General features: G+C 38.4%; 63 protein-coding genes, 1 pseudogene and 2 riboswitches (2 of these 66 cut by a window edge). Of the genes and pseudogenes, 45 read left to right on the top strand and 19 right to left on the bottom strand.

Features of this window, described 5'->3' with window-relative positions:
* The 4 genes from COE25_RS21355 to COE25_RS21340 all read left to right on the top strand — a co-directional run.
* Positions 1-691, top strand: partial view of an SGNH/GDSL hydrolase family protein gene (locus COE25_RS21355; protein ID WP_098934032.1) — the 3' portion only. Its footprint begins 83 nt before the window's first position; 691 of the gene's 774 nt are visible here — the last part of the coding sequence; its start codon lies off the left edge, out of view; the stop codon is at positions 689-691.
* A 13-nt stretch (positions 692-704) separates the two neighbouring features.
* Positions 705-1,619 (top strand): ABC transporter ATP-binding protein, encoded by a 915-nt coding sequence (locus COE25_RS21350; protein ID WP_088086819.1) that lies wholly within the window; start codon positions 705-707, stop codon positions 1,617-1,619.
* Positions 1,612-2,592, top strand: a complete 981-nt coding sequence (locus tag COE25_RS21345; protein ID WP_088086820.1) for an ABC transporter permease — start codon at positions 1,612-1,614, stop codon at positions 2,590-2,592. Before COE25_RS21350 ends, COE25_RS21345 begins: the two co-directional genes overlap by 8 nt.
* Positions 2,593-2,883: 291 nt before the next feature.
* A complete protein-coding gene (locus COE25_RS21340) occupies positions 2,884-3,252 on the top strand; it encodes a VOC family protein (RefSeq protein ID WP_098934031.1) in 369 nt (122 codons plus the stop codon).
* Between the two features lie 167 nt (positions 3,253-3,419).
* Here COE25_RS21340 and COE25_RS30945 read toward each other — a convergent pair whose 3' ends face one another.
* Positions 3,420-3,677: a hypothetical protein gene (locus COE25_RS30945; protein WP_180247562.1), complete on the bottom strand. Its 258-nt coding sequence runs from the start codon at positions 3,675-3,677 to the stop codon at positions 3,420-3,422.
* Between the two features lie 401 nt (positions 3,678-4,078).
* Between COE25_RS30945 and COE25_RS21330 the strand changes: the two genes are divergently transcribed.
* Positions 4,079-4,642, top strand: a complete 564-nt coding sequence (locus COE25_RS21330) for a hypothetical protein (protein ID WP_098934030.1) — start codon at positions 4,079-4,081, stop codon at positions 4,640-4,642.
* Positions 4,643-5,032: 390 nt separating this feature from the next.
* Here the strand turns inward: COE25_RS21330 and COE25_RS21325 are convergent, their stop codons facing one another.
* Complete coding sequence (locus COE25_RS21325; RefSeq protein ID WP_098934029.1) at positions 5,033-5,248, bottom strand: twin-arginine translocase TatA/TatE family subunit; 216 nt, start codon at positions 5,246-5,248, stop codon at positions 5,033-5,035.
* A gap of 124 nt (positions 5,249-5,372) precedes the next feature.
* Positions 5,373-6,464 carry a M42 family metallopeptidase gene (locus COE25_RS21320; protein WP_098934052.1) on the bottom strand — a complete coding sequence of 364 codons (1,092 nt, stop codon included), beginning with the start codon at positions 6,462-6,464 and terminating at the stop codon, positions 5,373-5,375.
* A gap of 178 nt (positions 6,465-6,642) precedes the next feature.
* On the opposite strand from COE25_RS21320, the gene COE25_RS21315 reads away from it, so the two are divergent.
* Positions 6,643-6,954 (top strand): hypothetical protein, encoded by a 312-nt coding sequence (locus tag COE25_RS21315; RefSeq protein WP_098934028.1) that lies wholly within the window; start codon positions 6,643-6,645, stop codon positions 6,952-6,954.
* Between the two features lie 37 nt (positions 6,955-6,991).
* Here the strand turns inward: COE25_RS21315 and corA are convergent, their stop codons facing one another.
* Both corA and COE25_RS21305 read right to left on the bottom strand, forming a co-directional pair.
* Entirely contained in the window at positions 6,992-7,942 is a 951-nt protein-coding gene (gene corA, locus COE25_RS21310; RefSeq protein WP_088086825.1) for a magnesium/cobalt transporter CorA, read from the bottom strand.
* 197 nt (positions 7,943-8,139) lie between these two features.
* Positions 8,140-9,270 carry a TIGR04053 family radical SAM/SPASM domain-containing protein gene (locus COE25_RS21305; protein ID WP_257208912.1) on the bottom strand — a complete coding sequence of 377 codons (1,131 nt, stop codon included), beginning with the start codon at positions 9,268-9,270 and terminating at the stop codon, positions 8,140-8,142.
* Between the two features lie 412 nt (positions 9,271-9,682).
* Here COE25_RS21305 and COE25_RS21300 point away from each other — a divergent pair, with 412 nt between their 5' ends.
* Together COE25_RS21300 and COE25_RS21295 are read left to right on the top strand one after the other, a co-directional pair.
* The gene (locus COE25_RS21300; protein WP_098934027.1) at positions 9,683-10,456 is read left to right on the top strand and encodes a C40 family peptidase; all 774 of its coding nucleotides are present in this window, start codon (positions 9,683-9,685) and stop codon (positions 10,454-10,456) included.
* A 112-nt stretch (positions 10,457-10,568) separates the two neighbouring features.
* Entirely contained in the window at positions 10,569-11,198 is a 630-nt protein-coding gene (locus COE25_RS21295) for a TVP38/TMEM64 family protein (RefSeq protein ID WP_098934026.1), read from the top strand.
* Here the strand turns inward: COE25_RS21295 and COE25_RS21290 are convergent.
* Complete coding sequence (locus COE25_RS21290; protein WP_098934025.1) at positions 11,195-11,545, bottom strand: hypothetical protein; 351 nt, start codon at positions 11,543-11,545, stop codon at positions 11,195-11,197. The two genes, COE25_RS21295 and COE25_RS21290, sit on opposite strands and share 4 nt — an antisense overlap.
* Positions 11,546-12,120: 575 nt before the next feature.
* On the opposite strand from COE25_RS21290, the gene trhA reads away from it, so the two are divergent.
* A complete protein-coding gene (gene trhA, locus COE25_RS21280; protein ID WP_088086830.1) occupies positions 12,121-12,771 on the top strand; it encodes a PAQR family membrane homeostasis protein TrhA in 651 nt (216 codons plus the stop codon).
* Between the two features lie 88 nt (positions 12,772-12,859).
* Here the strand turns inward: trhA and COE25_RS21275 are convergent, their stop codons facing one another.
* Positions 12,860-14,230 (bottom strand): MFS transporter, encoded by a 1,371-nt coding sequence (locus COE25_RS21275; RefSeq protein ID WP_098934050.1) that lies wholly within the window; start codon positions 14,228-14,230, stop codon positions 12,860-12,862.
* Between the two features lie 151 nt (positions 14,231-14,381).
* Between COE25_RS21275 and COE25_RS21270 the strand changes: the two genes are divergently transcribed.
* The 3 genes from COE25_RS21270 (at position 14,382) to COE25_RS21260 (ending at position 16,917) form a co-directional block, all read left to right on the top strand.
* Positions 14,382-15,395, top strand: a complete 1,014-nt coding sequence (locus COE25_RS21270) for an XdhC family protein (protein WP_098934023.1) — start codon at positions 14,382-14,384, stop codon at positions 15,393-15,395.
* A gap of 193 nt (positions 15,396-15,588) precedes the next feature.
* On the top strand, positions 15,589-16,422 hold the full coding sequence (locus tag COE25_RS21265) for an FAD binding domain-containing protein (RefSeq protein WP_098934022.1): 834 nt from the start codon (positions 15,589-15,591) through the stop codon (positions 16,420-16,422).
* Positions 16,423-16,482: 60 nt separating this feature from the next.
* Positions 16,483-16,917, top strand: a complete 435-nt coding sequence (locus tag COE25_RS21260; protein WP_098934049.1) for a (2Fe-2S)-binding protein — start codon at positions 16,483-16,485, stop codon at positions 16,915-16,917.
* Positions 16,918-16,975: 58 nt separating this feature from the next.
* Here COE25_RS21260 and COE25_RS21255 read toward each other — a convergent pair whose 3' ends face one another.
* On the bottom strand, positions 16,976-19,042 hold the full coding sequence (locus tag COE25_RS21255; protein WP_098934021.1) for a peptidoglycan D,D-transpeptidase FtsI family protein: 2,067 nt from the start codon (positions 19,040-19,042) through the stop codon (positions 16,976-16,978).
* A gap of 271 nt (positions 19,043-19,313) precedes the next feature.
* Here COE25_RS21255 and COE25_RS21250 point away from each other — a divergent pair, with 271 nt between their 5' ends.
* From COE25_RS21250 to pssA, 4 genes are all read left to right on the top strand, one after another.
* On the top strand, positions 19,314-20,846 hold the full coding sequence (locus tag COE25_RS21250) for a carboxypeptidase M32 (RefSeq protein WP_098934020.1): 1,533 nt from the start codon (positions 19,314-19,316) through the stop codon (positions 20,844-20,846).
* 296 nt (positions 20,847-21,142) lie between these two features.
* On the top strand, positions 21,143-21,931 hold the full coding sequence (locus tag COE25_RS21245) for a TerC family protein (RefSeq protein WP_098934019.1): 789 nt from the start codon (positions 21,143-21,145) through the stop codon (positions 21,929-21,931).
* A gap of 193 nt (positions 21,932-22,124) precedes the next feature.
* Positions 22,125-22,796, top strand: a complete 672-nt coding sequence (locus tag COE25_RS21240) for a phosphatase PAP2 family protein (protein WP_098934018.1) — start codon at positions 22,125-22,127, stop codon at positions 22,794-22,796.
* Between the two features lie 94 nt (positions 22,797-22,890).
* On the top strand, positions 22,891-23,517 hold the full coding sequence (gene pssA, locus COE25_RS21235) for a CDP-diacylglycerol--serine O-phosphatidyltransferase (RefSeq protein WP_251026664.1): 627 nt from the start codon (positions 22,891-22,893) through the stop codon (positions 23,515-23,517).
* A 72-nt stretch (positions 23,518-23,589) separates the two neighbouring features.
* Here the strand turns inward: pssA and qoxD are convergent, their stop codons facing one another.
* Genes qoxD through qoxA form a run of 4 tightly spaced genes read right to left on the bottom strand, consistent with a single transcriptional unit; the run spans position 23,590 to position 27,406 of the window.
* Positions 23,590-23,883, bottom strand: a complete 294-nt coding sequence (gene qoxD / locus COE25_RS21230) for a cytochrome aa3 quinol oxidase subunit IV (protein ID WP_088086837.1) — start codon at positions 23,881-23,883, stop codon at positions 23,590-23,592.
* Positions 23,883-24,488, bottom strand: a complete 606-nt coding sequence (gene qoxC, locus COE25_RS21225; protein WP_088086838.1) for a cytochrome aa3 quinol oxidase subunit III — start codon at positions 24,486-24,488, stop codon at positions 23,883-23,885. The genes qoxD and qoxC overlap by 1 nt, the downstream gene beginning before the upstream one ends.
* Positions 24,478-26,454: a cytochrome aa3 quinol oxidase subunit I gene (gene qoxB / locus COE25_RS21220; protein WP_088086839.1), complete on the bottom strand. Its 1,977-nt coding sequence runs from the start codon at positions 26,452-26,454 to the stop codon at positions 24,478-24,480. The genes qoxC and qoxB overlap by 11 nt, the downstream gene beginning before the upstream one ends.
* Positions 26,444-27,406, bottom strand: coding sequence for a cytochrome aa3 quinol oxidase subunit II (gene qoxA, locus COE25_RS21215; protein ID WP_088086840.1), 963 nt, complete (start codon positions 27,404-27,406; stop codon positions 26,444-26,446). Before qoxA ends, qoxB begins: the two co-directional genes overlap by 11 nt.
* A 374-nt stretch (positions 27,407-27,780) precedes the next feature.
* Between qoxA and COE25_RS21210 the strand changes: the two genes are divergently transcribed.
* Positions 27,781-28,083, top strand: a complete 303-nt coding sequence (locus COE25_RS21210) for a heme biosynthesis protein HemY (protein ID WP_088086841.1) — start codon at positions 27,781-27,783, stop codon at positions 28,081-28,083.
* 64 nt (positions 28,084-28,147) lie between these two features.
* Here COE25_RS21210 and COE25_RS21205 read toward each other — a convergent pair whose 3' ends face one another.
* The 3 genes from COE25_RS21205 to COE25_RS21195 are packed head-to-tail and all read right to left on the bottom strand — an operon-like array spanning position 28,148 to position 29,112.
* The gene (locus COE25_RS21205; RefSeq protein ID WP_098934017.1) at positions 28,148-28,570 is read right to left on the bottom strand and encodes an Hsp20/alpha crystallin family protein; all 423 of its coding nucleotides are present in this window, start codon (positions 28,568-28,570) and stop codon (positions 28,148-28,150) included.
* A 12-nt stretch (positions 28,571-28,582) separates the two neighbouring features.
* The gene (locus COE25_RS21200; protein ID WP_088086843.1) at positions 28,583-28,825 is read right to left on the bottom strand and encodes a spore germination protein; all 243 of its coding nucleotides are present in this window, start codon (positions 28,823-28,825) and stop codon (positions 28,583-28,585) included.
* A 20-nt stretch (positions 28,826-28,845) separates the two neighbouring features.
* Positions 28,846-29,112 carry a spore germination protein gene (locus COE25_RS21195; RefSeq protein WP_088086844.1) on the bottom strand — a complete coding sequence of 89 codons (267 nt, stop codon included), beginning with the start codon at positions 29,110-29,112 and terminating at the stop codon, positions 28,846-28,848.
* A gap of 216 nt (positions 29,113-29,328) precedes the next feature.
* On the opposite strand from COE25_RS21195, the gene COE25_RS21190 reads away from it, so the two are divergent.
* Together COE25_RS21190 and COE25_RS21185 are read left to right on the top strand one after the other, a co-directional pair.
* Positions 29,329-30,084 (top strand): Cof-type HAD-IIB family hydrolase, encoded by a 756-nt coding sequence (locus tag COE25_RS21190; RefSeq protein ID WP_098934016.1) that lies wholly within the window; start codon positions 29,329-29,331, stop codon positions 30,082-30,084.
* Between the two features lie 122 nt (positions 30,085-30,206).
* Positions 30,207-30,407, top strand: a complete 201-nt coding sequence (locus COE25_RS21185) for a cold-shock protein (protein ID WP_088086846.1) — start codon at positions 30,207-30,209, stop codon at positions 30,405-30,407.
* A gap of 233 nt (positions 30,408-30,640) precedes the next feature.
* Here the strand turns inward: COE25_RS21185 and COE25_RS21180 are convergent, their stop codons facing one another.
* A complete protein-coding gene (locus COE25_RS21180; RefSeq protein WP_098934015.1) occupies positions 30,641-30,838 on the bottom strand; it encodes a YwbE family protein in 198 nt (65 codons plus the stop codon).
* Positions 30,831-31,034 carry a hypothetical protein gene (locus tag COE25_RS21175; protein WP_088086848.1) on the bottom strand — a complete coding sequence of 68 codons (204 nt, stop codon included), beginning with the start codon at positions 31,032-31,034 and terminating at the stop codon, positions 30,831-30,833. The genes COE25_RS21180 and COE25_RS21175 overlap by 8 nt, the downstream gene beginning before the upstream one ends.
* A 402-nt stretch (positions 31,035-31,436) precedes the next feature.
* On the opposite strand from COE25_RS21175, the gene katA reads away from it, so the two are divergent.
* From katA to COE25_RS21080, 19 genes and pseudogenes are all read left to right on the top strand, one after another.
* A complete protein-coding gene (gene katA / locus COE25_RS21170) occupies positions 31,437-32,897 on the top strand; it encodes a catalase KatA (protein WP_098934014.1) in 1,461 nt (486 codons plus the stop codon).
* A gap of 144 nt (positions 32,898-33,041) precedes the next feature.
* Positions 33,042-33,566: a CBO0543 family protein gene (locus COE25_RS21165; protein ID WP_098934013.1), complete on the top strand. Its 525-nt coding sequence runs from the start codon at positions 33,042-33,044 to the stop codon at positions 33,564-33,566.
* A gap of 141 nt (positions 33,567-33,707) precedes the next feature.
* On the top strand, positions 33,708-34,178 hold the full coding sequence (locus COE25_RS21160) for a GyrI-like domain-containing protein (RefSeq protein ID WP_088086851.1): 471 nt from the start codon (positions 33,708-33,710) through the stop codon (positions 34,176-34,178).
* Positions 34,179-34,340: 162 nt separating this feature from the next.
* Positions 34,341-34,489: riboswitch (FMN riboswitch) on the top strand.
* Between the two features lie 148 nt (positions 34,490-34,637).
* Positions 34,638-35,297 (top strand): riboflavin synthase, encoded by a 660-nt coding sequence (ribE, locus tag COE25_RS21155; protein WP_098934012.1) that lies wholly within the window; start codon positions 34,638-34,640, stop codon positions 35,295-35,297.
* A 59-nt stretch (positions 35,298-35,356) separates the two neighbouring features.
* Positions 35,357-35,980 (top strand): annotated as a pseudogene (gene ribB / locus COE25_RS21150) (3,4-dihydroxy-2-butanone-4-phosphate synthase); the annotation flags it as partial.
* 26 nt (positions 35,981-36,006) lie between these two features.
* Positions 36,007-36,477, top strand: a complete 471-nt coding sequence (gene ribH / locus COE25_RS21145; RefSeq protein ID WP_088086919.1) for a 6,7-dimethyl-8-ribityllumazine synthase — start codon at positions 36,007-36,009, stop codon at positions 36,475-36,477.
* Positions 36,478-36,535: 58 nt separating this feature from the next.
* Positions 36,536-36,728, top strand: a riboswitch (cobalamin riboswitch).
* Between the two features lie 194 nt (positions 36,729-36,922).
* Complete coding sequence (locus COE25_RS21140; protein WP_088086920.1) at positions 36,923-37,888, top strand: ABC transporter substrate-binding protein; 966 nt, start codon at positions 36,923-36,925, stop codon at positions 37,886-37,888.
* Positions 37,854-38,915 carry a FecCD family ABC transporter permease gene (locus tag COE25_RS21135; RefSeq protein ID WP_088086921.1) on the top strand — a complete coding sequence of 354 codons (1,062 nt, stop codon included), beginning with the start codon at positions 37,854-37,856 and terminating at the stop codon, positions 38,913-38,915. The genes COE25_RS21140 and COE25_RS21135 overlap by 35 nt, the downstream gene beginning before the upstream one ends.
* A 3-nt stretch (positions 38,916-38,918) precedes the next feature.
* Positions 38,919-40,385 carry a heme ABC transporter ATP-binding protein gene (locus COE25_RS21130; RefSeq protein ID WP_098934011.1) on the top strand — a complete coding sequence of 489 codons (1,467 nt, stop codon included), beginning with the start codon at positions 38,919-38,921 and terminating at the stop codon, positions 40,383-40,385.
* Positions 40,382-41,365: an adenosylcobinamide-phosphate synthase CbiB gene (gene cbiB / locus COE25_RS21125; RefSeq protein ID WP_098934010.1), complete on the top strand. Its 984-nt coding sequence runs from the start codon at positions 40,382-40,384 to the stop codon at positions 41,363-41,365. The genes COE25_RS21130 and cbiB overlap by 4 nt, the downstream gene beginning before the upstream one ends.
* Positions 41,322-42,398: a threonine-phosphate decarboxylase CobD gene (cobD, locus tag COE25_RS21120; RefSeq protein ID WP_098934009.1), complete on the top strand. Its 1,077-nt coding sequence runs from the start codon at positions 41,322-41,324 to the stop codon at positions 42,396-42,398. The genes cbiB and cobD overlap by 44 nt, the downstream gene beginning before the upstream one ends.
* Positions 42,380-42,952, top strand: coding sequence for a bifunctional adenosylcobinamide kinase/adenosylcobinamide-phosphate guanylyltransferase (locus tag COE25_RS21115; RefSeq protein WP_098934008.1), 573 nt, complete (start codon positions 42,380-42,382; stop codon positions 42,950-42,952). The genes cobD and COE25_RS21115 overlap by 19 nt, the downstream gene beginning before the upstream one ends.
* The gene (locus COE25_RS21110; protein WP_098934007.1) at positions 42,949-44,457 is read left to right on the top strand and encodes a cobyric acid synthase; all 1,509 of its coding nucleotides are present in this window, start codon (positions 42,949-42,951) and stop codon (positions 44,455-44,457) included. Before COE25_RS21115 ends, COE25_RS21110 begins: the two co-directional genes overlap by 4 nt.
* Complete coding sequence (gene cobS / locus COE25_RS21105; protein WP_098934006.1) at positions 44,454-45,242, top strand: adenosylcobinamide-GDP ribazoletransferase; 789 nt, start codon at positions 44,454-44,456, stop codon at positions 45,240-45,242. Before COE25_RS21110 ends, cobS begins: the two co-directional genes overlap by 4 nt.
* On the top strand, positions 45,212-45,811 hold the full coding sequence (locus tag COE25_RS21100) for a histidine phosphatase family protein (RefSeq protein WP_256942331.1): 600 nt from the start codon (positions 45,212-45,214) through the stop codon (positions 45,809-45,811). The genes cobS and COE25_RS21100 overlap by 31 nt, the downstream gene beginning before the upstream one ends.
* Complete coding sequence (locus tag COE25_RS21095) at positions 45,763-46,197, top strand: bifunctional adenosylcobinamide kinase/adenosylcobinamide-phosphate guanylyltransferase (RefSeq protein ID WP_088086929.1); 435 nt, start codon at positions 45,763-45,765, stop codon at positions 46,195-46,197. The genes COE25_RS21100 and COE25_RS21095 overlap by 49 nt, the downstream gene beginning before the upstream one ends.
* 15 nt (positions 46,198-46,212) lie before the next feature.
* The gene (locus COE25_RS21090; protein ID WP_088086930.1) at positions 46,213-46,797 is read left to right on the top strand and encodes a cob(I)yrinic acid a,c-diamide adenosyltransferase; all 585 of its coding nucleotides are present in this window, start codon (positions 46,213-46,215) and stop codon (positions 46,795-46,797) included.
* A gap of 1 nt (position 46,798) precedes the next feature.
* On the top strand, positions 46,799-47,290 hold the full coding sequence (locus tag COE25_RS21085) for an ECF transporter S component (protein WP_088086931.1): 492 nt from the start codon (positions 46,799-46,801) through the stop codon (positions 47,288-47,290).
* Positions 47,287-48,003: an ATP-binding protein gene (locus COE25_RS21080; RefSeq protein WP_098934005.1), complete on the top strand. Its 717-nt coding sequence runs from the start codon at positions 47,287-47,289 to the stop codon at positions 48,001-48,003. Before COE25_RS21085 ends, COE25_RS21080 begins: the two co-directional genes overlap by 4 nt.
* Positions 48,004-48,020: 17 nt before the next feature.
* Here COE25_RS21080 and COE25_RS21075 read toward each other — a convergent pair whose 3' ends face one another.
* Complete coding sequence (locus COE25_RS21075; RefSeq protein ID WP_088086933.1) at positions 48,021-50,123, bottom strand: transglycosylase domain-containing protein; 2,103 nt, start codon at positions 50,121-50,123, stop codon at positions 48,021-48,023.
* Positions 50,124-50,344: 221 nt separating this feature from the next.
* On the opposite strand from COE25_RS21075, the gene COE25_RS21070 reads away from it, so the two are divergent.
* The 5 genes from COE25_RS21070 (at position 50,345) to COE25_RS21050 (ending at position 54,571) form a co-directional block, all read left to right on the top strand.
* On the top strand, positions 50,345-51,034 hold the full coding sequence (locus COE25_RS21070) for an ABC transporter ATP-binding protein (protein ID WP_088086934.1): 690 nt from the start codon (positions 50,345-50,347) through the stop codon (positions 51,032-51,034).
* A complete protein-coding gene (locus tag COE25_RS21065) occupies positions 51,031-52,380 on the top strand; it encodes an ABC transporter permease (RefSeq protein ID WP_098934004.1) in 1,350 nt (449 codons plus the stop codon). Before COE25_RS21070 ends, COE25_RS21065 begins: the two co-directional genes overlap by 4 nt.
* A 108-nt stretch (positions 52,381-52,488) precedes the next feature.
* The gene (locus tag COE25_RS21060) at positions 52,489-52,755 is read left to right on the top strand and encodes a phage holin (protein WP_088086936.1); all 267 of its coding nucleotides are present in this window, start codon (positions 52,489-52,491) and stop codon (positions 52,753-52,755) included.
* Positions 52,756-52,894: 139 nt separating this feature from the next.
* On the top strand, positions 52,895-54,112 hold the full coding sequence (locus COE25_RS21055) for an MDR family MFS transporter (RefSeq protein WP_098934003.1): 1,218 nt from the start codon (positions 52,895-52,897) through the stop codon (positions 54,110-54,112).
* 234 nt (positions 54,113-54,346) lie between these two features.
* Positions 54,347-54,571 (top strand): hypothetical protein, encoded by a 225-nt coding sequence (locus tag COE25_RS21050; protein WP_098934002.1) that lies wholly within the window; start codon positions 54,347-54,349, stop codon positions 54,569-54,571.
* A gap of 32 nt (positions 54,572-54,603) precedes the next feature.
* On the opposite strand, the gene COE25_RS21045 is transcribed toward COE25_RS21050, so the two are convergent.
* Positions 54,604-54,834: a YczF family membrane protein gene (locus COE25_RS21045; protein WP_098934001.1), complete on the bottom strand. Its 231-nt coding sequence runs from the start codon at positions 54,832-54,834 to the stop codon at positions 54,604-54,606.
* Positions 54,835-55,039: 205 nt separating this feature from the next.
* Here COE25_RS21045 and COE25_RS21040 point away from each other — a divergent pair, with 205 nt between their 5' ends.
* On the top strand, positions 55,040-56,626 hold the full coding sequence (locus COE25_RS21040) for a spore germination protein (RefSeq protein ID WP_098934048.1): 1,587 nt from the start codon (positions 55,040-55,042) through the stop codon (positions 56,624-56,626).
* Positions 56,623-56,965, top strand: partial view of a Ger(x)C family spore germination protein gene (locus tag COE25_RS21035; RefSeq protein WP_098934000.1) — the 5' end (the start) only. It continues 875 nt past the right edge of the window; 343 of the gene's 1,218 nt are visible here — the first part of the coding sequence; the start codon lies at positions 56,623-56,625; its stop codon lies off the right edge, out of view. Before COE25_RS21040 ends, COE25_RS21035 begins: the two co-directional genes overlap by 4 nt.

Genomic DNA, 56,965 nt, shown 5'->3' with positions numbered 1-56,965 from the left:
AGGGGAATTTTATGCTGGAAAACCAGAAAAGGTTCCAGAAGCAAAAACCGTTTCCAAGGTGGAAAATAAAAAAGGGTTAACCATCGTGGCGTTAGGTGATTCGTTAACTCGAGGAACAGGCGATGAAACCGGAAAAGGATATGTGGGTGTCTTGATTGATGAAATCAAGGGAAAAACAAAGCGTCCGGTACAGTTGACCAACCTTGGTATCAATGGTCAAAGATCTGGATCTCTAAGGAAGCAAGTACAGGAAACAGAAGTAGGGCGCCAAATTCAAAAAGCTGATATTGTCCTAGTGACGATTGGCGGAAACGACTTGTTCCGCGGGGGGCAAGGCTTAAGCGATTTTAAAGCTGAAGATATTGCTGCGATTGAGAAGAAATACCTGGATAATTTGAAGTTTGTTTTTGAGCAAATACGTAAAAACAATACAAATGCCAATGTGTTTTTCATTGGTTTGTATAATCCATTTATTGAATTAGAGCAGGGAAAAGTGATGTCAAAAGTGGTCCGCCACTGGAATTACGATAGTGCAGAAGTCAGTGCTTCTTTTCCAAAAATCGTGTTTGTACCAACCTTCGACTTGTTTGAGTTAAAAGTGAATGACTACTTATATTCCGACAAGTTTCATCCAAATTCAAAAGGGTATCGTTTAATTGCCGAACGGGTAGCTTCATTGCTTACCTGGTAAGGAGAGGAATTCGATGGAGAAAAAAATTACACTATCTGTAAAAAATCTTAAAAAAGTAATTGGAAAAAAGGAAATTATCAAGGGATTGACTTTCGATTTACGGGAAGGAGAGGTATTTGGCTTCTTAGGCCCAAATGGAGCAGGGAAAACAACGACGATCCGCATGCTTGTTGGATTAATCAAACCCACATCCGGCAGCATTCACATTTGTGGCGCGAATATAGAAGAGAATTTTCAAGAAGCAATGACCAATCTTGGTTGTATTGTCGAGAATCCAGAATTATATCCCTATCTTTCCGGGTATAATAACCTCCTTCATTTTGCCAGAATGCTCGAAGGAATCGGAGAACAACGAATTAAAGAGGTTACTAAACTTGTTGGTTTAACAGAAAGAATTCATGATAAGGTAAAAACCTATTCTTTAGGGATGAGACAACGTCTTGGGATTGCTCAAGCCTTATTAGGGAGACCAAAAGTGCTGATTCTTGATGAGCCAACTAATGGGTTGGATCCGGCAGGAATCCGTGAAATGAGACAATTTATAAGGTTTCTTGCAGAGGATGAAGGCTTAAGCGTCTTAGTTTCCAGTCATTTGCTAAGCGAAATTCAACTTTTGTGTGACCGTGTCGCGATTATTTCAAAAGGGACGATTATACGAACGGATACTGTCCATCAACTGCTAGCAAATCGCGAAAGAGTCGTTTGGCAGGTTCATCCGCTTGAGAAGGGTAAGGAAGTATTAAGTTCGTTAACCAAAATTGATGTAACAGAAGATGGTACCATACTGACAGAATTTAATGAACAAAAGATACCTCTATGGAATAAGCAGTTGGTTGAAGCAGGAATTGCTGTGACTGAAATGAATCGAAAAATGCCAGTCCTGGAAGATTTATTCCTCGAACTTACGGGGGGTGATACGATTGAATAAATTGATTCAAAATGAAATGATGAAACTGATTGCCAAGAAGCGGCTTATTGTTATTGCTATCATTATTGGCGTTCTTGTCATGTTATTTACATATGCACAATATAAACAAGTTCAAACACAACGAGAAAAATTGGGAACTAGTGATTGGCGAACAATTTTACAACAGCAAATTGTTGACACGACCAATCGTTTGAGCAGCAGTCGGATAACCGATGAATGGAAGAAACAACTGCAAATATCCCTGCAACAGCAACAATATTATCTGGATCATGATATTAATCCTTCTGAGCCTGGTGCACCAACGTTTATGAGGATTTTCTTAGAAAACTCGATTGATCTCTTTATTCCATTAATGGTCATGGTCATTGCCAGTGATTTGGTTTCATCCGAGCACAGTTTAGGATCAATTAAACTGCTACTGACGAGGCCGGTCAAACGATGGAAGGTACTCTTAAGTAAATATTTGACTCTTTGCTTAGCCATTTCATTAATTATTGCGATCGCAGGAATCCTTTCTTATTTGATTTCTGGTTTGGTGTTTGGGTACAAAGGCTGGGGAGCACCCATTTTAACAGGCTTTAATGTGACCGAAACAGGCTTAAATACTTCAGAAGTCAAACTTATGGGGCAATGGAAATTTTTATTAATGGACTTTGGACTGGTCTGGTTTGTCTCTATTGTCGTCGGTACCTTATCCTTTATGCTGTCGGTTTTGATTCGCAGTACGGCTGCCGGCATGGGAGTCATGCTTGCCTCTTTAATCTCAGGAGCTATATTAACGAACATGGTATCCTCCTGGGAATCTGCCAAGTACTTTTTTATGGTTAATTTACGGTTAACCGATTATATGAAAGGAACAGCACCTCCGATTGAAGGCATGGATCTTTCATTTTCCATCCAAATCCTCTTTGTGTGGTGGGCAGTTGCTTTATTCGTTTCATTTTTTGTCTTTACTAGGAGAGATGTCTATTAGAGAAAGCTATTTCCGTGTTTGCGGGAATAGCTTTTTTATTGGGTGCGTTAAAGGTCATAGTTGATTTTAAAGCCTACGTTGATTGGAGCGTAAGGCGCGAAGACTCCTGCGGGAGGGGACGGGGCAGGGGAGACCCCGGAGGCTCCACGGACAGCCCGCGAACCGCACGCGCCTGGAGTGGAAATCAACAGCCCAGTTTAACCGATTAAAATTAAAAAAGTTCCAACTTGAAAGAATATTATAAAATTAATAAAATATTAGAGAGGATAATTGACAAATGGAGGAGTGTCTATGTCATTTGCAATAAAAAAGATCGATCATATTCAACTTGCTGGCCCAAAGGGCTGTGAAGAAACCGCGAGGGAATTTTTCAATGGAATTCTGGGATTAATTGAAGTTGAAAAGCCAGCAGAATTAAAGAAACGCGGCGGGGTTTGGTTTGAATTTGGGACCTTTCAACTTCACATTGGGGTAGAGGAACCATTTTCACCAGCTAAAAAAGCACATCCTGCATTAGTGGTAGAAAATATCGAGGCTTTAAAAGGTCATCTACGTGAAAAGGGAGTTTTGTATACAGAGGACGATCTACTTCCAGGGGCGAGCAGAATTCATGTACATGATCCGTTTGGCAATCGACTTGAATTATTAGAATGGCTCTAGAAATTCCTTTGAGATATAAAAACAGCTCCACTCCAGAAATTTGGAATGGGGCTGAATGCCTTAAATTGGGGGATTGAAGGCACATTTCTTAGGGATGATTCTATTCAATTTCCAGCAGGGAGAGGGGACACCAGCCGGAAGGAAATATGCATAAATAATTTTAGGTTTTACTGTTTCACAGTAACTTTCACTGGTTCTCTACTTACACCAAAGTGTTGCTTGAGTATTAATGAAGGACCGCCAAGATTAAACAGGTAGCGGGCTTCAATGACTAGTTTCATAAAGGCCCCAATTAAGCCAGAAAAACGAACATGCCCCACTTTGCCAACGCCAGCAGAAAGTCCAATCGAAGCAACAGAGCCTTTGTGGTGATATTCAAAGGTGGTTAATGATTCACCGCGAAGTGTACAACAATATTTTTGCACAAACAGGCGATTGTTGCAAGCCTACTTGTGCAGTCGGGGCCAGGGCAGAATTATCATCCTTCATGAATAAAGAGCAGTCCCCGATACTAAAAACATTTTTCGTGTTCTTAACGCGAAGATAAGAGTCGACAGCGAGTTTGCCTTTTTCAATTGGTAACCCCCATTTTTGAACATTTTACATGAGGATTATAAAAAAATAGAGCGAATGCTCTTGTTATCTTGTGAATTATTTCACATATATTCTCTGTTTTTAGAATACAATAATACAAATAGAATCTCAAGTGTTTTATAACTAAATATTTGTCAAAATGGTAAATTTTTTTTGACGAACTGGGAATGATAATTCCGTACCATTAAAAAAGGTTTATTTTACTAATTAAAAGAATAGGAAGGAGATAATTATGAAGTTTAAAATGTTACTTTTATCATTAGGATTAATATTGTCTGTGCAGGGAGTGGCTGCAGCAAACCAGACGGTGCCTGACACCAATAATGGAGAGCAAAGGGAAAAAGCACCTTGTAATTGTAAAGAGGGCAGAGAGCATCATATGATGCATAAAGATTGGCAAGCAAAGATGGCGGAAAGAGAGAAAATGCTTCTATCATGGGTAGACCAGTATACTCCAGATAAAAAAGGCGAGTGGACAACAGTCCTTGCGGAAAAGAAAACACTAAGTAACCAATGGATGAGTCCTGAAAATGCTGAAAAACGTGAGAAATGGAAAAAAGAAAAAATGGCGAAAATAGAAGAACTAAAAAAACAATTTGATGCAGGTAAGTTAACAAAAGAGGAATTTATAAAACAGGCACATGGCGGAAAAGAAATGTCACATTGGAGGACATTCCATGAATTAAGGAAAGCCGTTGAAAAGAAAGACAACAAACAGGCCGTGTTACTTCTAAATCAACTGTTAGATCAAACAAAACAGCATAATCAAAAAATCAAAGAATTACTGAAAAAGTAATGAGCTTCTATCGAAAAACTAATTCAGAGGGATTAGTTTTTTCTTTGTTTAAACAGTTCAATCTTCAATTATTCAACCTATTCATAATGACAAGATGTCAATAATTACTGCTGTTAAAATAACTTAATAAAGGGAATAGTTAAGAATGATTAATTCCGAGGAGGTTTGAAATGAGAAGGAAAAATTTAATGATGACCACCGTTGCACTAGGTGCTGCATATTTACTTCGTAATCCAAAATCCAGGCAAAAATTAATGAATCAATTTCAAGCATTTACTAAAAAATAATCCAAAAAATAAACATCCCCTCAATCCGTTGATGGGGATGTTTTTTGGATGTTTATAATGATGAAAGAAATTACCTATGATTGACAACAATAATTCATAAAACTTATTTTTTTAAACTAATTGTTTCTTGTTTAGTCTCTTTGATTTCCTCTTTTATCTCTTCCTTTATATCGTCAGCAATTCCGTCAGTCGCTCTTTTAAATTCGCGAATCGATCTGCCAAAAGCACGGCCAACTTCAGGAAGTTTGTTTGGACCGAAGACGACCAAGGCTACGATTAAAATCAAAATTAATCCTGGTACTCCAATATTAGAAAACATATTTACATCTCCTAGTGATGAATGCTATATAACTAGTGTCTATTATACCTTTTTTATCTTTAATTGTACAAAATTCGAATGGAATAGAAAAAAACGGTGAAACACTGCACCAGTTTGAATATTCCTATTGAATTAATTCTGATTGAACGTAATGATATAGCAGCTTTGACGTGTTATCAATGGATGATTCGTGTGTCCGCTCGAATGCATGTGATGAATCGATGCCAGGTCCAATTAGACCATGGACAATATCATGACCCGAGCGGATCGCTGCTGACGCATCTGAGCCATAAAAAGGATAGATATCTAATTTGTATAGGATATTGTTCTCTTTTGCTAGTCGAACTAAGTTTTTTCTCAACTCAAAATGATAGGGTCCACTTGCATCCTTCACACAGATCGAAACAGTATACTCATCTGTCGATTGTCCGTCGCCGATTGCTCCCATATCAACTGCTAAATACTCAACCGTTTCTGGAGTAATATTCGAATTTCCCCCGTATCCGATTTCCTCATTATTAGAAATTAAGAAATGGGTTGTATAGGGTAAGGTAATATTGTCTGTTTTAATTTGCTTTATTAATTGCAGAAGTATGGCCACACTTGCTTTATCGTCCAAATGGCGGGATTTAATGTAGCCGCTTGGTGTTACTTCTACACGTGGGTCAAATGAAACAAAATCACCGACCTCAATTCCCAATGCACGAACATCCTCCGCAGTATGTACATTCTCATCAATTCTAATTTCGATATTTTCCTGATTTCGCTCAGCTTTGCCAGCATCTTTATAAACATGGACTGAGGTTTGGTGCATCAAAATGGTTCCAGAATATTTTTTGCTGCTGCTGGTTTCGATTTGGCAATATTCTCCTTCAATCGAGTTATATTTAAATCCGCCAATTAAGTCAATTTTCAAGCGACCATTTGACTTTACTTCCTTTACCATCGCACCGAGAGTATCCACATGTGCCGTAAGCATGCGGTGCTTACTTGAATCACTACCCTCAATTGTGGCTATTAAACCGCCTTTACGGTTTCTATAGGTTTTAATTTGTAACTCAGCAAGGTAATTTTCAACAAAGGTAATCACTTCATTTGTGTTTCCTGATGGGCTTGGAATGGATACCAAGTCAGTGATTAATTTTAACGTTTCTTGTGGATTTATAGTAGGCAAAGCAAATACCCCTTTCTGTTTTCTTTCTCTAATATTATACATAATTACGAAAATGATGTGTCTAGATACGATTATTATCAACTTTTCCTTAGGTAATGCATAGGTTAACAAGTATTAAAATTTTTTTAATAGGAATAAAAAATAACGGTATGGGCATGAATGGAACTATTCTAACTATTTAAAAAACTAATTGAACAAACACCAATGGGAGGAGAAAAAGTTGACCAGAGCCGAATTATACCACTCCAAGCCTAAGCAATCATCCTTTAAGGGTCTATTTTTTTTCATATTAGCTTGTATTGTATTAACCGCCGGTTTTTTTGTTTTTCGTTATTTCTATCAAAACACAATTCGAATTGAAGCACCAATTGAAAATCCGGGACCAAAGGTGGTTATTCATCTTCCAAACGGACAAAAGGTCTATACGTATGAGAATCTAATTTTTGAAAAGGATGGGAAAACCTATTATAAGGGTGAGCGCAACACGATTGATTTAACAGGGGGAACTGTTGACTTTGAAGAGTGGAAATAAAGTAGAAGTCAAGAAAGACTAGCAGCAGCTAGTCTTTTTACTTAAACCAACCTTTTTTCTTAAACCAGAGCGACATGCCGATCGCTACAAGAATCATCAGCCCAATAGTTGCGAAATATCCATATTTCCATGTCAACTCAGGCATATAATGAAAGTTCATCCCATATAGACCTGCAATAAAGGTGAGCGGCATGAAAATCGTGGTAATAACGGTAAGGACCTTCATTACATGATTTGTTTGGTGTGAATTTATCGAAATATAACTATCCCTGATGTCCGTGGTAAGTTCACGGTTTGCCTCAATCATCTCTGTTAATTTAAGCAAATGGTCATGAATATCAGAATAGTATTCCCTTTTACCCTGAATCGAAGTCATTCGCTGTGAATTTAAGACCCTGTATATAAGATCGCGCATCGGTGTAATAGTATGCCTCAATGATAGAAGATGGTGCCTTGTATCAAATAAATCTTCGAGCAATGCCTCCATAGATCTTCCTTTTGAATTCTCATCAATTTCATTTAACCGATCCTCAATTAGATAGACAAGAGGGAAATAATTATCGACCATTTTATCAAGAACAAGGTACAAAATATGGGATGGCTCCCACTCTTCAACGTTGGTTGATAAAGTAATTCGCTTCCAAACCTCATCAATTTCAGGTGAAAAGTTATGATGAAAAGTAATTATGTAGTCTTTGCTAAGAAAGAAATCAATTTCTTCCCTTGTAAGCATCTGTTGATTTAGTGCTTGCGTAACCAAAAAAGTGTAGTCTTCATAATAATCCAGCTTTGGTCGCTGTAAAGTATGGACACAATCCTCAATAGCAAGTGGATGAAAGGAGAGAGGGGTCCTTAGGAATTCAATTTCTTCGGTGGTTGGCTGCCCAAAATCAATCCAGTACCATAGAAAATCTCCTCTTATCAGTTCCTCAATTGAAAGGTCTGGTTTCAATTGGTTAGTTTGGGATATCGCAATTGTTCTAATCATGTTAACTCCTTAGTTCGTTCAATTATCATTCCATAAAATGATTATTATGTATAACTTTATCATAACTTTTAATGGTCAATTTTCAAAATTATATAAGGAGTTTCCCTGACTTTATAGTCCATTTCGAAAATGAGAGATTTAATGGACTATAAAGAGGCATTCTAATAGCAGAATGCCTCTTTACTAATTAATAATGGTTATACGATTGGTGAAGTTTCTTTATTCCGCATCGATTGTGGTATATAAACACAGAACGGTTCACTTTCCAGATAATCGCCTGTTACGGCATAAGTTCGTGAGCGGGAACCGCCGCACATTTTGTTGTATTCACAAATGCCGCATTTGCCTTTGTAGTTATCAGGTTGACGTAGTTCTTTAAATACTTTTGACTCACGATAAATTTCTGCAAGCGGGGTATCACGGATGTTACCACCGACAATAGGAAGTAATCCACTTGGCATAACATCTCCAATATGGGAGACAAAGGCGAAGCCGTTGCCATCATTTACGCCTTTTGGCGCACGCTTCAAGCCATCATGCATGGAAGCAAAATCAGTTGTAATCGAGTCTTCGTAATGAATTTCACCTTTTTCAATTAACTGGTCGCGCGTTTTTTGCTGTAAAACAACCCTGCGGTAATGTTGTGCTGCGGTAGTTTTAATATCATATGGTGCAGTTTTGCTTAATTCATACAACCAACGAAACACCTTTTCATGCTCAGCAGGAGAAATACATGCGTCCATTTGACCTCTGCCAGTTGGGACAAGTAGGAAGATGTACCACATAACAGCGCCTAGCTCGCCAACAAGTTTTGCCATTTGTTCAAGCGAGTCATAATTATAACGAGAGATTACTGTATTGATTTGGAGCGGCATGTCTAATTCATTTAAGTATTTAATTTTTTCAACGGTTAAATCAAATGATCCAGGGGTCCCGCGGAAATGATCATGAATCTCGGGTGTTGGGCCGTCTAAACTAAAGCCCCAGCGTGAGAGTCCTACATCTTTGAACAGTTTCATTTTTTCTTTTGTTACATTCGCTGTGGCACTAGGTGTCATCGACACGCGCATCCCTTTTTTAATTGCATAGTCAGCAAGTTCATAAAGATCTTCTCTCATCATACAATCCCCGCCTGTAAAAACGAGCATTGGATTATCCATCTCATAAATTTGATCAATTAAATTGATTCCTTCTTTATGTGAAAGTTCCCGTGGGTCTGGAGTAAGCTGCGCATCAGCACGACAGTGAATGCACTTAAGCTGACAGGCTCTCGTTACTTCCCAAATGACGATAAATGGATTTTTATCATAATCTATTACATTTCTCATTCCATGAGGGTGCCCCATAGCATGTGGATGTCCTTTTCCTATTCCTTGCATCATCATCACCCAAATTCATTAATATTTATAAAACTATAGGTTTATTATAGGTTTATCAACCCACAGTGCATGGGAGTATTGTTACAATATTTCTACATCCTAGTGAGAATTATGTGATATCTATAAAAATCATAATCTTCTTTTGTGTTACATTTATGTTACAAAAACATTAATAAATAATGTAAGATTCCATGATAAACATGATATATAGTGGATAGTTACATAGTTGTGTTTGTTATATTTACGGTTTTCTTTGCTAGAATTGGATTTTTTTACCTTGTAAGCCATATCCTTGGGGTTTATTCCATCCTTAATGTTCGTTTATGATTTAGGTACACAAACGAATTGAAGGGATGCTACGATGAAAAAACAACTATTATCATTCGCAGCAACGGCGGGAATCCTGTTTTCTACATTTGTTGGTTCTGCTAGTGCACATGAAAACATTTATAATGTCCAATCGGGGGATACACTTTGGAAGATTTCACAAGCAAACAAAGTCTCAGTCTCTGACTTGAAAACTTGGAATCACCTAACAAGTGATAATCTCTATGTAAATCAGAAGCTATCATTATTAGCACCACACAGCCACGAACTAGTTGCACCTACCTATACGGTCCAAAAAGGGGACACACTTTACCTTATTTCAGTACGATTCAAACTTTCCATTGCTCAGCTTAAATCACTGAATCACCTCACATCAGATACGATCTATGTAGGACAAGTCTTAAAGATAAATGCGGGTGGTACATCAAATCCAGTACCTGCACCAACTGTATCAAAGGCGCAACTGGTGATAGATGAAGCCAAAAAATACATTGGAACATCTTATTTATGGGGTGGCAATACGCCGTCAGGTTTTGATTGCAGCGGTTTGACAAGTTATGTATTTAATAAAGTTGGAGTAACCATTCCACGAACGTCAGCAACACAATGGTCTGGACTGAAAGCTGTCAGCAGCCCAAATCCCGGTGATCTAGTATTCTTTGAAACATATGCTCCAGGTCCTACACATGTAGGGATTTATTTAGGAAATAACCAATTCATTCAAGCGGGATCAAAAGGTGTATCGATTGCAGATATGACCAATTCCTACTGGAAACCAAGGTACCTTGGTGCAAGGACTGCATTTTAATAGATAAAGTAGAAAGGTCTTTCAACATTGAAAGACTCTTTTTATTTTTTCAAAATTAAAAATATAGTATGATAAGGCTAATCAAAAAAATTGAAGTGAATGGAGTTGTCGGATGTTAAAAAAAATTATTAGTATAGTGATATTGCTAGTAATCATTGCGATTGGTTTTTTTCAAAAAGATGAATTACTGCATCTTGTTAAACAAGGCGGAGCCTTATCGATTTTTATTAGTATGTTATTAGTGTCGATTTGTGTCTTTTTTCCTGTCATCCCGTTTCCAGTTTTAGCAGGAATGATCGGAGCCGTATTTGGAACGGCCCAAGGGATGCTTGTATCCTTAACAGGGGCCATGGCTGGGACGATGGCTTTCTTCTTCTTATCCAGGTATGGTTTTCGCGATTTTGCCCAGGATAAACTGATGATATATCCAAAAGTTCAGGAATACGATGAGTTTTTAAACAGAAATTCCTTTGTAGCAATATTAACCTGTCGATTAATTCCTATCATTCCAGCACCGGTTGTCAATATCATTTGTGGGTTAAGTCATGTGAGATGGCTAACATTTTTTACTGCATCCATAATCGGAAAAGTTCCAAACATTCTGCTTTTGTCGTATGCAGGTGCTTCATTTAGTAACAACAAGCTTTATTCTTTCGGACTTTACGGCGCCTATATGGTCATCATTATCCTGATTAACTTTGTTATTGTTTATCGAAAGCAGGCAAAGAATTCTCTTGATTAAACAACTTCTTGAATATTTAAATCATTTTGTTCCTCAACGGAGATTAGTTCCTTAAAGAAGCTTTTTAAAATAAGCCATTTAGCTGGATAGCTGTAAATAAAATCTTCGATCACCTGAGAGGAGTAATACAAAAAACAATCGATAGGAACTTTTTCTTTTTTTAAATCGTATAAAAGTGCATGTGGAATCGTGTAATAGTCATTCAACTGGTAGGGGTTGAACTTTACTACTTGAATTTTTTGGTCGTGGATCATCTTTTTTAAAGATTGTTCTTGTACTGAAATACTTTCTTCCTTAGTTAGACCATTTAAACAAATACGATCATTGATAAAATAAATACCCTTCATAAACAACACCTCATTCTATTTCCTTGATTGGTATTGTTATTGACAGGGTTTAGGAGAAGTATACTTATCCAGGTGTGGAAATTTCTATAAAAAAATTACCCGGCCATGGGGCCGGGTATTCAAACTAATCTATATTTTAAGGGGGCGGAGGTTTAAGGTTCTTCCGTGAACCTATTTAAATCTTAATCGATAATTATTAATAAATTATGAACGAAAGATTAATAGTTTAAGAAAAGATAAGGAGAATAAATGAAAGATTTTCATTGTTGTGCGACATGCAGGCATTTTAAAGTAGAAAAAAAGCCAGAGGGGATGCACTACTTTTGTAGTCGTTTAGGCTTTGAGACAAAAACGAACTACCAATTTAATTGCTGGAGTCCGAGAGAAAATATTAAGAAAATAATCGATAATGTTAATAAGGTTAGAAAGGGAAGTGATACTTAACGATAAGTTTCACTTTTTTTAGTTTTTGTAGATGACAAATGTCCATTGTCCTTCTTTGATAATCATGTTATTTTCATGAATATCATTTCTATTTAATTGAATCGCGCTTTACTTGAAAGGAGGACTTTCTATTGGCAGCTACACATACTTTTTCAAAAAAAGAGGAACTAGCTAATTCCATCACACACGGAGTGGGGGCCCTATTAAGCATTTCTGCCTTAGTTATTTTAATTGTATATGCATCCCTATATGGAACGGTGTGGCATGTGGTTAGCTTCACGATTTTTGGAGTAACAATGTTTATACTTTATATGTCATCTACCTTGCTTCATAGTTTTCCTGAAGGAAAGGCAAAGGACATTTTTGAAATTTTTGACCATTCGTCTATTTACTTTTTTATTGCCGGGACCTACACACCATTTTTATTAATCGTAATCAAAGGAACACTAGGTTGGTCACTTTTTGGAATCGTTTGGGGACTTGCGATTGCGGGTACCGTCTTTAAATGCTTTTTTGTGAAAAAGTACCTTTTTTCATCAACGGCGCTTTATGTGGTCATGGGCTGGTTAATTGTCTTCGCATGGAAACCATTAGTGAATAATCTATCTCTGGAAGGGATGACCTATTTAGCTATTGGGGGCGCACTGTATACACTCGGAGCCATTTTCTATGTTTGGCGTGGGTTTAAATATCACCACGCAGTCTGGCACCTATTTGTATTAGCAGCCAGTGTTGCTCACTTTTTTTGTGTGTTGTTTTATGTATTGCCGATTCATTCTTAAGTTGTTCATGAGGACAGAAATCAGAATCAAAGAGCGAAATTTGTCCTCATGGAGCGTTCATGAGGACAGAAATTCGAATAGTGTGTGATTAAACATGCCGCATTTTTCTATAGTTAAATGTCTCCCGAGAAAACCATAGGCTCATTAAAAAGCTAATGATGCCCGTGAACAGTAAAACTTCCCCGATGATTTTCATATTTTCCGCAGTGACTTCTTTCCCAAAGATTAATCCTAAAATGATTGAGGATAAAATAGAGCCCAAATATCGGCAGGTTTGAAATAAGCCGGATGTTGTCCCAATAATCTCTTTTGGACTCTCCTTAACCATGGCCACTTGGAGAACAACATTTCCAATTCCATAGCTTAACCCCATGATTGATAAAATAATCCCGATACCCAAATAGGAAGTATTTACAAAAAACAGAATAAAAGCTAGTGCACCAATAATCGATATAAAAGAGCCAACCATAATCGGCAGGTTTACACCGGCCCGGTCGATCCATTTTCCCGTTACAGATGAAATAATAATGCTTATTCCAGACATAAATAACATTAACAAGCCACTCATTTCCACGCTTAAACCCAATCCTTCTTGAAAATAACTGGGCAGCCCGAAAAATAAACAATAAAAAAAGATATTCAAAAAGATGAACTGGATGTACACCATCGAAAGCTTTGGATGTGTTTTAAAAATACGAATATCAATAAATGGCTCCTTGACTCTTAACTCCCTCAGAACAAATAAACCGAAAAAGATGATTCCAACAACTCCCGACAGATAATGAATTTTTCCTTCAAAAGATAACAAAAACCATAAAAAGAATACCATTCCTGCAGCGAAGTACCCGATTCCTAGAAAATCCAAGTTGGAGAATAATTTTTTCATGTGAGCCTTATCTTGTTTGATGTCCTTAGGAAACATATACCACCCCAGCAGAAAACTGAGGATAATAAAAGGGAAATTCACCCAGAAGATGGCAGGCCAATTGCCCCAAACAATTAAGAAACCTCCAATGGTAGGCCCTAGTGCTACCATTGCCGAAGCGAAAATTGATAATACGGCAAGGGCTGAGGCCTGTCTTTCTTTGATATGGTCTCGAATTAACGACATCCCTGCTGGATAAATGGCACTGCTCCCAATCGATTGAAACAGTCTCATGACAAGTAACATGAGAAAGGTATGTGACATAGGTGCACCAAACGCTGACAAGGCAACTAAAATGAGTCCCGTTAAAAAGGTTTTTTTTCGCCCAAAAATATCACCAATTTTTCCTGTAACCGGCTGTGCTACTGCACTTGCTAAATAAAAGCTGGATATCAACCACGAAACGGTTGTAAAGGAAAGCTGAAAATCCTTCTGTATACTGTGTAATGCTAAGGCGATCATTGATGAATTAAGAGGATTTAACATCGTTCCAGAGGCGACAGCTGTTAAAAATAATGCACGATTTTTTTTCATGTCTTCATCCTTTGCTGGATTTAGAATCAGTTTATTTTTTGCAATATATTTATTTCTATGAGTGGCACATTGAAAATTTATCATTCTAGGAATAGCCTCCAAACTAATATAAATAAGATAGGAATTTTTGAGAATGAAGTGGAGGAGTCTTATGGATGATATTTATCCGATTTTAGAAGTCATTGATCAACCAGGCCAAAAGGTATTAGCAACCATTGTTCGTGTTCAAGGATCAGCATATAAAAGAGAAGGTTCTTCCATGCTTTTTTGTGAAGATGGGAAGCAATTTGGCATGTTAACTGCAGGTTGTTTGGAAACAGATTTGACCATTAAAGCTCAAGAGGTTTTCATCAAGCAAGAAGCAAAAATGTTCCATTATAATTTGGCAGATGAAAACGATATGAGTTGGGGTCAAGGGAATGGCTGCAATGGAACAATTGATATTTTATTAGAGCCAGTCTCTGAAAAATTAACAGAGGATTTCTTTGTTGTAAAAAGATCCTTAGATAAATGTAAACCTGTAATTATGTTAAAAAAACTCGATGAATTGGGGGAGTATCTGTTTATTGAGGAGGAAGGGGATCCGTTTGGCAATTGGTCAGGGGATATTCCTAAAATTGCCTTTACATCTAAAAGTGGAATCATACCTGGAACTGATTCCCTTTATCAACATACGTATCAACCAAGGCCAAGGCTCATAGTCTTCGGGGCAGGACCAGACGCAAAACCGCTTGTTCACCTTGCCGCGGAAACAGGATTTTTAGTTACTGTATGCGATTGGCGGGAAGAGATTTGTCAAAAAAAATATTTTCCCAAAGCTGAGCAGCTCCATTTGGGCTTTCCTAAAAAGCTTTTGAAACAAATTTCCTTTTCTCCCTATGATTATGTGGTCATCATGACGCATCATTATGAGAGGGATCAAGAAATATTAAAGGAGGTACTCAATGAGCATATAAAGTACTTAGGCGTACTAGGGCCGCGGGAAAGAACCAAAAGGCTGCTTAAAAATGAAAATGTCCCAACCTGGATTTATTCACCTATGGGTAAGAATATTGGTGCAAAGGGTCCTGAGGAAATCGCTGTTAGTATCGTTGCTCAATTGATTGAGGTGTGGAGAAAGCCAGTCCATGAAAGAGTGCAACTTCTATGGACCATTCCCGAGTAAGTGGAATTGTTCTTCAGTAGGTAATAACAGTGTTATAAGCCATAATAAGTTGGATTTACTCAGTATAAAATCCACTTAATCATGGGTGAGGGATGAAATTGCATATTATTGGGAAAAGTGTCATTCGCAAAGAGGCGCTTGATAAGGTATCTGGAAAGAAGTTGATTTGGAAAGCAAAGGAGGCGCAAAAATAATGCTTCCCATTGATTTTGATTATTATAAGCCGGCCTCATTGAAAGAAGCAGTCGATTTAAATCAGTATTTAGATCAGCAAGGTAAGCAGCCGATGTTCTTTTCGGGAGGAACCGAATTAATTACACTTGGGAGAATAGATTTAGCCTATACCGAAGCAGTTATTGATATCAAGGATATCCCCGAATGTAATGTAATGCAGGTTAGTGGGGAACAATTGCTGCTTGGCAGTACCCTCTCACTTACAAAAATAGAAGAAGCAAATCTTTTCCCATTATTAACGAAAACTACCAGTCAAGTCGCTGATCATACGGCTCGAGGGAAGATTTCTTTAGGAGGGAATATCTGTGCTCGGATTTTTTACCGGGAAGCTGTTTTGCCATTTTTACTTTCTGATAGCCAAGTTTTAATAGTCGGTCCAGAAGGCAAAAAGATGGTGCCAATCAATGAGATATTTTTAGAAAAGCTTCAACTTAAAAAAGGGGAATTTCTCGTTCAATTAGCAACAGAAACACGGTTTATCAAAGCACCGTTCTTTAGTTTCAAGCGTCGTCAGCAGTGGGATACTGGCTATCCGTTGATCACCGTAGCGGCATTAAAAATAGGTCAGGAAGTACGTGTCGCAATCAGTGGCTTTTGCCCTTTTCCATTTCGGTCAAAAGAACTGGAAGCTTCGTTAAATAAAAGAGATCTGCCAGTAGTTTCAAGGATTGATGAGGGGGTTTCCAAATTACCAAAGCCTATTTTAGATGATGTAGAAGGGTCAGCAAAATATAGGCTATTTGTTTTGCGGAATCTATTGATGGATGTGTTAGCAGTGTTGGATGGAACATGAAGTTAGATTGATAAAATAAAAAAAGGAGGGGAGAGTACCTTGAAATCTCACACAATTACGATGAATATAAATGGAGAAAATCGAAGTGTAACCGTTCGGTCTGCCGATACACTTTTATATGCGATCAGGAATAAACTTGGGTTGACAGGTGCAAAACCGGGCTGTTTAAACGGAGACTGCGGCGCATGTACAGTTAATGTAGAAGGGTGGCCGATGAAATCATGTTTAATGCTTGCCGTTGAAGCGGTTGGAAAGAAAGTAATAACTATTGAAGGGTTGGAGAATACCCCCATCCAGCAGGCTTTTGTGGAAAACTTTGCTTTTCAATGCGGCTACTGCACCCCCGGCTTTATTATGAATTGCCATTCGTTAATACGAAAGCATCCAGAAGCAGGTGATCAAATAATTAAAGAATGGCTGGAGTCGAATATCTGCCGATGTACCGGCTATGCAGAAATTGAAAGTGCGTTGAAATCCGTGCTAAAGAAGAAATGACAAAAGGGGAATGATCTAACGAAAAAGGATGCCATTTTATGGCACCCTCGTCCATGATTTATTTTTTTTTCATCTCAAAGTAGGTGTCCAATACTCGGCGGCCAATTTTCAGGTTTGCTCGGTTGTCTTTCTTTCCCTGATATGCCCATGGAACAATAACGGCCATGGCGATTTCTGGATTCGAACTAGGGGCGTAGCTAACCAAGCTTAGGTTCATTACTGGAGGAGGTTCTTTACCAAACCTATATCGCTCCGGTCCGTCATAAAAGGCTTCAGCTGTCCCTGTTTTACCAGCAGGTGAATAGGGCGCAGTGCTGAAGTACTTATAGGCCGTACCACCACGTTCTTGCATGACTTTTTTAAAACCTAATCGGACACGGTACATCCAATCTGGTTTCACATCAATCGTGTTAAGGACGGTTGGAGAGATTTCTTGTACAACAGGTCCTAGTTCATCTTTCCCTTCCTTTGGTTCGAGCATTTGTTTGACCACATGTGGCTGCATTCGATATCCACCATTCGCAATTGTTGAAACATATTGTACCAACTGCATGGCGGAATAGGTATCATATTGTCCAATCACAAGGTCAAGCAAATATCCAGGCAGGTGGCTCTGACCTTTAAATCCGGTTTGTTCATTTGGTAAATCAATTCCAGTTCTTGATCCAAGGCCAAACGAAGCAAATGAGTTTCTAATTGTGTCAAAAGCCTTCGCGCTAATATTTAAGGGTTTATCATATTCATAATGACCTTTTCCAATTCTAATTGCCGTATGAAACATATAAACGTTGGAAGATAATTTTAGGGCATTAATTTCGTTTAATTTTCCTAAGTAGGCATATGATTTTTTTAGAGGAGTAGCTTGAATTTTTAAACCTTTATCATTAAAAACAGTCCTGGGGCCAATCGCACCTGTTTTATAACCAGTCAAAATCGTGGCACCCTTGACAGTCGAACCCACGTTATAAGTGGTGGTAAAGGTCCCGAGGGCATCATCTTCCATGTCTACTCTGCCAGTTTGTTTGTTTCTGACAATTTTTTTACCTGACATGGCTAAAACTTCACCTGTTTTTGGGTTCATTAAGACAACATAGGCACGGTCAGTTAAAAAAGTACCAGGATATCTTTTAGCTGCCCAAAGCTCCTCCTCTATGATCCGATCAACTTTCATTTGCAGATCCATATCAATGCTTAAGACAAGGTCTTTGCCCTTTTTTCCCTTTGATACGGGATGATTTTCAATTATATTGCCTGTTTTATCCGTTACATTTTTCAATTTTGATTTATAGCCGTGAAGAACATCTTCATACTGCCATTCAAGTTGGCTTTTGCCGACACGATCATTACGGCTGTAATCCCGAGCCAAGAAGTATTCCAATTGTTCAGCTGGCAGCCCTTCATCTGATTTGGTGACTTTTCCTAACACAGACTTTAAGGTTCGATCAAAAGCATAGCACCTCTCCCAGTCGGTAGTAGTATCCACCCCTGGAAGGGATTGCAGATTTTCGTTCACAACGGCCAATTCTTTAGCGGTAACTCCTTCATTTTTAATAATTTGTGTTGTAAATTTGTACCCGCTATTGAACTCTTTATAAAGTGCAAGTACCTCAAGTCTATCTTTATCTATTTCCTTTAATTCTTCAGGTGTTATGCGCTCTAATTTTAACTGATAAATATCCCAGTCTGTTAATTTTTTGGCATAATATAATTCCATTTCATTCTTTTTGATTTTGGCATTAGCACGCTCAGGATTATTCATAATCCAGAAATCAAGTTTATCCCTTTCGGTGACCTTATCTGTTTTTTTATTGATTAGTTTTGCTAATTTTTCAGCGGTTTCAAGCATTTGTTGTTGGCTATATCCCTCGTTCGTGTAACTGATCGCATTCTTTGGTACATTATCAACGATGATTCTGTAATCCCGATCAAGTATTTTTCCTCTTGGGACAGGATTACTGACCGTTACATCTTCTTTTCTTTCTAAATCCCTTTTAAAATTTTCACCATACACGATTTGCACAAAGCCAAGCCGCAGGATTAAAACAGAAAATAGTAAAAAAACACTAAAAAAAATGATATTTAATCGAAAGGGGAAGTGAGACTTCTTCTTTTTCTGTTTATCCAAATTGCCTGCACATCCTTTTTACAGAACAAAAATGTTTACATATATATCCTACCCATTTGTAAATAATGGTATGAAAATTGTTCTAATTCTTTAACTGATGGGATCATTTATCGACAGTATTTATGTTTCTATGAATTTTTTGTCTATAAAAAAATTTCTAATTTTTTCCCATATTTGAAATTTTAATTTATAATAAATTGGGATGTGGTTGTTTTCTTGAACGAACATCTTTAGAAGCAGAAAAAGAGATTGATTAGGAGGTCTGTATATTATGGAACAGAAAGTGATTGATCCAGCTGTACAAAGGGTAATAGCTCAATTTAAGAGTTTGGATGAAAAAATCACCCATTTTTCAAGTATCATCGGTTTGGCTGATTGGGATCAAAAGGTCATGGCACCGAAAAAAGGTAGAAGTATCTTTGCCAAGGCAACTGGCACACTAAGGACGGAAATTTTTAAACTCTCTGTCTCTCAGGAAATGGGCGACTTGCTAGCTGAACTAACTCTTCCTGACAACTTTGATTTATTAGACGAAGTAACAAAAGCAAAAGTTAGAGAATATAGAGCGTACTACCAAAAATCGAAGAGCATACCTGCTGACCTTTTTCAGGAATATAGCATTCTAACAGCACAGGCAAATGATGCCTGGGAAAAGGCTAGGGAAAACAATGATTTTGCCAGCTTCCTGCCCTATTTAGAAAAAATCGTTGAATACAAACGGAAATTTGCTGAAATATATGGATATGTTGACCACCCATACGATGCGCTCTTGGATGAATTTGAACCTGGATTAACGGTAAAGAGACTGGATCCGCTATTTGCCAAGTTAAGAGATTCTAGTGTTAAACTATTAGAACGTATTCAACAAAAGGGAAAGCGGACACAGGCGGAAATTTTTGATCAATCGTTTGCAATTGAAAGACAAAAAGAATTTAATCGCTTTATCTTGCCTATCATTGGTTTTGACCTTGAGGCAGGCAGGTTGGATGAAACGGTCCATCCGTTTGCCCAAACCGTTAATACTGGAGATGTACGGTTAACAACTCGTTATTTAGAAAGAAACGTCCGGTCCGCACTATTCGGTACAATTCATGAAGCGGGACATGGAATCTATGAACAGCATATCAACCCTGATTATGAGGAATCCGTTCTCCAAAGCGGGGCATCTTTCGGAATCCATGAATCGCAATCGAGGTTTTTAGAAAATATGGTCGGCCGCAGCAAGGCTTTCTGGATATACTTTTACCCTAAACTGCAGGAGTATTTTCCGAAACAGCTCGAAACTATTTCTGTGGATGAATTTTATCGGGCGGTTAATAGTGTGAAACCCTCATTTATCCGTGTAGAAGCGGATGAGTTAACGTATAATTTGCATATTATGCTTCGTTATGAAATCGAAAAGGCATTAATAAGCGGTGAGTTCGAAGCGAAAGACCTTCCGACTGTCTGGAACCAGAAAATGCAGGATTACCTTGGTGTAACACCAAGTACTGATTCAGAAGGCGTACTCCAAGATGTTCATTGGTCATTTGGCGGTATTGGCTATTTTCCGTCCTATTCATTAGGAAATCTCTATGCAGCGCAGATCCTCGTGACAATTCAAAGAGAGCTTCCAGAATTCTACAATCATATCGAAAACGGAAGATTTGACCTGATTCAAGATTGGTTAAAAGAAAATATTCATCAGTACGGGAAGCTTTACACCCCAAATGAATTGATTGTAAAGGTAACGGGTGAGGAATTAAACGCCGAATACCTGGTCGAATACCTTGAGAAAAAATATGCAGAGGTTTACGAATTGTAAACTATTTAAGTTTATTAAACATTCAAACTCACATTGACAATAAACTTGAATTATATTATAGTATGAGTAATTAAATATTTCCTTTTTAAAGGGGAGTAGCTGCTACAATAAAGTCGTCATTCCGAGAATTCAATTCTCCGGCTTTATTGGCAACATTTACGTTGTTAGCAAGACCTTTACTGTACTGTAAAGGTCTTTTTGTGGTTTTTTAGGCCTTTACTGTAACCAGTAAAGGCCTATTTTTATGGCGTAAGGGAGTATTTTAAAAAAAACAAACTTTTGAGGAGGAAACATTCATGGACTTAACTCTGTTACTCGAATACGGCTGGGTGTTAATTATCTTGGTGGCATTAGAAGGTCTGTTAGCTGCCGACAACGCATTAGTACTTGCAATTATGGTTAAACAATTACCCGAAGAAAAACGTAAGAAGGCATTATTTTATGGTTTAGCAGGAGCCTTTGTGTTCCGCTTTGCTTCCTTGTTTGTGATTTCGTTTCTGGTTGATGTATGGCAGGTTCAAGCAATTGGGGCACTTTATTTACTGTTTATGGCTGGAAATCATATTTTCCGTAAGGTAATCAAAGGGAAGGCAACAGAGGATAAAGAGGAGAAGAAAGGATCAAAAAAAAGCAGCTTTTGGATGACAGTATTAAAAGTCGAAGTGGCTGACATTGCTTTTGCGGTTGATTCGATTCTTGCTGCGGTCGCTATGGCAGTTGCTTTACCAGACACACCACTTCCAAATATCGGTGGTCTGGATGGTGGTAAATTCTTAGTTATTTTCGCCGGCGGGATTATTGGTCTAATTATTATGAGGTTTGCAGCAAATCAGTTTGTAAAGCTTTTAGAAAAACGTCCAGGTCTGGAAATTGCAGCTTTTACGATTGTTGGCTGGGTTGGTGTGAAGCTAGCAGTTTACACCTTATCACATCCTGCATTGGCTATTTTAAGCGAGGAATTTGCGCATTCAATGGGATGGAAAGTAACCTTCTATGTTGTGTTGGTAGGTATTGCTGCCGCAGGTTGGTTTTTCTCCAAAGACAACAGCACAGAACCAATGAGAAAAGAACCAGAGACTTTATAATTATTATTTCTTTTTAAGCCTTATAAAAGGCAGACTATGATTGTCTGCCTTATATTATTATTCCTACCTAAGAATATACATTTTTGAGATACTTTTCAAAGTCTCAGTGATAGTATAGACAGTTAAGGCTTAAACTAAGAGCACCTATTAATCGTACAATCACAAATCCTATTTGCCTGAGAGGTTTAAGTTGATGAATTTAAAAACGTATCTTGTTATTGCCTTTAGCATTAGTGTTGTTTCCATAATTGGCTTTAGTTTGATATCCTTATTAATAAGTGATCAGAAAATCATCCATTTTGACCGTACCGTAATTGATATGGTCCAAGGGTCTGAAACATTGGTTCTTACAAATGTGATGAAATTTTTTACGTTTATTGGTTCTGCCCCTTTTGTCATTGTTCTTAGTCTTTTTCTGTTATTTTTTCTCTATAAAGTACTTCATCATCGCTTTGAATTAATATTGTTTGCTGCGGCAATCACGGGATCTGCGATATTAAATGGTATCTTAAAGCAGTTTTTTCAAAGAGTCCGTCCTGATTTCCATCGTTTAATTGATATTGAAGGCTATAGTTTTCCAAGTGGACATGCGATGAATGCTTTTACGGTTTATGGGATTCTTTCGTTTTTATTATGGCGTCATATTCCAAGCAGGTTTGGCAGAGGTGTGTTAATTTCCGTAAGCATGGTAATGATTTTAGCAATTGGAATCAGTCGAATTTATTTAGGTGTCCATTATCCAAGCGATATAATTGGCGGCTATTTTGCAAGTGGGTTCTGGATTACAACGGCGATTTTGTTTTTTCAATATTACCAAGAGAAACGTTATAATAAGAAGAAACAAAGAGAAAAGGGTATTGCATGATTATCTTAATTAGTATGGAGTGATACATATCATCAGAAACAGTATTCCTAATTTATTTACGATTTCTAATTTATTTTTTGGATTTTTATCAATTATGTATTCTGCCCAAGGGGATTACAAAAACGCAGCCATTTTAATTTTGATAGGGATGATGCTCGATAGCATGGATGGCCGAATTGCAAGAATGTTACGGGTGGATAGTGAATTGGGGAAAGAATTAGACTCTTTAGCGGATGTGGTTACCTTCGGGGTAGCACCAGCCATGATGGCATATTATTCCTACTTCTCTGAATTTGGGGTAGCAGGCATGGCCATTTCTGGTCTATTTCCTTTATTCGGTGCCTATCGGTTAGCTCGTTTTAATATTAATGCGGTTAAATCATCCAATAAGTATTTTACTGGTGTCCCAATAACGGCTGCAGGTGGATTGTTAACACTTCTTACCTTGTTCCACGGGAAAATGCCAGCGATTATCCTTCCATTTGCCTTTTTTATTCTGTGCTACTTGATGGTCAGTACCATTAAAATTCCTAGCCTAAAGGATATCCCGCTGCCAAAATACGGAATTATCGTCACACTATTTTTGGGATACGCCATATACCTTGTCTTTAAAAAAGAACAGCACCGCTTTCCATACTTCATATACGTAGCAATACCGCTTTATATAGCTTTTATTGGCTACCAATTAGTTCGGAACAAAAGAAAAAATAGTCCAAAATAAAGAAGGGTGTCAGGCACCATGTGAAATTTTCACATGGTGCCTGACACCCTATTTCTATTTCTATTTCCATACTTACATTCCAAACGACATGACCCAAATGGATCCAGCAACGGTTACGAAGGCAATGAAGAAGCCGTAGATGACGTTGATGATCTGGGATTTTCCGTCTTCCCCTTCGTTCATATGCATGAACATATATAATTGAAGGGCAGCTTGGATTACAGCTAAAGTGCCTATAATCCAGACGATGGTTGTAAAAGGAAGAGAGGTTTTTAGTGCCACACCAAGTGCAGCAAAGGTTAGTACTAATGACATGATGAAACCTAACACGTGTGTAAGTGGAAACCCTTTGGTATTTTTAGCCATTATGACACCATCCTTGCTAAATACACAAATGTGAAAATAAAAATCCATACAACATCTAAAAAGTGCCAATATAGACCGATAATAAATGTTTTACGGGCAGTTACAGGTGTTAAACCTCTTTTTAATATTTGAATAATCACCATTGTTGCCCAGCCGATACCCATGCTCACGTGCAGTCCATGTGTACCAAGTAATACAAAGAAGCTAGATAGAAAAGCACTAGTTTGCATTGTTGCTCCTTCGTGAACATAATGGATGAACTCCGTTATCTCCATGAATACGAAGCCAGCACCAAGTAGAAGGGTAATAATAAACCATAATAATAGACCATTACGATTATGGCGACGCATCTCATAGATCGCAAGACCGCAAGTAAAACTACTTGTTAATAAAAGGATGGTTTCGATCATTACATCTTTTATTTCAAAAAGGTCCTTTGGTGTGGGACCACCAGCATACCTTGCATTTAATACAGAAAAGACCGCAAAGAGAGTTCCAAAGAGGACAATCTCAGCTCCTAAGAAAATCCAGAATCCTAGAATATTCATCCGGTTCTGTTCAGTTTGATATTCGAGTGGTAAGGCTGTGTTTACATTAGCCGACATGGCTGTTCCCCCCTTTATCGACGTTACGCCATGCTTTTTCCGTTTCCTTTATTTCGTCAACTGTAACATGGAAGCCATCGTTATAATCGAACGAACGAATGATTAACCCAATAATTATTCCAACAGTGGCTACAAGAGCCGCAATTTTCCATTCAAAGACAAGGAAGAACCCGGCGATGCCAAAGATAACCCCCATATAGATTGGTAAGCCGGAATTACTTGGCATATGGATTTCTTTAATTTCGTCGTCTTTCAGGGTCAATCCTACGTTATCCTTTTTCATATACCAGAAGGCATCAACAGATTTCACTTCAGGTAATTTCGCAAAGTTATAGAATGGAGGGGGTGAAGCAGTAGCCCATTCTAAGGTTCTTGCATCCCATGGGTCGTTTGAAATATTACGGTCCGCATAGCGTGCACTCCAATAAATGTTATAGCAAAGAGCACCAAATCCGATAGCTAAAATCACTGCGCCAATGGTAGATAACATGAATAATGGTGCATAGCCTGATTCAGCTGAATACGTGTATGAACGGCGGACAGCACCGTTTAAACCTAGGAAAAACATCGGCATAAACGTTAAGTTAAATCCAATCGTAAAGAACCAGAAATGAATTTTACCGATTTTTTCATTTAGCATATGTCCGAACATTTTTGGCCACCAGTAATATAACCCGGCAAACACCGCAAACACAACACCAGGAATTAACACATAGTGGAAGTGAGCGACAAGGAATAGGGTATTGTGATATTGATAATCTGCAGCACCCATGGCAAGCATTACCCCAGTTACACCACCAATGATAAAGCAAGGAATGAATGCAAGCGCCCACAGCATCGCTGTTGTAAACTCGATTCGACCTTTTCTCATCGTGAATAACCAGTTAAACATTTTGACACCCGTTGGAATAGCAATCATCATCGTCGTAATGGAGAAAACAGAGTTGACTCCTGGTCCGGCTCCCATCGTAAAGAAGTGGTGAACCCAAACAAGCATACTTAATAACGCAATTCCAACAATGGAGAATACCATTGATTTATAACCGAACAGCATTTTTCTAGAAAAGGTTGAAATAACCTCAGAGAACATCCCGAATGCTGGAAGAACAACGATATATACTTCAGGGTGACCCCATAACCAGAATAAGTTGGCCCACATCATATCCATACCGCCACCGCTTAAGGTGAAGAAGTGCGTTCCAAAGATCCGGTCAAAGGTCATCAAGGCAAGTGCAACAGTGAAAATTGGAAAGGAAGCCACAATAATGACAGATGCAATGAATGAAGTCCAAGTAAACATTGGCATTTTCATTAGTGTCATACCTTTAGTTCTCATTTTTAAGATAGTTACGATAAAATTAATTCCTGTCATTAACGTACCAATCCCGGCAATTTGCAGGGCAATAGCGTAATAGTTATTTCCGATCCCAGGAGTAAATTCTTTACCTGCAAGAGGGAAGTAGGCTGTCCAGCCGGCATCCGGGGACCCTCCAATAACAAACGAAATATTAAACAACATAGCACCACTAAAGAACAACCAGAAGCTTAGAGCGTTAAGTTGAGGGAATGCCACGTCACGCGCGCCAATTTGCAGCGGGATTACCACGTTCATTAAACCAATTAATAATGGCATTGCCGCAAACAAAATCATGATCACACCGTGTGTGGTAAAAATTTCATTGTAATGCTGCGCATCTAAAAATTTCATCTCTGGACGAGAGGTTTGAGCCTTCATTAAAAGACCATCTACGCCTCCCCGGAAAAACATCAGCACACCAGAAAGGATGTACATAATCCCAATTCGTTTATGATCAACGGTTGTTAACCATTCTCTCCAAAGCCATTTCCATTTCTTTAAATAGGTAACCCCTGCTACAATTCCTATCATTGTTAATAGAATAGCAATCTGAGAACCTAGTATTAATGGGTTGCCGACAATAAAAAAGTCATGCCAATTAATGCCCATCGTGCTCACCTCCATCTGATTTTTCGCCCATGTCCATAGAATGCCCATTTGTTTCTTTCTCTTTAAAAATCTTTCCTTTGACGCCATGTACTTCGTACAATTCAGGATTTGTATAAGTTTTAGAATTCATATCAGCATGATTTACCCAGGCTAGATGAGTTCCAAGGAATGTTTCACGACCTAAGTGTGTAGGTTTTAGAAGTTGATTGTATTTCTTTTCTGTTAACTTAGGGGCAGTATCTTTGACATCCTTAACCCACTTTTCAAAGGCTTGCGGGGATTTCGCTTCAACTGTAAATTCCATTTCTGCATATCCCTTGCCGTTAAAGTTTGTATTTCTACCTAGAAATTCTCCAGGCTTGTCTGCTGTGAGATACAACTCTGTCTCCATTTTGTTCATGGTATACTTTTGACCACCTAAAGCAGGAACCCAGAAGGATTGCATTGTACCAGCAGAGGTTAACTTAAACTGTACCGGAGTGCCAGCAGGAATATTCACATAGTTCACTGTCTCGATCCCTTGTTCTGGATAGCTAAAAATCCACTTCCAATCAGCTGATGTTACATTAATGGTAATAGGTTTTTTATTTTCATACCCGGCAGGTACTTTCTCTAATTTATATATTGTTTTAACAGTTGGAATCGTTAAAGCAATGACAATCAGAATAGGAATGACAGTCCAAATAATCTCTAATTTTGTACTTCCGTGTTCTTCAGGCGGTTCGTAATCTGCATTTTCAGGTTTCGCACGATATTTCCAAATGATATATCCAAATAAACCGAACACAACAACAACCACCAACAGCATAAAAATAAGTGACCAGTTAATTAATTCTAGAATGTCACGTGCGGCAGGGCCTTTTGGATCAAAGACGACCATATTCGTACAGCCGCTTAAAAGTAAAGTTGGTACTAAAGCTAACAGTGGAATGATGTAGCTTTTTTTAAACATGAATATTTCTCCCTTCTAGAATGTTCATTTTTTGATATGATTATCGTGAATTCATTCACAAACAAAACAAGACTAATTCCTTCCTTCATTGTAAAAGATGTAAGAATTTAAATTAATTATCATTTAATATTAATTAGTCTGTATGTATTTCCTAAAATCTATATTATCAACATTGCTGTGATGTTAATATAGGTTTTTGGATTAAATTGTGACAAATTTGTTAAGGTTTTAAAATCCCTTACTAGGAAAAATTAGGTAAGTTGATTTTACAAAAAGTGCATTTATGACTTTTGTTGTTTCAAAGCTAAACATTGTCTATTTTGGATTTAAAGTGGGATAATATAAAGGAATACATAGATAGAGGAGAGCAAAAAATGAAGGTAAAAGTTAATCGGAATGCAGCAAAAGCATTGAAGAAAATGATGGAACAAGAAGAGGCACAAGGGAAATTGTTTCGAGTATATGTGACAAGTATCCACGGGGACCACGCCCATTATGATTTAAAGCTTGATACACCAACAGAAAACGATGTAGTGGTTACAAGTGATAAAGAAATTGACTTTATTCTTGATAAAAATGATCCGACATTAAATAATATCTGGATTCAATATTTCCAATTACCAAAAGAAGAATGGCTAATTACCAACCCAACAATGGGCGTTCATCATCACCATTAATAAAACAAGAAAAAACGCTTGTGAGTTCACTGCGTTTTTTTTTGGTGACTATTTTCTTTTCTTTCTATTGACAATTATTTAACACACTTTTTCGAGGATATGATATATGAAGTAGTCCATTATAAATTTGTGTTTGCATTAAATGAACATATGTTGGTTCTGGAAGTTCAATTACACGTTCAAAATCACCATATATTCGCTCTCTTTTCATTTCCATTTCAAATGGTAGAACCGGCTTTATTCTGCCATTAATTTTTAAATGTGTATTTGTGATTAAGTTAATTGAAAGATCTTCTTGATTTACTCCAGGTATTTCAAAAATAATATAGTAATAATTTTCATTTTGATATATATCAAATTTTGGATTACATACCGCTTCTCTAAAAAATTCATCAGGATGTTTTTGCTTAAGTACACTAGACCAAAAATTGCTCTCTCTATATTCATTTGTAATCTCTAGCCATTTTCTCATTTTTTCTATATCCATCTTACTACTCCTTTAAATTTGATTGGCGATAGGCATAGAAGGGTTAGCTATTTGATCCTGATCACTAATATCTGGATCTATATTGCCTGAGTTCATAAGAGAAGAAGCAGGTGAAAAATCACCTAAAGAAAAATTTGCTCCGACAAATTTACTATTGGCAGTATGGCTGTTATGCACAGTGGGACCTATATCAACATTTCCGTTTTGCGTAGCTCCATTAATCTTAAAATTTAAAATATTTATTTGAAATGGCATATCATATAACCCCTATAATGTTAGATTGGTAGTACAGGTTGAATGGGTTTATTTACATTTGCAACATCAGTAGTTCCAATTGAAGTTTGATCATTGACGTCAGGATCATTTAATAGGTTTTCCATCATTGCCTCAGTCGGTGAAGTGTCTCCATATGAAGCATTAATTCCTTGCGATTTAGTATTGGAAGTGGGACTATTATGAGATGCTTCCCCTATAGTTATGGAACCATTACCCGAAATACTATTGATTTTTAAATAATATAAATTGATTACAACCGATGGCATCTTTAAACACCTTTCTATCCTTTGGCTTATGGGTACTATATGCGATGGTGTGCCTATTTGTTACTTAATGGTTGTTGTATTAGAAATGTTTTGGATTTCACTTGACTCTTCTTTGTCTACCGTAAATATATTATGTAAACTTAATTATTTGATTAATTTTTAGTAATGGTGTTAATCTTATAGATGGAAATGTAAGAAGGGAGCACTTTAATACATATGGATAATTTTAAAAATGATGTTGAAATCAAATTAGTAGCACTTGATATGGATGGCACACTATTAAATAATAAAGGCCAGATATCGGAAGCAAATCGCCAGGCAATTAAAGCAGCAAAGGACAAAGGAGTTTTTGTCGTACTAAGTACTGGACGTTCTGTGATTACTAGTCGAGAGCATGCTGATTCATTGGAGCTAAATTCATATTTGGTAACGGTAAATGGAAGTGAGATTTGGGATGAGAAACGGGAACTAGTGGAAAGGAATTTGGTTAAATCGGAGCTGGTTGAGTGGATGTGGGGGTTATCTCAACAGCATAACACAAAATTTTGGGCGATAAGTACCGAGCGTAATTGGCATAATGAAATGCCGGCTGACCTACATACACTGGAATGGATGAAATTTGGCTTTAATATCGATGATGACGCAACAAGAGCACTAATCTTTAATGAATTACAGGCTAAAGGTGAATTTGAATTAAGCAATTCAACCCTGAAAAACATTGAAGTAAATCCAGCTGGAATTAATAAAGCAAAGGGACTTGGGATTGTTTGCAGCCGATTGGGTTTGGAAATGAAAAATGTTATGGCCGTAGGAGATAGCCTTAATGATTTAGCAATGATCAAAGCTGCTGGTTTGGGTGTAGCGATGGGAAATGCTCAGGATACGGTAAAGGAGTCTGCGGACTGGGTAACAGCAACCAATGAAGAAGATGGTGTAGCGCAGGCAATCCGTAAATGGGTGCTGTCAAAATAAAATATGGACGATAAAATTTTTAGGAATTAGTTTGGTATATGCAATCCATAAATGGGTAAAAATAATTAGGCAAGTCAATTTGCAATTTACATGTAATTGTTACATGCTAGGAGGCTACAAAAATGGAACATGGTAAAGTAAAATGGTTTAACGGTGAAAAAGGTTTTGGATTCATTGAGCGTGAAGGTGGAGAAGATGTATTTGTTCACTTCTCAGCTATTCAAGGCGAAGGATACAAAACATTAGATGAAGGTCAAGAGGTTACGTTTGAAATTGAAAGTGGTCAGCGTGGACCACAAGCAGTAAACGTCCGTAAAGCATAATGACCCGCCGATAAAACAGGCCCAGCCAATGGGTCTGTTTTTTTTATGCGAAAAAGTGTCTTGTGGTCAATGAAAGGGAATTCCATTGACCGTAAAAAGGGAAAATGTGTTCTGACGGTAAATGAAAGGTTATTCAATTTACCCTAAAGTGAAAAAAAAGCATCCTCACAGTCAATGAAAAATAATTGCGCCATATTCAAAAGACCCTCTACAATTAAATGTAGAGGGTTAATTTAACGATTTATTTCCTTGACTCTGCCAACTTGTCCATCCGTCAGCCGCACTTTAATTCCATGAGGGTGAAAACTTGACTTGGTCAATATATCCTTAACAGTCCCCTCAGTGAGTTTCCCGCTTCTTTGATCTGCTTTTAGGACTATTTTGACTAAAGTTCCTGGGACAATGTCTACTCTATTTTGACAACTAGACACCCATTTTTCTCCGTGAATTACTTACCTTTTTAGTCTGCTGGCTTTGTAGCTTTTTAGTTGCCTGTGAGCTATTTAAGCTTGAATTTCCTCCGGCCGCTTTGTTTTTCTTATTTTCCAACTGCTGTTTCATCGCTTCTTGAAGACTAATTTTCTTCTTCGGTTCTTCCTGTGGATTGGTTTGGTTTAAATCACTCATAAAAAATCCTCCTAATAAAGTGTTAACTACATTATAAGCTATTTTCGTCCAAATTAAAATTTAACCATTAATTCTTTAACTTGCCTTAAAATGTTCATATTCTTTAAAATATTCTTTTAATCAATCATACTAAAATATGGTAGAATGAACATGAGTGACGTCCGCGGACAATTTCAATCACAACTAAGGGCTTACTAACATAAAAGTAAAAATTTTTTGGACGTTATTTCTCATTTTTGGAATAACGTCCTTTATTTTTAATACCTATGTAATAGTGGGTACATGTTAATTTAGTGATAATCAATATTAATTTATATTAATTATAATTTAATATTGATTTTAATAAGATTTATATTATAATTTGTTTAAGCTTTAAAAAAAAATAGTTTACGAGGTGATCAAATGGGTAATGGTAACAAACACTTAACAACAGGAAATGGAGCACCAGTCGGTGATAATCAAAATTCTATGACGGCTGGATCACGTGGACCAACATTGATTCAAGATGTACATTTACTAGATAAATTGGCACACTTTAATCGTGAGAGAGTTCCTGAACGTGTTGTCCACGCCAAAGGTGCCGGAGCACATGGCTATTTCGAAGTGACCAATGATATGTCAAAATATACAAAAGCAAAATTGTTTAATAGCGTTGGAAAACGTACACCTATGTTTATTCGCTTCTCAACTGTAGCAGGTGAACTTGGTTCAGCGGATACAGTTCGTGATCCGCGTGGGTTTGCTGTTAAGTTTTATACGGAAGAAGGAAACTATGATTTAGTAGGAAACAATACGCCAGTCTTCTTCATTCGCGATGCGATTAAATTTCCTGATTTCATTCATACTCAAAAAAGAGATCCTAAAACCCATTTGAAAAATCCAACCGCAGTTTGGGACTTCTGGTCACTGTCACCTGAATCCTTACATCAAGTTACTTATTTAATGGGTGACCGAGGACTTCCAGCAACACTAAGACATATGAATGGTTATGGCAGCCATACCTTTAAATGGGTAAATGCGGATGGAGCGGCAGTTTGGGTCAAATATCACTTTAAATCCGAGCAAGGTGTTAAGAATATGGCACCAGAGCTTGCTGGTAAGTTAGCTGGTGATAATCCTGATTACCATACGGAAGACTTATTTAATGCAATTGACAAGGGTGACTTCCCAGCATGGAGGCTCCATGTTCAAATCATGCCATTTGAAGATGCTGAAACATATCGCTTCGATCCGTTTGATGTCACAAAGGTATGGTCACATAAGGACTACCCATTAATCGAGGTTGGACGTATGGTACTCAACCGTAATCCTGAAAACTATTTTGCAGAAGTCGAGCAGGCCACATTCTCTCCTGGAACAATGGTCCCTGGTGTTGAGGCTTCGCCAGATAAAATGCTTCAAGGCCGACTATTTGCTTATTCGGACGCCCACCGGTACCGTGTAGGACCGAATCATAATTTGCTCCCAATTAACCGTCCGAAGGTAGAAGTAAATAACTATCAACGTGATGGTGCGATGCGTTCCGATAATAATGGTGGTGGTTCGGTTTACTATGAGCCAAACAGTTTTGGAGGACCAAAGGAAGAACCTGAACATAAACAAACTGCCTTCCAGGTTAATGGACTTGCTGAACAAGTGGCCTATGATCAAAATGACCACTACACACAAGCCGGTGATTTATATCGCTTAATGTCTGCAGAGGAGCGGGCCCGCTTAATTGAAACAGTTGTAGGCGCAATGAAGCCAGTTGAGAGGGATGACATAAAGCTTCGTCAAATTCAACATTTCTACAAAGCAGACCCAGAATATGGTGAGAAAGTAGCCAAAGGGTTAAATCTAGCTATTCCTCAAGAGGTAAAGTAACTATTAAACTAGTAAAGGCCGTTCATTTAGTTGAGCGGTCTTTTTTCATATAGTGAATTCAGAGGATTAAGGTTATTACTTATTGTGTTTTAATTTCCAATTAATTGGAAAAAATAATAACAATAAGTGATAAGGAGCCTGCTCGTGAATCTTAACGTGATATATGGTGCGATATTTATTTTTTCAGCAATAAAATGGGGCGATTGGAAAAATTGGAAATCTTATTATCCAACCTTTCTCTTTTTAATGGTAGGTGATTTGGTTTATCAATTTTTATTTTATAAGCATAGTATGTGGGAATATGTACCTGTAGGAAGTGATAAAAGCTGGGCAAAGCACACCCATATTGCTTTTTTGATTATGTTAATTAAGTATCCTGCAACTATTAGCATGTTCCTTGGTAATATGCCCAAGGCAGCATGGAAGAAACTAGTGTTTATCCTATTCTGGACACTTCTCTATACGATTAATGAATTCACTGATTTGAAATTAGGTGTAATAGTGCATAAAAATGGCTGGAATTTAGGCTGGTCAGCTTTTTTTAGTTTCGTCATGTTTATTGTTTTAGATGTTCATTATAAAAAGCCGCTTTTAGCTTGGATTCTTTCTGCTATCTTTGCTACTTTCCTGTGGAATGTTTTTAAGATACCACAAAGTATTCTAAAATGAATCGTCCTCCACTAACCTATTTTAGGGTGCTTTTTTGCATTTTTTGAAATAAATTTACTGATTTGGTCGAAATATATATGCAGGATTTAGAGGACTAAGATTAGAATTATATTAATATGATGATTCAAAAGGGGGATTAGCATGAGTATCCAGGTAATAGAAAAAGAAGAAATGAAAGTTGTTGGGATTTCATGGAATGGAACTTACTCACAAATCAGTACACTTCCACGTCTTTTTCAAGAAATGGTTAATCGACTAGAAGAAGTATCCTATCAAACGAAAGAACCTGTCTTGATTGCACCTTTTCATAGCCGGGAAACAGAGTTCACCTATTATGTAACAACGCCCGTAGAAAAAATTGACGAAATTCCCGATGGTATGGTTGGATTTACGATTCCAAGTAAAAATTATGTTTTTGCTACTCATAAAGGACCGCAAGAGGAAGTCCAAAATACATATCAACAAATATATGCTTTGATGAAAGAATATGGCTATGAACAGGATCACAATGCATTAAGCATTGAAGTATATAAAGAAGAGCATAAACATCTGTATGCTTCTGGGGAGCTTCACTTTGATATTTATTTACCAGTAAAGACTTATAAAGAGTAAACTAATTCTTTCAATGGAAGCAAGCTAAGGGAAGAAGCAATCACCTTAGCTAATGGATTTTATGTGAAATAATAATCAAATAATTTTAGTATGAAAATACTTTTTAGTGCGTTTTCCTTTACTGTTCCAATAAAGTATACTATCATTAATTTAAGAATTGTATATTTCCTTCGGGGTCAGGTGAAATTCCTAACCGGCGGTGATGAAGCGTTGCTTCTTAGTCCGTGACCCGGTTAACATATTATTGTTAAACGGTGGATCTGGTGAAACTCCAGAGCCGACAGTTAAAGTCTGGATGGGAGAAGGAAAAGACAGGTTTAAGGGTAGGGTGTAGTGTACCTATTTTTAACCCTTTATTTTCTATTGTCTTTTACAGGACCCTGAGGACTTATTGTCTTCAGGGTCTTTTTCATTTTAGCGTAAGAATTTAAGTGGAACCAAAGTAAGGAGAAGGAAATTATGTTTACTGGAATTATTGAAGAAATTGGAGTAGTCGCGAACATCCAGCGGACAGGTGAGTCGTTTGTGTTAGCCATTGAAGCAAAGAAAATACTAAATGATGTTCACCTTGGCGATAGTATTGCGGTCAACGGGGTTTGTCTAACGGTGACATCCTTTACGGGAAAGCTATTCACGGTAGATGTTATGCCCGAAACGGTCAAAGCTTCAAGTTTAAATATGGTTAAGCGGGGTTCCAAAGTAAATCTTGAGCGGGCGATGGCAGCAGGTGGAAGGTTTGGCGGTCATTTCGTCTCTGGACATATCGATGGAACTGGCATAATTAAAAGTAAACAGTCTTTCGAAAATGCGGTTTACTATGAGATTGAAGCGGAGCAGAACATATTAAAATATGTCATCTTAAGAGGATCTATCACGGTAGATGGGACAAGTTTGACTGTTTTTGCAGTAACAGAAAATAGTTTTACATTATCGATCATCCCTCACACATTATCGGAAACGATTTTGGGATTAAAAGGGTCAGGGGATATCGTTAATCTAGAATGCGATATGATTGGTAAATACGTTGGTCATTTTATCAAAAACCTTTCAAGTGATACAGCGGAAAAACGTAAGACAGGGATAACTGCACAATTTTTAGCTGACAATGGCTTTAATTAAATGATGGTTGGAAAAGTCTAGTTTTAATTGGTTTGTAATTTTGAAAGGAGAGAAGTGGCGTGTTTAATACGATTGACGAAGCTCTTGCTGATTTAAAAGTAGGAAAGGTTGTTATTGCCTGCGATGATGAGAACAGGGAAAATGAAGGGGACTTTATTTCTCTTGCTGAAAAAGCAACGCCGGAGGTTATAAATCTTATGGCCACTCACGGAAGAGGTCTAATCTGTGTTCCCATTGACGAGGCATTAGCTCAAAAGCTCGACTTACATCCAATGGTTTCCAAGAACACGGATCCTAATCGAACAGCTTTTACCGTAAGTATTGACCATAAATTTTCTACCACTGGCATTTCTGCATTTGAACGTTCAGCAACGGTGTTGAGTATGGTCGACCCGGAATCAAAAGCATCTGATTTTTTAAGACCAGGGCATATGTTTCCGCTAATTGCTAAAAAAGGCGGAGTCTTGAGCAGAACGGGGCATACAGAAGCAGCTGTAGACCTTGCAATTTTATGCGGTGCCAAACCTGCTGGTGTCATTTGTGAAATCATGAATGACGACGGAACGATGGCCCGTGTCCCCCAACTGCGCAAAATTGCTGATAAGCTAAACGTTAAAATGATTACGATAAAAGACTTAGTAGAATACCGAAACAACAAGGAAAACTTAGTTAAGCGGGAAGTTTAAAATCAAATTTAGGAGGAATACTCATGGGTAATATTTTTGAAGGAAATTTAGTTGGCTCAGGATTAAAAGTTGGAATCGTGGTTGGACGTTTTAATGAATTCATTACAAGTAAATTATTAGGCGGTGCACAGGATGCTCTCAAAAGACATGGCGTCAGCGAAACAGACGTGGATGTTGCCTGGGTACCAGGTGCATTTGAGATTTCATTAATCGCCCAAAAAATGGCTAATAGTAAAAAATATGATGCAGTTATCACGCTTGGCACAGTCATTCGCGGCTCTACTCCACATTTTGACTTTGTTTGTAATGAAGTGGCAAAAGGTGTTTCTGCAATCAATTTAAGTAGTGGTATTCCGGTTATTTTTGGAGTGTTAACCACGGATTCCATTGAACAAGCGATTGAGCGTGCAGGAACTAAAGCAGGTAATAAAGGCTGGGACGCAGCATCTGCTGCGATTGAAATGGCAAATTTATGCAGGAGTATTGAATTATAGAATTATTGCAAAAAAACATGTACAATTCATGTCAACTTTTCTATAATGAGTTTAACAAAAAATATTTTTAAAATTAGGTGCTAAAATCTTTTCGAAAGATTTTCAGCTTAAAAGGGAAGTTTGGTATAAGCCAACGCGGTCCCGCCACTGTAAATGAGAGCAACCTATATTGTGTCACTGTCGACTACGATGGGAAGGCATAGGAAGCGACGATCATGAGTCAGGAAACCTGCCTAATTCTTGTGCGCCAATGACCTACGAGGATAGGACGGTGTTGAAGTCTAGACTCTTTTTACTTGTTGCTAGTAACCTGAATCTACTCATACCAACATCTCCATTTACATTGTGGAGATGTTTTTTGTTGTTATCCAAGCTATATTGTTTGGCACAAGAATGGATTTATTTTTTGTCACATACTTTTATTACATAGAAAGCAGGGAGAAAAATGAAGAAGTTGTATTCATTGCTGTTAGTAGTATTATTAACAGTAGGAGTTTTAGCAGGTTGTGCTGAAAAGAAAGACCAAGTGAAGGAAGAGAATAAATCTAGCGTAGAGAAGAAAACAGCGGAAATAACATATCCTGTTACACTTACAGATGCTACCAAAACTAAAGTTATTATCGAAAAGAAACCTGAAAAGATCGTTTCACTAATTCCAAGTAATACAGAAATTGCATTTTCATTAGGACTTGACAAAGAAGTGGTGGGCGTGTCTGATTTCGATAATTATCCGGAAGCAGCGACGAAAAAAGAAAAAATCGGCGGACAGGAAATAAACTTAGAAAAAATCATTTCCTTAAAACCAGATTTAGTGCTAGCACATGCATCGTCCGCTCATAATTCTGAAGCAGGGCTTCAGCAGCTTAAAGATGCCGGAATTACCGTTTTGGTTGTTAATGATGCGCAAAATTTTGACCAAGTTTATGATTCCATTGATATGATTGGGAAAGCTACCGGTGAAACAGCGAAAGCCGATGAAATGATTACAGGGATGAAGGATAAATTGGCCGAAATTAAAGCAAAGGCTGGGGAAATCAAAGAAAAGAAAAAGGTATTAGTTGAGGTTTCACCGGCTCCAGAAATTTATACACCTGGAAAGAATACCTTTATGGATCAAATGCTAAGTTCGATTAATGCTGAAAACATTGCAAATGATCAAGAAGGCTGGATTAAAATTGATCAAGAGGCGATGATTAAACGGAATCCTGATGTTATCGTCACAACATACGGGTACTATGTGAAAAATCCGGCAGAACAAGTTTTAAGCAGAAAGGGCTGGGAAACAGTCAACGCTGTAAAAAATAAGAAAGTAGTCGATGTAGATTCTGATCGAGTAACTCGGTCAGGCCCTAGGATCGTTGAAGGAGTAGAAGATCTTGCAAAGGCTGTCTATCCTGAAATTTTTAAATAACAAGTATACAGCCTACATAATAGCTGGAATTTTCCTATTCCTAGCTATTTTATTAGGTATTTCAATAGGAACAGTTTCGGTTCCAATGTTAACGATTATTAAAATAATCAGTGCGAAAGTTTTTGGGGTAATTTCATTGGAGACAATTGACCCCATGTTTTCAAGTATTGTTCTAAATATTCGCTTACCTAGAGTGATTTTATCAGGTCTTGTCGGGGCTTCTCTTGCAATTGCAGGGGCAGCCTTTCAAGGACTGTTAAGAAACCCGTTGGCAGATCCTTATACACTTGGTGTATCCTCCGGGGCATCTGTTGGAGCGGTGTTGACACTGTTTTTTCATCTATCAATCCCTTTTATTGGATCCTTCACATTACCATTGCTAAGTATTCTATTTTCCTTTTTAACCATCTTTTTAGTCCTTGCTTTCGCCAGTAAAATAGAGCGCTCCATGAGAGTAGAAACGATTATTTTAACAGGGATAATTTTTAGCTCGTTCTTAGGGGCAATAATTTCGCTGATGATTGCGCTGACCGGGGATGAGCTCCGGCAAATTATAGGCTGGCTATTAGGAAGCGTATCGATGAGAGGATGGGAGTACATAAAGATCATTTTGCCATTTTTTATCATTGGCTCAAGCCTGCTGGTTTTTAATGCAAAAGAACTAAACGCCATGTCGTTTGGGGAAGAGCGGGCACAGCATTTAGGGGTCAATGTTCAAAAAAGAAAGCTAATTATATTAACAGCTGGCTCTATTTTAACAGGAGCGGCGGTTGCGGTGTCAGGCACCATTGGTTTTGTCGGGTTAGTGATTCCTCATTTATCAAGATTATTATGGGGTCCCGATCACCGGCATCTCCTTCCTTTATCGATCATAACTGGAAGCGGTTTTTTAATCTTAGCTGACCTAATTTCAAGAACAATCATATCTCCTATAGAATTACCCATTGGTGTCATCACTGCTTTAATTGGTGCACCGGTATTTGCAATAATCCTGCTCCAAAGAAAAAGGATGGAAAGAAGTGGTTAGAGAATGCTTAGTGTTCAACAGGTTTCCGGTGGATACTCGAGTGAAGCGGTTCTGAAGGACATTTCTTTTGATGTGGAAAAGGGAGAATTATTTGGGATATTGGGGCCAAATGGAAGTGGAAAGACAACCCTTTTAAAAATGCTTAGTGGAATTTTACCAATCCAAAAAGGTGAGATTATTATCAATCGGAAACGGCTGCAGGAATACAGACCAAAACAGCTGGCCCAAATGATTGCCGTTCTTTCACAACATTCATCACAATCTTTCTCGTACACCGTAAAAGAAACCGTTTCGCTTGGCCGTTATGCACATCAAAAGGGGTTATTTCAATCCTGGAGTAAAGCCGATGAAGAGGTTGTCCAGCGAGTAATGAAGCAAATTGGTGTTTCCAGATTCCAAAATAAAAATATTCAGGAGTTATCAGGCGGTGAAAAACAACGAGTATTTCTCGCCCAATCATTAGCCCAAGAGCCTGAAATATTATTGTTAGATGAACCTACGAACCATTTGGATTTGTCGTATCAAAAGGAATTGTTAGATTTCTTAAAACAATGGACGTCAGAAAATGGATTAACAGTCATCTCCATTTTTCACGATTTAAACCTTGCAGGGCTTTATTGTGATCGATTGCTCCTTCTCGAAAATGGAAGAATTAATATCGATCATATTCCTAATGAGGTGCTTCGGGAAGAACGAATAAGAGATGTGTATCATACAGATATTCAAAAACATCCTCATCCTAAAGTCGCTGCACCGCAAATGGTTTTACTGCCAAAAGTGAAAAACGAAGTTGTCGAATTTGATATAAATGAGTCGATGTTACATATCTCAGAAGAATTAATCGAGTTAACATCCCCCATGCCATTAAGGACGATGTCATCTGGGGTGATTGGTTCAGGAACGGGATGGCACCAAACATTTGTGAACCGCCATGTTCACAAGGGTTACAGCTGTAGTGACCATCGCTCAGAAATGGCTTCATTTTTAAAATCAAAAGGGTTTGAACCGTCGGAAACTGTTGGCATGATGACCGCAGTTGTCCTCGAAGATGTAGTTTACAAGCGATTTGAACATAATAGCTTCTCGATATTTGCTGTTGTGACAGCAGGAGTAGGAAATGCGATTGATGCATCGAGAAGTGAACAGCATTCATTTGAAATGACACCTGGAACAATCAATACCTGGATTTTTGTGAGCGGCGAGCTGACAGAGGAAGCTTTTATTCAATGTATCATGACCGCAACTGAAGCGAAGGTCAAGGCATTGCATGATCTAAAGATAATCGATGAAGTCACCGGAACGATCGCCACTGGTACATCGACAGATAGTATCTTAATTGCTGCTACTCAAACGGGTGAAGTATTAGAATTTGCGGGAACCATTACCCCGTTAGGCAAGCTTATTAGCAAGGCAGTTTATCAGTGCACGATCGAAGCGATTCAAAAATCCAGCAAAAGGAAACGCAAATGATCGTCTATCATTTAATCTCAATCACAGTTGCCTATATAATTGACCTGTTTATTGGGGATCCACCCGATTGGCCCCATCCTGTAAGATGGATTGGAACCATGATAACTTTTCTTGAAAAACGTTGGAATAATGGCAAGTCTAAGCGATGGAAAGGGGTGGCCATGCTCCTTTTTATATTACTCTTAGTTTTTTTCATCGCTTTGTTATTAGTTTTAATTGGATATAGGATTGATCCTTTTGTTGGAATTTTAGTGGAAAGTATGATTATTTCTACAACCATTGCTCAAAAAAGCTTGAAGGTGGCTTCTCAAGAAGTTTATCGTCCATTAATAGAAGGGGACCTTCCTGAAGCAAGGAAAAAACTATCCTATATTGTTGGCCGTGATACAGATTCCTTGGATGAGAGTGAAATCGCTCGCGGTACGATTGAGACTGTGGCCGAAAATACTAGTGATGGGGTGACGGCCCCCTTGTTTTGGGCACTGATTGGCGGAGCCCCGCTGGCGATGGTTTATCGCGCAGCCAATACATGTGATTCGATGGTGGGCCACTTGAACGATAGATATAAAGAGTTTGGCTGGGCGTCTGCAAAATGGGATGATGTGATGAATTGGGTTCCAAGTCGATTAACAGGAATCATCATGCTGATAGGAAAACGCCCCGTAAGGATGCCTTATAGAAAAGCTTGGGCGATTTTATTCCGTGATGCGAAAAAGCATCCGAGCCCAAACAGCGGCTGGGGGGAAGCGGCAGTTGCAGCTATTTTAGGGATACAGCTTGGCGGAATCAATTATTATAAAGGCATGATATCGAACCGGGCAAAAATGGGTGATCCCATTCATACGATCCAAGCGGAACATATCATCAAAGCCAATCACATTCTAAGTAAAACGGTCTTTTTATTTTTACTATTTTTATGGATAGGGGGAATGCTCCTTGAATTGGCCGTCACATGGCTCGAATCCTCAATATTTATATGAGGCAATGGGCCTTGCACTCCCGTTGCAGTTTATAGATTTTAGCGCAAATATTAACCCGATTGGCCCGCCATCTGCTTTGAAAGAAAAATGGCCGGGTTTTTTTCAAGAAATTAACGTTTATCCAGATCCTTATGCAACACAGCTTAAGGAAAGGATTGCAAAATCGGAGCAGACCCCGATCGATACAATCCTGATTGGAAATGGAGGAGCAGAGCTTATTACGCTGCTTGCCCGTATGCTTGCCGGCAAAAAAGTACTTATTGTGGAACCCACATTTTCGGAATATGAACAAGCATGTCGGGCAAACAAATGTGAAATTGTCTACCATCAACTTGTGGAGCCGAACTTTGAATTAAATCCAGTCGATTTTCACTCGAGTCTGATGGATGCAGATGCGGTGTTTTTGTGTAATCCAAACAATCCAACAGGTATTTACTATCCGGCCTCTACGGTTATTTCGATCATTGAGGATTGTGAAAAGCGAGATTGCTTGGTCGTTTTGGATGAAGCATTTTTTGATTTTTTAATAGAATATGAATCAGTTGTTCCATACATAAACAAGTTTTCAAATTTAATTATTATTCGCTCGCTGACAAAGATGTTTGCAATTCCAGGTATACGCTTGGGATATTTAATCGCTCAGCCAGCTATTGTTTCAAGCCTTAGCCAGTTACAATCACATTGGAGTACCAATACCATTGCGTTATTAGCAGGGGAACTTTGTCTGCAAAATGAATTTTTTATTAAAGAGTCACAGGCATATATTAGTCATGAGCGGAAAAGGCTGTTTGCATTTTTTACACAGGAAGAATTTGTGGTTTCGTCTTCCAACGTGAATTTCTATTTATTGAAGGATCCGCATTTGAAAGATCAGTTTGCGTTGTTTGAGTTCCTTCTTCATCAAGGAATCATTCCAAGGCATACCTTTAATTTTCCTGGTTTAGAGGGAAGATGGCTTCGGTTTGCCATAAAAAGTAATCAAGAAAATAATCAACTAATGGAAGTGTTGGTGAAATGGCGTCATCATCATTAATCTTCATAACAGGCGGAGTAAGAAGTGGGAAGAGCAGCTTTGCTGAGAGGAAAGCAGTAGAGATCGCTCGTAAGACAGGCTGCCAGCTTACCTATCTGGCAACCGGTGTTCCTTCTGACCAAGAAATGAAGGAACGAATTGAAAAGCACCAACTTGATCGAGATTCAGCAACTTACCGGTGGAAAACGTATGAACGGTCAGTTAAAATCGGGAATATAGCTGATGACTTTCATGGCGAGGATGTTATTTTGTTGGATTGTGTCACGACTCTATTAAATAATGAATTGTTTTCTTCTGCGCAAGCATGGGATGAACGTTTTTTAGAAACGGTTAAAGAAAATGTGATTACAGGGATTACTTCGATAAAAAATCATGCTCGGACAATAATTGTCGTCAGTAATGAAGTATTAAACGAGCCGTTACTTGGAAATGATCTGGTGTTTACCTATGGCCGCTTGCTGGGCCAAATCCATCAATATTTAGTCAAGGAAGCGGAGTTAGTGTTTTTAGTGGAGGCAGGGATTCCTATCGTAATGAAGGGAGTATCGCAATGAAAGGAATCATGATTCAGGGTACGGCTTCAGATGTGGGCAAAAGTCTAATTGTAACGGCGATGTGCCGAATACTTGCAAATGAGGGAGTAAAGGTCGCCCCATTTAAATCGCAAAACATGTCCAATAACTCGTACGTGACACAAGACGGTAAAGAAATTGGCAGAGCACAAGGGATTCAGGCGGAAGCTGCTAGAGTGGAGCCAACTATTTGGATGAATCCTATTCTATTAAAGCCACGGTCAGATCAGCATGCCGAAATTGTTTATCTAGGAAAAGCGATCGAAACCCTTTCGGGGCGTGGGTATCGGGATCATTTTTATGAGAAGGGGTTAGAGGTGATTAAGAAATCAATTCATCAGCTTGCCGATGAATTTGATGTTGTGGTGATTGAGGGAGCAGGCAGCCCGGTTGAAATCAATTTAAAGGACCGCGAGTTAGTGAATATGAAGGTAGCCGAACTCGCCGATGTACCAGTTATACTGGTTGCTGATATTGATCGCGGCGGGGTATTTGCTAGTATTGTTGGCACACTTGAATTATTGGAGCCTTACGAAAGGCAACGAGTTGTTGGTGTAATTATCAATAAATTCCGCGGAGATATCACCCTATTTGAAGATGGAGTTCAGTGGCTGGAGGAGAAAACAGGTATCCCTGTATTGGGTGTATTGCCATTTGTGGAGAATCATATGATCGATGGAGAGGATTCTTTATCGATTCGCAGCCAATTTTCTAATCAGAATCAAGGGACAATTGATATTGCAGTCATCAACCTGCCGTTTATTTCAAATTACAGTGATCTGGAACCGTTTTTATTTGAAAAAGATGTTTCGCTCCGTTTGGTCAATCATGCGAGTGAGTTTGGACAGCCAGATGCCGTGATCCTTCCGGGTACGAAAAGTACGATAAGCGACTTGAAAAATTTAAGAGATAAACAGTTAGATATCTTAGTCCAAACCTACGTAGCAAATGGCGGTTATATTGTTGGGATTTGCGGCGGGTATCAAATCCTTGGCGGATATTTGATCGATGAAGTTGGTTCCGACACTGGGATACCGAACTACAAGGTGAAGGGGTTAGGAGTGATTCCTGCTGCTACCACTTTTTATAAAGAAAAGGAAACAAATCGAGTCAGTGCACTGTATCACAAGGAGATAGAATTACCAATTCACCAGCCGATCGTAGGGTATGAAATCCATTTAGGAAAGACTATATTTTCTAAAGAAGTCTGTCCGTTTTTAACATTATCAAACGGGGAAGAAGAAGGCTATTTCGCCAATGACGGTCAAATTATCGGAACGTACCTTCACCATTTATTTCATAATGATGAGTGGAGAAATCACTGGTTAAACATGATTCGGACAAGGAAAGGACTCCCTGCTGAAGCAATTCGTTCAATTAGCGACTATAAGGACAAACGATTTGATTCTATCGCTGCCGAAATGAAAAGTCATCTAAAATGGGATCTGATTAAAAAGATTATCAATCAATGGGGTTCAAAAACATGAAGTTTTTGAAAGGCTTCTTGATTAATATTCAATTCTTTACAGCAATCCCTATAACACTCGAGTTACCTATGGATAAAGACCATCTTAAAAAGGCAGTCCAAGCCTTCCCACTCGTTGGATTAATACAAGGGATCATTTATTCAGCGGTATTTTATCTGTGTCTTGAATTTACTCCGTTTTCCCATCTTGCTTGTGCATTCTTGCTTTGGCTGGTAACGATTTTTCTGACCGGAGGAATTCATCTGGATGGCTGGATGGATGCAAGTGACGCTTATTTTTCCTATCAAGATCAAGGGAAAAGGCTGGAAATTATGAAGGATCCAAGAACGGGCGCCTTTGGTGTCCTCTCCATTCTTGTTTTATTAAGCTGTCGGTTTCTATTTATGTATGAGAGTACAGCAAAGATCGAAAACGTACTATTTATTATGATTGCAGTCATTCCTTTTTTAAGTAAAACTGTCATGGGTGTTCTGTTGTTAACGGTAAAGTCAGCCAAGGATGAGGGGCTGGGCGCGTTATTCCAGAATGCGGCGAAACCGCAGGCATTATGGCTATATCCTGTTTATTTAATTGGTGTACTAGTTCTTGTTAATTTATTCATAAATAAATTCTTCTTAATAGGGTTATTGATTTTGGCTGCAGCATGCTGTTTATTCCTTTTTCGTCGGAAAGCTGTGCAATGGTTCGGCGGTATAACGGGGGATGTCTTAGGTGCAGCTGTTGAAGGGACTGAGTTAATTCTGTGGATGACCGTGTGGTTATTGCATTATTTCGTCATGGTGTAACAGAAGAAAATAGACGGAAAGCCTATCTAGGGTGGAATGATTCGCCTTTATGTCCGAAATCAAAAACTACATTCGTAACAAAAAGCTATCAGCACTATTTTTCTAGTGATTTGCAAAGATGTACTAATACAGCGCAAATATTATTTCCAAACTCTAGCCCCTATTTATTAAAAGAATTACGAGAAATGAATTTCGGCAAATGGGAAGGGAAAACGTATGAAGACTTGAAAGAAAATAGTCTCTACCGCCAATGGCTGGAAGATCCTGTTTTGCATTGTCCGCCTGACGGAGAATCATTTGATGAGTTCACTAAAAGAGTTGATGCTGGCTGGGCTAGGATGATTGGAGAGATTCTCGATTCAAGTTTGCAGAACGCAGCAGTAATTACACATGGGGGAGTCATCAGATATCTTTTATCAAAATTTGCCCCACACCAAAAAGAATTTTGGGAGTGGCAGGTTAACCATGATCAGGGGTTCGAACTCATATTTGAAAAAGATTCTTTAAGGAGGGGGACGCGGTGCACTTTATTATTGGAGGTGCCTTTAACGGCAAAAGGGCATGGGTAAAGAATACCTACACTGCATACAAGAATAAACATTGGGTCTCAGCATATGATAACCATTCTCTCCCGATAAATTTAATCGATTTTGGCAAGGATGTGATGGTCCTTGAGGGAGTAGAAATTTGGTTGAAAGATTTAACGGCGACAAATGATGCCGACCAGTGTCGAAAGATCTGGAATGATTGTTTAGAGAATTGGCTAACTTGGGAACGAATTAGCGAACATCACCAATTAGTTGTGATTGGAACAGATATCACAAAAGGAATTGTGCCATTGGAAGTAGAAAATAGACTATGGCGGGATGTAACAGGATGGGCCTATCAAGATATCGCAGCAAAATCAGCAAAGGTTGACGTCATTTGGTATGGATTAAAGCAAACTATTAAGTAAAGGGGAGAAGTTTCAATGAGAATTTACACAAGAACAGGTGACAAAGGAAAAACAAGCATAATAGGTGGCAGGGTAGACAAGGATGATACCCGTGTGGAAGCGTATGGAACGGTAGATGAAGTGAATTGCTTTGTCGGTCAGGCGATTCAAGAGCTTGACCCCAAATTATTCAAGGACGTGCTTGATGATCTGGAGAAAATTCAACATGAATTATTTGATTGTGGCGGCGACCTTGCTAATGTGACTGAGAAGCGAGTGATAAAGCTGCAGCAAGAATCGATTGATTACCTTGAAAAGAAAATAGATGAATACATTAAAGAAGCACCAGAACTCGAGCGATTTATTTTACCAGGAGGAACCAAGCCCGCGGCATCGATTCATATTGCTAGAACGGTGACAAGAAGAGCGGAAAGATTAGTTGTTAAGCTAGTCAAGGCTGACTCTAAAACACCTGAATTAGCCTTAATGTACTTAAACCGCTTATCAGATTATTTCTTTGCATTGGCTAGAGTTATAAACTTCCGATTAAATGTCAACGACGTTGAGTATGTGCGCAGTGCAAATGTATTCAGGGATGGGAAGCGTAAGGAGGAAAAGTAGTATGAAGGGAAAAGTGGTGAGCGGGCTGGCCATGTTAACGGCATTGTCAGTTGTCGGAGCGATGATAAAAATTCCAGCCATTGTCGGCAGTGTCGCATTGGATGTTTTTCCAGCCCTATTGGCAGCAGTCCTGTTTGGTGCGGGGGCTGGAGCGGTTGTGGCTGCATTTGGTCATCTCCTATCTGCACTAATAGGTGGTTTCCCATTGGGGCCAATGCACTTATTAATTGCTGTCGAAATGGCAATGCTCGTTTGGATGTTTGGACGTCTTTATAAAAACAATAAGGTTTTAGCAAGTGCGCTCTTCATTATTGGGAATGCATTTGTTGCTCCCTTACCATTTATGTTCTTAATGAATGTCGGTTTTTATTTAGGAATTGTGCCTTCATTGCTAATCGGTTCGGTCATCAATACTGTAATTGCACTGGCAGCAATTCCACGCCTTTCTTCATTGGTCAATTTTGGTTTAGCAAAGCGGGAAGAAAAATTATGAGAGATATTATAACCGTTCCTTTAAATGGTATGGACTCCCTCATTATTGCTTGTGATAATAGTGGAGCTATCGGGATGAAGGAAAAAGATCTAGTTTATGTCCCATACGAAACGGTGGCTTATTATTCGTATAGAGTTGCGGTCATGGAATGTATCTCAGCAGGCGCGGAGCCCATTTCAGTGGTGCTCCACAACTTCTGTGGAAATGAACCCTGGGATGAATTGGTTAGTGGCATTCAAAAAGGTTTGCACGACCTAAATCTATCAGATGTATTGATTACGGGTAGTACAGAAAGTAATTTTTCACTGATGCAATCTGCACTTGGCTTAGTTGTTATCGGCAAAAAATTGACTGCTCAAACATTAGAAATGGCTTACTCTAACCAATTGAGGTTTGCTGTTGTAGGTATGCCTTTGGTTGGGGAGGAAGTGATCGAACAAAATGATCAAGTTGCCCCTCTGTCCGTTTTTCAGAAGATCAGTAGGATTCATGATGTAATGGTTTGGCCGGTTGGTTCGAAAGGGATTTTATATGAGATCAATCAGATGTTCCCTAATCTAGAATTTTCACAGGAAATGATCATCTCAAACGTAGATATTTTAAAATCAGCTGGACCAGCTACCTGCTTTCTGGCTGTGTATGATCTAGGACAGGAAGAAACAGTAATGAAAACAGCAGGAAGATTTTTCAACCTATTGGAAATAAAAAAATAGCACGCATCGATTGCGTGCTATTCACCTCTATTTTTAACTTTTTCAACTAATGAATTTACGGCCTCGCCGAGCTTATATAAAGCCCTATCCAAGCCCTTTTTCCATCCAGGGGCTTGTTCTTTTATGGTTTCACCTAGTTTTTGAGCATTTTCATTTAATTCTTTGCTTATCTTCTTCGCCTGTTCATTGATTCTTAGATTTGGGGGAGCTTCTCCGGCGAGCTGTGCATTAATTGAAGAAACTTCGAATTGCTCTTTCGGAAGATGCTGAATAGACTCCTTCATCATCTCTTTAAAAATTGGCACCACATTGGCTGAACTCGCACTTGGCAGGTAATGCTCTCGGTCGGTTTGGTCAAATCCTAACCAGATTGCCCCGACAAGATTTGGGGTATATCCAACCATCCATTGATCCTTTGTTCCACTGACATCCTTAAATGGTAACTGGGTCGATCCTGTTTTTCCGGCGAGTTGCACTCCAGGAATACGGGCGCGTCTACCCGTCCCGGTTTCTACTACATTTAAGAGCATCGATGTCATTTCATCCGTGACCTCTCCTGACGTCACTTTTGTGGTTTTCGCTTCCCGCTCTGCTAAAACATTTCCAGTAGGTCCCACTATTTTAGTAATTAAGTGGCTATCTTCACGCTTTCCGCCATTTGGGAAAGCTGAAAAAGCGTTAGCCATTTGTAGGGGAGAAACCCCTTTACTCATTCCCCCTAGTGCAATTGCTAGGTTTTTATCTTCTTTTGTAACAGGGATGCCAAACCTTTTTAATGAATCTATCCCTTTATTTAGGCCAATTTCATTTAACAGCCACACTGCCGGGATATTCAGCGATTTCTCAAGTGCCTTATACATTTCAACCTTTCCAGAATATGTTTTTGAAAAATTTTCTGGTTTGTAATTTCCGAAGGTGGTTGGTTCATCGACAAGCTTGGATGAATAGTTGTATCCTTCTTCAAGGGCTGGTGTATATACTGCCAATGGTTTGATCGTTGATCCAGGCTGTGCACGTAATTGTGTTGCTCGGTTAAAGCCTCTGAATACATGCTCACCGCGGCCTCCAACAAGGGCTAGTACTCCCCCTGATGCAGGGTCCATTAAGACTGAACCACTTTGAACTAATTTACCCCCTTGACTCCTTGGGAACAAGTAGTTTTTACTATAGACTTTTTCAAGTCCAGACTGAAGATCTTGATCCAAAGCAGTATATATTCGATAACCTCTTGTTAATATTTCCTCCTGTGTTATGCCGTATTTATTGATAGCTTCATTTAAAACAGCATCCACATAATAAGGGTATTTTCGTTCAACAAAGCTCCCGCCGCCATCGTGAAGACGAATCTTTTCTTTTTTAGCCTCGGTATACTGTGAATTATTAATCATACCTAGTTCTTTCATTTTTGCTAACACCGTATTTCGTCTTTTCATCGCTAAATCATAGTTATTATAAGGGTCCAGATAATTCGGTGAATGCAATAGTCCGGCTAGCATTGCTGCCTCGCTCACCGTTACATCAGTAATATCTTTATTAAAATATTTTTTCGACGCATTGCTGATTCCCCAGGCACCGCTCCCGAAGTAAACCTGATTGATATACATTTGCAGAATCTCGTTTTTGGTATAAACCTTTTCAATTTTTACCGCTAAAAATAATTCCTCTGCTTTTCGCTTATAGGTCCTTTCTGGTGAAAGAAGGGCATTCTTCGTTAACTGCTGCGTTAAAGTACTGCCACCGCCTGTAATTCTTCCAGCAAACAAATTACTGAAAAAGGCACGGGCAATTCCTTTGATATCAAAACCGCCATGCTGATAGAAACGTTCGTCCTCGATGGCAACGACCGCATTGGGGACATACTTTGGCAAGTCCTCGATTTTTACGCCTTTCGTCCGATTGGTAGCGACATTACTAGCCACTTTTCCATTTTTATCATAAATAACTGTCGGCTGACTGAGACCCTGCTTTAATGATTGAACATTTGCTCTCATCGCGAGCCAGCCGAAATAGAGGATGGTCGCTAGAACAACCACTAGAATAATTAATAAGAATATTTGTGTTAAGTGTTTCTTTTTCCAGAAACGAACGATTTTTTCCCAAAATGGATGCAATTTCTCCATGTGATCTCCTTACTTTAAAAGAGTAATTTTTAATTCCTTTATTATAAATTTTATCGAATTAAAAGACTAGTAAAAGCCATTTGGCTATTATTATTCCCCCTAGGAACAAATAAAACTTAGGTATGTCTAACAAGTAATTAAAAAAATATTTTAAATTTGTGTAGGGTTCATTAAAAAAACTTCGTCTATTAGGTGTAATGAATGGGAAACAGGAGGAAATAATGATAACGATAAAAAATTTAAGCCATGATTTTGTGATTGGAAAAAAAGGAAGACAAACAATTATTCCGGTACTTAGAGATATTTCTTTGACGGTCGAAAAAGGTGAAATTGTTACGATTGTTGGTAGAAGCGGATCGGGGAAATCAACGCTTCTTAATTTAGTGAGTGGCTTTATTCATCCGAAAGAGGGTGAAATTTGGATCAGCGGGGAAAAGGTAACAGATCTGAACGAAACGAAATTTGCAGATTTTCGGATTAATAATCTAGGATTTATTTTTCAAAGCTTTCAATTGATTCCGAGCATGACTGCCTTTCAAAACGTGGAGCTGCCGCTTATTTTAAAAGGTATTAACGAAAAGGAACGAAAAATCCAAACGGAAGAAATGCTTAAAAAAGTTGGTCTGCTAGATTACCAGGATCATTATCCAGGAGAATTATCAGGCGGGCAGCAGCAGCGGGTAAGTATCGCCCGTGCGTTAATTGTTAATCCCCCGATAATTCTTGCCGATGAACCGACCGGCAGCCTTGATAGTGAAACAGAGGAAGAGTTATTGAAATTCATTAAGGAATTAAATACGGATTTAGGAATCACCTTTTTGATAATTACCCATGATGACAAGGTGGCCGATATCGGTAACCGAAAGATTGAGTTAAAAGATGGCCGTATTGTCGAGGGGGTGCTGTTATGAAGTTAAAAGATCAATTCCGCTTCGTCAGCCAGAATATGAAGAAAAATAGAACGAGAGTATTTATGACGATTCTTGCGACAGCAATGGGATGTGCCTTCCTAATTGTTCTCGCCTCTGTCGGGTTTGGCTTACAGAAATCAGTGGTAAAAGAAATTACTGAACGCAGGGTCATTACCCAAATTGATGTCCATGGCAAAGAAACAAAAGATCAAGGGGTTTTTCGTCCTTTAAATGATAAAGATATTCAAATTTTTGAAAAAGTTAAAGATGTAAAAGCTGTCACAAGAAGGAAAATGTTGCAACAGGAAAGCACCTATACGATTGGGAATTATCAAGAAGCAACGCAAACTTTTGTGGCGAATTTTCCGGCAGAAATAAAATCCGGTTTTGAATTATCTGAGGGCAGGCTGCCAAAGGGGAAAGATGAAGTGGCCGTAGGGTATAATTTCCTAACTAATCTCGCAGAAAAGGAGGCTGGCGATGATTTGTACGATGAGAAGGGTCAGGTTAAAGCGGAGTACCTCTATAAAGGTGAATTACTTGGCAAGGAAATTTCGTTAACGATCAGGCAGTTTAAAGAGGGCAAACAAGTAGTAAAAACGATTCCTTTGAAGGTTGTTGGCATCTCTAAAAAGCCAACGAAAGAATGGGCCGAAGATAGAAGTGTGTTTATTTCGGATGAAATGCTAACGGAAATTGAGACGTTCACTGGAACACCAAAAGGGTACCAGCTCGATGCCAATGGTGAAGTACCTGTCGACCTGAATGTCAATAAAAACTCGTATGATGAAGTTAAAATCTATGCTAAAAACATGGAAGCCGTCCAAAGTATCTCTGATCAATTAAAAGACAAGAATTATGCTTCGTATTCAGTGGTAAATGAATTAAAAGAGGTAAATATGGTATTCATGATTGCAAAAGCAGGACTCATATTTATTGGGACGATCGCCATTTTAATCGCTTCTATCGGAATTTATAATACGATGACGATGGCGGTGACCGAGCGGGCGCCTGACATTGGAATTATGAAAGCAATCGGTGCGAATCCGAAAACAATTAAGCAAATCTTTCTGCTTGAAAGCAGTTATATTGGATTAATCGGTGCACTCATTGGTACAGTCGTTTCCTATGGGATTAGTTATACGGTGAATTTTGCGATTCCATTAATTATCAAACAGGCATTTGGTCAAGAAACGGACTTAGACATAATATTTAGTGACATCCCACTTATTTTACCAATCATTTGTATTGTAATTTGTTATGGTGTTACGATTATCTCAGGATTTCGACCAGCACAGCGGGCAACAAAAGTTGATGTATTAAAAGCAATGCGAAGAGAAGTTTAGTTACGAGGTTATCCACTGAAATTCCGTACCATTCGCGGACAACCAATTCCTAGTCCAAGCATATGTTAATAGAAAGAATGTTTAACATAAAGGAAAGGGCTGGGGAAGATGATTAACTGGAAGGTCCGATTAAGAAACCGGAACTGGGTTATCGCGTTTGTATCTCAAATTATGATTGTTGCTCAAATGGTGTTTGCGTGTTTAAATTCCTTTGGGATCATTGATTTTCAACTCACGGATGCTATTCAAAATTCTGTGTTAACCTTTTTAAATGCTGTATTTGTATTGCTGTCTATGTTAGGAATCGTACAGGATCCAACTACCAAGGGCTATGGGGACAGTGAACGGGCGTTAAAATACAAGGACCCAAATTAATTAACCCATGTCAGTTCCAAAATGGAACTGGCTTTTTTTGTTCTTAGTTATAATGGAACAGTGAGAAAATTCTTTACATTATCCACTCAAATTGTTTTACTAGATATTGACTAAAATATTCGTGAAAGGCAGTACATATATGTCAAAAGTAAAAAACTATATTGGGCAATTCCATCCAATTGTGTGGGTTTTGTTATTAGGCACAGTTTTGTCAAGAGGCTCGGCTTTTATGACGCTACCTTTTCTATCAATCTACTTATCTAGACATATGGATCTGTCACCAATCGTTATTGGGTTAACCGTAGGGATGAGTCCATTAATGGCGACCGCCGGCGGCTTTATTGGCGGCCATTTATCGGACCAGTTCGGACGTAAACCTATTATGCTGACTGCTTTGTTTGCGTTAGCATTTGTTTATTATGGGTTCACCCTTGCATCAGGACAGGGGTGGTTTATTCTCTTAAATGCACTAAACGGGCTTTGTACCTCATTCTTCGAACCAACCTCACAAGCCTTGATGGCCGATTTAACCAGCAAGGAAAAGCGGATGAAGGTTTACTCCTTGCGCTACACGGCGATGAATATCGGAGCATCCGTAGGTCCGCTTATTGGTGCATACTTGGCAAGTACGACTGCTAAGCTTTCCTTTGCGATTACGGGAACAACTTATCTTATCTATGCGATTGTATTAGTTTATTTTATGAAAAAGCTGGTTATCCAAACAGATAAGATTAGTAAAAAGGTGGTATCCCTTGGGGATGCTTTTTGGATTATTAAAACAGATAAGGCCTTAAGGTATTTAATCATTGGGATTATTTTAGTTAACATTGGCTATGTTCAAATAGATTCCAATTTACCGCAGATTTTAGAAGGTAGTGTGGAAAATGGCATTGTGATTTTTTCCTCGCTCATAACGATTAATGCCTTGATGGTTGTTTTCCTTCAGATGCCAATTAGTTATGTTGCTGAAAAGTTTAGATTAATGCAGGTAATGGTAATCGGTGCAGTCTTTATGGCGGCAGGTTTAATCGCATTTAGCTTTGTAAGTGGCTGGGTAACAGCTATTCTTGCTATCGTGTTAATAACGCTGGGTGAAATATTAATCTTTCCTTCCAACAGTATAATGATTGATCAATTGGCCCCTGAGCATTTGCGCGGCACTTATTTCGGAGCAGCTCAATTCCGGAAAATTGGGAATTTTCTTGGGCCAATCATTGGCGGCTACCTACTTAGCCAGTATCAAGGACAAATTATGTTTTGGCTTATTGCTCTAACAACAATAGGAAGTATCGTGTTCTTTTCAGCTGGAAACAAAGTTTTCATTGAGACTAAAGCTAGCATTGAAAAAACGACTTAAAAAGATAAAAAAATGCCTGTGGTGATGAAAACCAGAGGCATTTTTCATATCTTTAATTCCAGGACTCTTGAACCAAATTATTCATTTATTACCATAATGTCTATAATTTACCAATTTTTTGTTAAAATAAGAAGAAGAGATATGGTAAGAGGATATTTAGGTTTGAACCTTGGTGGTACTTCTTTGTTGTTTTTGGAATAGAATTAATTATCCATTGGGAAAGGGGTCCTTAAAATGTGGTTTTGGATTTCTATTTCTGCTCTTTGTTTCGTCCTATTGCTGATTGTAGAGGAATTCATCTACTATTTTTGGAACCGTTATGTGTATGGTGCAAATTATGAAAGAAAGAGGAGATGGTGGAGTAAACTGTCTATTGCAGGTGTTATTTTTAAACGAGTGTTCCATAAAAGAGAAAAAGAAATATCGAATTCTAATTCAGATAAGGGCTTGCCATTGTAAGGTAAGCACTTATCTTTTTTTTATTTTAAATTCTAGTTAGAAGAATTCCCCTTTTTCCTATTTAAAAAAGCACCTATGGAATCAATGACGTAAAACAATATAAATAATAAAACAATAATATATTCAGCTGTCTCCATAACCCTAAAAGGATTTAATGCCTTCCAAAAAATCCCTGAAATACTTATTCCCATCAAAAGATCCAATGAAATAATTAGTATTAAACTGAAAGCCGCCAGCAGGGTTGTTACAAATAATATTTTCAACCTCATCACACCTTTAGGAATCATATTGTTTTTATTGTTCTTTTCTAAGCAGTTCCTTATTCGGAACTGAAAATGTTAAGAATGCTAGTATAAAAACCGATTTCAATAGGATAAAGTGATATACCTTGGGCAATATATCCAGTATTGGGAGAAAAGTGTTCAAAAAATATTAAGGGAGGCGGATATTGTGTCGATTTTATCTAAAATGCTTAAAAATAAACAAAAAAAGAGACAGGACGATAATTATAGGCAAAAACAAGATCCGCAAAAACCGGAGGACTTGCCAATCTTAAGAGATTATCAAGAGAATATATCCCGTATCAAAGAGGAAGTTGGCAATAGTACCGACATTAACGTTCGCGAGTTTAAGATTGGTGCATATAAAGGTGCTCTTGTTTATGTTGACGGATTAGCAAGTTCAATAGCAATAGCAGACTATATATTGGAAACAGCAATGGAAATCATGGTACCCAATGAACCAGTCGATATATTTCAATTCATGCTCGATAAAACAATGGCACTAGGAAGTGTCCAGACCATTGAGAATTGGAACCAAGTATATGATTCATTGTTTTCAGGAGATACAGTCATCTTTTTACAGGGATGCAACAAAGCGATCAGTGGCGAAACCAAAGGATGGGAAAGGCGCGCGATTTCCGAACCTACCACACAACTATCGATTCGTGGTCCAAAGGATTCTTTTACAGAAACCCTTCGCACGAATACAGCATTAATTCGCCGCCGGATTAAAAGTCCAAATTTAAGAGTGGACTCCATGAAAATAGGAGCTGTGTCCCAATCAGATATCGCAATTATGTATATTAAAGGCATTGCCAATGAAAAAATTGTTTGCGAGGTCAAAGAAAGGCTTAATCGAATCGATATCGATTCGGTCCTTGGTTCTGGATATATAGAGCAATTGATTGAAGACCAAACATGGACAACATTTCCAACCACCTACCATTCAGAAAGGCCCGATGTCGTGACATCACATTTACTGGAAGGCAGAATTGCGATAGTAGTTGATGGGACTCCGTTTGTTGTTACAGTTCCAGCTATTTTTATTCAATTTTTCCAGGCTCCGGATGATTACTATTCACGGTTTGACATTTCAACAGGAATACGTTTGTTAAGAATTTTATCCTTCCTTATCGCAGTTATTGGACCTTCTGTTTATATTGCTGCGACCACTTTCCATCAAGAGATGATCCCGACGACGATGGCCATCGCGATTGCCGCACAGCGTGAAAATGTTCCCTTTCCAGCCTTTGTTGAGGCATTAATCATGGAGGTAACATTTGAAATTTTAAGGGAGGCGGGTCTTAGGCTTCCACGGGCTGTTGGTCAGGCCGTATCGATTGTAGGGGCTCTCGTAATTGGCCAGGCAGCAGTACAGGCTGGGTTTGTCTCTCCTGTAATGGTTATTGTCGTTTCAATCACCGCTATCGCAAATTTTTCCACACCGGTTTTTGCGATGGCGATAGCAGCAAGATTAGTTCGCTTTGTCCTGATGGGATTAGCTGCGATTTTGGGATTTTATGGAATCATGTTAGGGATTATGTTCATGTCCATTCATTTATGTTCGCTTCGCTCGTTTGGAATTCCATACATGATGCCGCTCGCACCATTCAACATCCATAATCAACAAGACGCATTCGTTCGCTTTCCTATCTGGTCTATGAAAAATAGACCCATGTTTATTAGTAAAGGCAATATGAGGAGAACTGGAGATAATCAAAAACCTGGGCCACCCAAATCAACGGAAAATCAACCTAAAAATGGTGAAGAATGATGAAAAAATATTTCATTATTATTTTGATATTAATCATGTCTCTGCCGATCCTGAGCGCTTGCTGGAACCAGAAAGAACTTACTGATTTGGCCTTTGTAATGGCACTTGGTATTGATAGGGGTGAGGACGATCTGTACCATCTTTCGTTTCAGCTTGTTAATCCAGGCAACGTTTCAGCTGGGCAAGGTGGAGGAGGAGGCCAGGGGCTGCCGATAGCCGTTTATAAAAGCACTGGTAGAACCATTACTGAAGCGTCAAGAAATGCAACGAAAAAGGTTTCGCGCCGTTTATATTATGCACACACTAATTTAGTCGTTGTTAGTGAAGAGGTGGCGAGTG

The organism is Bacillus sp. AFS031507 (assembly GCF_002584635.1).
Taxonomy (GTDB): Bacteria; Bacillota; Bacilli; order Bacillales; family Cytobacillaceae; genus Neobacillus.
This window is presented reverse-complemented; position numbering and strand designations above follow the sequence as displayed.

Bases quoted from the DNA above. Each gene is read 5' to 3' on its own strand.
- COE25_RS21350 (WP_088086819.1), top strand. From the start codon at position 705: ATGGAGAAAAAAATTACACTATCTGTAAAAAATCTTAAAAAAGTAATT.
- COE25_RS21340 (WP_098934031.1), top strand. From the start codon at position 2,884: ATGTCATTTGCAATAAAAAAGATCGATCATATTCAACTTGCTGGCCCA.
- COE25_RS21330 (WP_098934030.1), top strand. From the start codon at position 4,079: ATGAAGTTTAAAATGTTACTTTTATCATTAGGATTAATATTGTCTGTG.
- COE25_RS21325 (WP_098934029.1), bottom strand. From the start codon at position 5,248: ATGTTTTCTAATATTGGAGTACCAGGATTAATTTTGATTTTAATCGTA.
- COE25_RS21320 (WP_098934052.1), bottom strand. From the start codon at position 6,464: ATGTATAATATTAGAGAAAGAAAACAGAAAGGGGTATTTGCTTTGCCT.
- corA (WP_088086825.1), bottom strand. From the start codon at position 7,942: ATGATTAGAACAATTGCGATATCCCAAACTAACCAATTGAAACCAGAC.
- COE25_RS21305 (WP_257208912.1), bottom strand. From the start codon at position 9,270: ATGAGAAATGTAATAGATTATGATAAAAATCCATTTATCGTCATTTGG.
- COE25_RS21300 (WP_098934027.1), top strand. From the start codon at position 9,683: ATGAAAAAACAACTATTATCATTCGCAGCAACGGCGGGAATCCTGTTT.
- COE25_RS21295 (WP_098934026.1), top strand. From the start codon at position 10,569: ATGTTAAAAAAAATTATTAGTATAGTGATATTGCTAGTAATCATTGCG.
- COE25_RS21290 (WP_098934025.1), bottom strand. From the start codon at position 11,545: ATGAAGGGTATTTATTTTATCAATGATCGTATTTGTTTAAATGGTCTA.
- COE25_RS21275 (WP_098934050.1), bottom strand. From the start codon at position 14,230: ATGAAAAAAAATCGTGCATTATTTTTAACAGCTGTCGCCTCTGGAACG.
- COE25_RS21270 (WP_098934023.1), top strand. From the start codon at position 14,382: ATGGATGATATTTATCCGATTTTAGAAGTCATTGATCAACCAGGCCAA.
- COE25_RS21265 (WP_098934022.1), top strand. From the start codon at position 15,589: ATGCTTCCCATTGATTTTGATTATTATAAGCCGGCCTCATTGAAAGAA.
- COE25_RS21260 (WP_098934049.1), top strand. From the start codon at position 16,483: ATGAATATAAATGGAGAAAATCGAAGTGTAACCGTTCGGTCTGCCGAT.
- COE25_RS21250 (WP_098934020.1), top strand. From the start codon at position 19,314: ATGGAACAGAAAGTGATTGATCCAGCTGTACAAAGGGTAATAGCTCAA.
- COE25_RS21245 (WP_098934019.1), top strand. From the start codon at position 21,143: ATGGACTTAACTCTGTTACTCGAATACGGCTGGGTGTTAATTATCTTG.
- COE25_RS21240 (WP_098934018.1), top strand. From the start codon at position 22,125: ATGAATTTAAAAACGTATCTTGTTATTGCCTTTAGCATTAGTGTTGTT.
- pssA (WP_251026664.1), top strand. From the start codon at position 22,891: ATGTATTCTGCCCAAGGGGATTACAAAAACGCAGCCATTTTAATTTTG.
- qoxD (WP_088086837.1), bottom strand. From the start codon at position 23,883: ATGGCTAAAAATACCAAAGGGTTTCCACTTACACACGTGTTAGGTTTC.
- qoxC (WP_088086838.1), bottom strand. From the start codon at position 24,488: ATGTCGGCTAATGTAAACACAGCCTTACCACTCGAATATCAAACTGAA.
- qoxB (WP_088086839.1), bottom strand. From the start codon at position 26,454: ATGGGCATTAATTGGCATGACTTTTTTATTGTCGGCAACCCATTAATA.
- qoxA (WP_088086840.1), bottom strand. From the start codon at position 27,406: ATGTTTAAAAAAAGCTACATCATTCCACTGTTAGCTTTAGTACCAACT.
- COE25_RS21210 (WP_088086841.1), top strand. From the start codon at position 27,781: ATGAAGGTAAAAGTTAATCGGAATGCAGCAAAAGCATTGAAGAAAATG.
- COE25_RS21205 (WP_098934017.1), bottom strand. From the start codon at position 28,570: ATGGATATAGAAAAAATGAGAAAATGGCTAGAGATTACAAATGAATAT.
- COE25_RS21200 (WP_088086843.1), bottom strand. From the start codon at position 28,825: ATGCCATTTCAAATAAATATTTTAAATTTTAAGATTAATGGAGCTACG.
- COE25_RS21195 (WP_088086844.1), bottom strand. From the start codon at position 29,112: ATGCCATCGGTTGTAATCAATTTATATTATTTAAAAATCAATAGTATT.
- COE25_RS21190 (WP_098934016.1), top strand. From the start codon at position 29,329: ATGGATAATTTTAAAAATGATGTTGAAATCAAATTAGTAGCACTTGAT.
- COE25_RS21185 (WP_088086846.1), top strand. From the start codon at position 30,207: ATGGAACATGGTAAAGTAAAATGGTTTAACGGTGAAAAAGGTTTTGGA.
- COE25_RS21175 (WP_088086848.1), bottom strand. From the start codon at position 31,034: ATGAGTGATTTAAACCAAACCAATCCACAGGAAGAACCGAAGAAGAAA.
- katA (WP_098934014.1), top strand. From the start codon at position 31,437: ATGGGTAATGGTAACAAACACTTAACAACAGGAAATGGAGCACCAGTC.
- COE25_RS21160 (WP_088086851.1), top strand. From the start codon at position 33,708: ATGAGTATCCAGGTAATAGAAAAAGAAGAAATGAAAGTTGTTGGGATT.
- ribE (WP_098934012.1), top strand. From the start codon at position 34,638: ATGTTTACTGGAATTATTGAAGAAATTGGAGTAGTCGCGAACATCCAG.
- ribH (WP_088086919.1), top strand. From the start codon at position 36,007: ATGGGTAATATTTTTGAAGGAAATTTAGTTGGCTCAGGATTAAAAGTT.
- COE25_RS21140 (WP_088086920.1), top strand. From the start codon at position 36,923: ATGAAGAAGTTGTATTCATTGCTGTTAGTAGTATTATTAACAGTAGGA.
- COE25_RS21130 (WP_098934011.1), top strand. From the start codon at position 38,919: ATGCTTAGTGTTCAACAGGTTTCCGGTGGATACTCGAGTGAAGCGGTT.
- cbiB (WP_098934010.1), top strand. From the start codon at position 40,382: ATGATCGTCTATCATTTAATCTCAATCACAGTTGCCTATATAATTGAC.
- COE25_RS21115 (WP_098934008.1), top strand. From the start codon at position 42,380: ATGGCGTCATCATCATTAATCTTCATAACAGGCGGAGTAAGAAGTGGG.
- COE25_RS21110 (WP_098934007.1), top strand. From the start codon at position 42,949: ATGAAAGGAATCATGATTCAGGGTACGGCTTCAGATGTGGGCAAAAGT.
- cobS (WP_098934006.1), top strand. From the start codon at position 44,454: ATGAAGTTTTTGAAAGGCTTCTTGATTAATATTCAATTCTTTACAGCA.
- COE25_RS21090 (WP_088086930.1), top strand. From the start codon at position 46,213: ATGAGAATTTACACAAGAACAGGTGACAAAGGAAAAACAAGCATAATA.
- COE25_RS21085 (WP_088086931.1), top strand. From the start codon at position 46,799: ATGAAGGGAAAAGTGGTGAGCGGGCTGGCCATGTTAACGGCATTGTCA.
- COE25_RS21080 (WP_098934005.1), top strand. From the start codon at position 47,287: ATGAGAGATATTATAACCGTTCCTTTAAATGGTATGGACTCCCTCATT.
- COE25_RS21075 (WP_088086933.1), bottom strand. From the start codon at position 50,123: ATGGAGAAATTGCATCCATTTTGGGAAAAAATCGTTCGTTTCTGGAAA.
- COE25_RS21070 (WP_088086934.1), top strand. From the start codon at position 50,345: ATGATAACGATAAAAAATTTAAGCCATGATTTTGTGATTGGAAAAAAA.
- COE25_RS21065 (WP_098934004.1), top strand. From the start codon at position 51,031: ATGAAGTTAAAAGATCAATTCCGCTTCGTCAGCCAGAATATGAAGAAA.
- COE25_RS21060 (WP_088086936.1), top strand. From the start codon at position 52,489: ATGATTAACTGGAAGGTCCGATTAAGAAACCGGAACTGGGTTATCGCG.
- COE25_RS21055 (WP_098934003.1), top strand. From the start codon at position 52,895: ATGTCAAAAGTAAAAAACTATATTGGGCAATTCCATCCAATTGTGTGG.
- COE25_RS21050 (WP_098934002.1), top strand. From the start codon at position 54,347: ATGTGGTTTTGGATTTCTATTTCTGCTCTTTGTTTCGTCCTATTGCTG.
- COE25_RS21040 (WP_098934048.1), top strand. From the start codon at position 55,040: ATGCTTAAAAATAAACAAAAAAAGAGACAGGACGATAATTATAGGCAA.